Genomic DNA, 41,337 nt, shown 5'->3' on the forward strand with positions numbered 1-41,337 from the left:
GTCTTCGGAATGGAATTAACACACCCAAAGCGCATATAGATGAAGTACGGGTTGGTACCACCTGGGCAGCTGTTACGCCTGCCGCGCTTGTTACCAGTGCGGGGCAGGCTGCTGCACCAGGCGCTTTTATGGTGTATCCTAACCCGGCAGTTAACGGGCAGCCATTGCAGTTTGCGTTTCCGGAGCATGTGGCAAGTCAGCCAAACCTAAACCTTTCAGTTTGGGCGGTTGATGGCCGCCTGGTATTTGAAGCATCCGGTGATCGCGAGGATGTGCAAAAATTGCTGAACACTAACATGGCAAACATATCAAACGGCCTGTTTATCATTAAAGTCCAAGCCGGGAAAGAGCTGTTTCAGGCAAAGGTTATAAAAAAATAAATTTTTGATTCGGGAATTAAGACGCGGTATATATGCAACTGTATAGACTGCGTTTTCACTTATCGGAATCAGAAATTTCATCACCTTGAGAAAAACGACCTATATCACGACACACTATTTTTTGATTTGTAAAAATGGTGATACAAGTTTTAATAAGTTATGGCGCTGTCTATAACATCAGTAAGCAACTAATTAATTTATTTGACCAACAATTTAGCAATTCAGCCATTTAACAATCAGAGATTAAATTATTCAAATGAAAACAGCCTTCAGAAGGTAGCAGACCTTCTTTCGATCCAAGGGTTAATGACCTTATCAGGAGTGGCAGCATTGGGAGTGTATGTGGCCGGATTTGTAGCAAAACGTAAGGCAAAGGCCGCAACAGCTGGTCAGTAACCGGCTGCTGTGTCGTCTCCGCGAGGGTCAGCGCCTCCTTCTAATTTGCCGTTCGGCAACACAAGAATGGCATCTACTCTTCCAATCTGGCCTCGCTGTTTCAGGTGGTAGCCTTTGCTGGCGAGAGTAGTTCTGGTGGCTGGTGCCAAGGCCTCTGATTCGTGCTGCACCTCATCTGGCAACCATTGGTGGTGAAAGCGCGGAGCAGCCACGGCTTGTTGCATCGTCATGTTATGTTCGGTTACGTTCAGGATCGTCTGGAAAACCGAGGTGATGATAGTAGAGCCTCCGGGTGTGCCTACAACCATAAATAGCTTCCCGTCTTTTTCGAGAATGGTAGGTGTCATGGAGCTAAGCATGCGCTTGTGAGGGGCAATAGCATTTGCCTGCCCTCCTACCAGACCGTACATGTTTGGTGTGCCGGGCTTTATGCTGAAATCGTCCATTTCGTTGTTGAGCAGGAAACCAGCTCCCTGCACCATCACCTTAGAACCATAGCTGCCGTTTAGAGTAGTCGTAACAGAAATAGCGTTGCCCTTACTGTCTACTATGCTGTAATGGGTTGTCTGCTCTGACTCGTGGTATGCCAGTTCGCCAGCTTTTACGGCTGCCGATGGCGTTGCCTGCTCCAGCGACACATCGGCCATGCGGTGCAGGAGGTATTCTTTGTCCAGAAGCTTCTGTGTCGGCACTTCGATAAAGTCGGGGTCGCCGAGGTAGGTGGCTCTGTCTGCGTAAACGCGGCGTTCTGCCTCTGTTATAACCTGTACGGTAGCGGGCTGCTGCCAGCCATAGGTCTTTAAAGGGAATTTCTCGACCATGGTGAGGAGCTGCAGCAAAGCTATGCCGCCACTGGATGGCGGAGGCATAGAAATAATCTTAAAGTTGCGGTAGGTGCCTGTTACAGGTGCGCGCCAGACTGATTTGTAGTTTTTCAGGTCTTCATAAGATATCAGGCCACCACCTTTCTTCATTTCCTGCACCAGCAGATCAGCCGTTTCGCCAGCGTAAAACCCTTCGCGTCCTTTGTCGCGGATGCGTTCCAGGGTATGGGCCAGGTCGGGTAAATAGAACGTTTCGCCAGACAGCCAGGGTTGCTCTTTTACCAGGCAGGGGAGGTGCTTGTTGTGGGCTATAAAGTGCTGGCGGTTTGCATTCAGGCCATTAGCCTCTTTGGCGGTAAGTACTACGCCGTTTTTTGCCAGATCTATGGCAGGTTGCACCAGTTCAGCAAAGGGCATGGAGCCAAGCTTCTGGTGAAGTTTCAGCATGCCATCTACAGTGCCGGGTACGCCTGCAGCCAGGTGCCCCAGCAGGCTTAAGTTCGGGATCGTGTTACCCTGCGCATCGAGGTACATGGCAGGCGTGGCCAGAGCGGGTGCTGTTTCGCGGTAGTCGAGAGAGCCGGTTTCGCCGGTATGGTGCCTGAACACAGCAAAGCCTCCGCCACCGATATTGCCTGCTGCCGGGTGACAAACGGCCAGTGCAAACTGTGTGGCAATGGCGGCATCGTAAGCATTACCTCCTTTCCGCAGTATGTCGAGCCCGATACGGGTGGCATCAGGATGCGCCGATACGACCATGGCGTTATCTGCTAGTACTCCTCTGGCTGCCGCTGCATCAGGTTTAGGAGTGCTGGTGCAACTGTAGCCGATAAAAGCAATCGAGTATAGGGCAGCTTTCAAAAATGACAGGAAGCGGGTGCTATGGCTGTAGCAGGGGCGTGTAAAGGTTTCGGGCATAGTAGTTGGTTAGGTTGGTTGCTTTTGCAGTAGGCGTGTTGGTTAGACTAGTTTGCAAGTAGTTGGCAGAAGAAAACCCTTGGCGCTCACACGCGAAAAAACCTTCTGGAGGCCGTTTTTATTAGAATAATTTACTTTCTGTCTGCTTTTGATTGTTGCTTATCGGGAAGCTAACTTGTTAAATGGTTTCATTGCTGAATGGCTGATTAAAGATTGTCTGTGCCAAAGCATTGCTTTCTGTCAGAAGCAGGATTATGTCTGGATCAGAATTTGCAGAATGTAAAAATAAACTGAATTGATAGCCTCAGAAACACACTGCCTAATCAGTCAATCTCTCCTTGTTATCCTGAAAGGATCTTGTGGGAAAGAAGCAGAAGCACCAGCTACAGGCTAGATCCTGATCCTATAGATCCTCTCACTCACTTAAAATTTCTCCAAACTACCCTTTTAGCAATTGCCTACGAGTAATTATTTGAATAAAAATGGCCTTCCGAAGGAATTTAATCAGAATCTTGTCAAGGGTCTGTCTGGTATAGAACTATTTGTGCAGCACTGGATACGTAAATAGTTGATAGGGTTAAGCCACGTGTTATCAGAGTGTTTTGCGAATGTTACTTTCCGGACCAGAACCTAATATACAAAAAAAGCCGGCTAATTATTAGCCGGCTTTCCTGTTTTATTAAAAGGTGCTGTTACAGTAAATCGTTGTTGATAATGGCAACAGCTTCTTCTACATATATATCTGTTTTAAGCGATTTAAGGAAGGCATTGTTACGGGCCACCTTACCTGTGTCGCCTTTAAGAGCGTTTAGATCTTGAGGCAATCGCGATACTTGTAGCACCGGAACTTCTTTCTGAGCTTCCTCAAACCGCTTCGCTTCGGCTTCCGCTTTTTTCTCTTCCGCTAAATAAGTGGTGTACTTCAGCGAGCGGGTCGTGTTGTCGGAGAGTTGCTTCAGGCGTTTGGCACTTTCTTCGATCAGGTTAAAGCTCTGGTTGCTGGCAATACGCTTGCGGCTGTTAGCCTGAATTTTAGCGACATTAATTTTGCTGTTTGTCCAGGGCTTGTATTTAGCCGGTGCAATTTCGTCGAACGGCAATGGGTACTCCTGGTCTTTCTCGCCCATTTCGAGGTAGCTGTAAGTGTCCGGCAATTCAATGTCAGGTCTTACGCCTCTCAGTTGGGTTGTTCCGCCATTTATTCTGTAGAACTTCTGAGTTGTAAGCTTTAAGGCTCCAAATGGTTTAAAGGCATCGTACTGAGAAGACAAGGCATCGTCGAGTTCGAAGAACTGCTGCACAGTACCTTTACCATACGTTGGGCTACCTACAATTACAGCACGCTTATAATCTTGCATGGCGGCTGCCAGAATTTCGGAGGCGGAGGCGCTGTTACCATTTACCAATACAACCAACGGACCAGAGAACTGCACTTGCGGCCCCGGATCGTCTAGTACGGCTACTTTACCTGATTTAGTTTTTACCTGCACGATAGGTCCCTGGTCTATAAACAGGCCAGCCATCTCAATCGCATCTGCCAAAGAACCGCCACCGTTGTTGCGCAGATCCAGTACAAGGCCTTCAGCACCAGCCGATTTCAGCTTTTCTACTTCTTTCTTCACATCAGCACCACTGTTGCGGCCACCTTCTTTGCGGTCGAAGTTGGCGTAAAAACCAGGTAGGTTAATGTAGCCAATTTTCTTGGAGTCTTCTATAAGGGCAGACTGTGCAAATGTTTCTTCAATAATAATAAGGTCGCGCACAATCGGGATAACTCTGGAACTACCATCTGGCTTTCTTACTGTTAAGCGAACTTCGGTTCCTTTTTTACCTCTTATCAGCTGAATGGCATCATCGAGGCGCATGCCTTCTACCAGCACGGGCTCCTGCTCGGCCTGGGCTACTTTAACAATAGCGTCGCCTGGTTTCAGTTCGCCCTGGCGGTAAGATGGGCTGCCGGGCACAATTTCCATTACCTTTATCTGTCCGTCTTTCTCCTGCAGCGAGGCGCCAATTCCTTCGAGCGTGCCGGTAAATTCTACATCGAACTGCGACTTGGCTTTCGGGAGCAGGTAGTTCGTGTGCGGGTCGTACACATTGGTAATGGCGTTGATGTAAGTAGAGCGGCGCTCGTCTCTGGTAATTTTGCCTAAACGCTTGTAAAGCTCGTCGTACGACTGCATTACTTTTTTACGCGCCTCATCCTCTAATTGAGCAAAAGTCTTTTTCTCCGTTTTCGGGTCGCTTTTCAGGCCTGCTTCCTGCCTTTCCTGCAGGCCGGTGAGCTGTACCAGCGTTTGGTACTTGAGCTGCTTGCGCCAGGCTTCTTTTAGGGCTGCAGCATCTTTGGCATAAGCCAGCTTTTTGCCATCCAGCTCAATCGATTCTTCTTTCTCAAAGTCGAAAGGTTTTTCCAGCATCTCTTTGTAGTAAGCAGCTGCTTCCTGCGTGCGTTTCTCGATCAGGTCGGCCGATACATCAAAAAGCTCATAAGAGCCCATCTTTAACTGGTCGTCGATCTGGGTCTCGTATTTGCGAAGCTGCGCTACGTCAGATTCTAATAAGAATTTCTTGTTGTAGTCGAGGCGTTGCAGGTAGAGGTTAAACACTTTCTTCGAAAAGGCATCGTCTACTTTTTCTGGTTGGTAATGCACACTATTCAGGCCCTGCATCAGCGCCTGAATAAGTATTTCATTTTTTCCTTCGGGTGTATAGTTCTTGCTGTAAAGTATAAACGAGCCTGTTACAAGTATAACAGCCAATACCGACAGCAATATTTTTATTCTGGTTGTCAAGGATAGCATCTGTTTTGTATGTTGAACTAATTAACTAATACGCAAAAGTGATGCCGTAGATTTTGTCGGCATTCAAAAAAAAGCGTATTAAGATGTAATGTAAGCAAATGTTGCCACTTTGCAAAAGCTCTGGCAGCGCCAAAGGAGTTTGGGCCGGCCAGCCATTATAGGTAATTACAGCTCTTTACAGATAAGCCGCCCAGGCTGCCTGCTGCTGCAAGAGGTTTGTGGAAGTAGTGATTTGTAATAACCGATATTTCTGATTTTTCGTTTCCAATGGGAGGAACAAAAGCAACAAAGCTATGAAAAAGACAGATGAAGAAGTAGTGCAGGTGCTACAGGAACTAACCGAGTTTGTAAACGACAGAGTAAAGGGCTACGAACACGCCGCGAACGAAACCAAGAACCCCGGGCATATATCGTTTTACAGAGAGTTGGCTAGCCAGAGCCGCAAATTCGCCGACGAACTGAACAAGGAAATAAGCACCTTTGGCGGGAACCCGGAAACAGATACTACCATAAAAGGTAAATTTTACCGCCAGTGGATGGACTTAAAAGCTACCCTTACCGGGAAAGATGAAAATGCCATTATTAATTCGAACCTGTATGGCGAAGAATGGGCTCAAAAAGCTTACGATGATGCCCTGGCCAGTGCTGCTTTACCACAAGGTTTACAGCAGATAGTGGAACGGCAAAAACAGGCCTCGTTGCAAGCCTGTGACCAGTTAAAGAAAATGAAAGATTCCTGAATTTAAAAAAACGGATAAAGGAAGGGGCTACACCAGGCCCTTTCTTTTTGGGCAATAGCAGCAGGAAATGATTATGAAGAGGATTTTATTTTTTGGAGATAGCCTGACTGCCGGTTATGGCCTTATGGCATCGCAGGCATATCCGGGGCTTATTCAGCAAAAGTTGCTGGAGCATGGGCATGCATACACAGCCATAAATGCAGGCTTAAGCGGCGATACAACCGCTGGAGGAGTTCACCGGATAGAAAGGTGGTTAGACCAGCCAATTGCTATTTTTGTTTTGGCTCTTGGTGCCAATGATGGCTTGAGAGGAATACCTGCCAGAGAAACTTCGCAGAACCTACAGGAAATAATTAATAAGGTAAAGAAGAAATGCCCCGATGCCAAAATACTGTTGTCGGGCATGGAAATACCTGCTATTGTGCCCGGTCGCTATGCTGCAGAGTTCAGGGTGTTGTTCCGGGAGCTGGCTCTCCGCAACAACATTCATTTTCTGCCTTTCCTGCTGGAAGGAGTTGTTGGTATGCGGCACCTGAACCTGCCTGATGGCATACACCCAAATGCAGAAGGGCACAAGCAGCTGGCAGCTCATACCTGGTCAGTACTGAAGGAGTTGCTTTAGAAGTTACTGGGGCACACCTTATTGAAAGCGTGCCCCAGTTATGCTAAAGTCCTGATCGTTTTCTGAGAATATCTTTCTGGTCCAGCCTAAACCGCATGGCTTGTTCCATTTGTGCTCTCTTCTCTTTTTCAGTGTTTCGCGCCCAAACACTAAAAGGATTAGCCAGCGCTTCATCCTCCGACTTCAGAGTCGATCCGAACTCATCAATGGCATCTTTATGCGCATCAATGGCTTCATCCCAATATGCCATGTCAAAATCTTCTGGCTTGGTTTCGCGCAGTTTTTTTACTTCTTCCTGTTGGTCTTCATGCAGCGTTTCGGGTACTGATACGCCGTAGCTGCTGGCAAAATCGCGTAGTTCATCTTTTTTAGAAGAATATAGCTCTGCCATTTGCTGGCCATATTGCCGAACCTGGTCCGATTGGCCTTTTTCGGCTGCTAGCCGGCCCATTTCGATCTGCATTAAGCTGGCTCGGGCCATAAACGGAATAAGTTCTTTTTTCTCTTCAGTAAGGGCTTCTGTGTCACCGGCAACAGCTTCGTTTACTTCTCCGGTAGAGGTTGTCTGTTGCTCAGTGGTAGTGCCGGAGTCGCAGGCGGCAAAGGCGAAGGTGCCAAATACTGCACTGGCTATAAGAATGTATTTTCGCATAGTTTATAAACTTTAGGTATAGTGTTTACCTAATGCATACGAAACTATTTAAAATTGTTTACCAAGGTTGTAAGAGAAGCTGCGTGCAAGCATGTTATAGAGGTTTGTAAGCGAAAGCGGTTTGGCTATAAATCCGGCAACTGCCCCATATCGTTGCGCCTCCTCTGCATGGGTATAGTTACTGCCAGGTGTCAGGAGCGAAATGTTGGTGGGTTGCGTTATGTGGTAGTTAAGCTGATGGTACACCTCCAGAAACAACAGGCTCTCGTTGTCTGGTAGGTTCATGTCCAGCAGAATCAGGTCCGGAAAGGAGAGGCCTGTACCAGAACAGGAGTTATGCAGCAGTTCCAGCGCCTCAGGCACACTGTAGCAAACTGATAAAAGGTCGCATACATTCGCATCTTCCAGTACAATCTGGGAGAACAAATTATGAATAGGATCATTGTTTACAAGCAGAATGTGGTGCAGATGTTCCATTGCTTTGTTTGTTCTAAATGCTCTAAATAATAATAGAATATTGCAATATATAACAAATTTCAGCTAGAACAAATGATTTTCAGTATATTTATTTAAAGATTTAATTAATGTTATTTAAGGTGTTGATAACCAACTACTTATTTTAATTTTAAGCTAAATATTTATTGTGGAGAGGATGGAATAATATTTTCATAGATAAGGTGGTGAAACTAACAGCTCTTGAAGAACAAAGTACTGAGTATTCAGTAAAAGTGTAGAATAAGAATGCCGAGAATAATCGTTAAAATTAAACTAACTGATATTATACAGATATTTACTACAGATGAAAAGTCCCCCCTTTGTAGCCGATCTGTTAGGAAAAAGCAGCTTGCAAGCTCGCACTAGCAAACAATATTAGAAAAGGAAGCTATGATTTTCCCATACAAGATAGGCTTCATAGGAATACAAAATACGCACTGCGTAACTTTAGTTAAGCTAACTAAAGAGAAAAAATCTTATGCCTCATTGCTCGTAAAGTGGCTGTAGAAAGTGTGTCGTATTAATTCCGGAAAGGGTAGAGGCGGTTTATAGATGAGTTGCAATGTAAATATATTGTTTAAAAAAGAAGGCTGCCTCAGTTAAGAGGCAGCCTTCTTTTAAATTTAGTTAGCTTTTGCAAACATGCAGAAAAGCTTAATAATAAATATGTTCACCTCTGTTGCTCTGGAAGTGAGTTTCGAAGTAACGGGCATCTTCATCTGTTTCTGGTTTGAAGCCCAATACTATGTTGCCTTCTTTTATGCCTGACTCGTATACTTTGGCACGTTCTTCAGGAATACCAGCACCTACTAGGGCACCAATTAAACCACCTGTTAAACCGCCTGCGCCTGCGCCCGCCAAACCTGCCGCCAGCGGACCAGCCACTATAAGGCCAAGACCAGGTATCGCAATAGATGTGCCTATGGCAGCTACAGCACCAACAATGGCTCCGAGTGTACCACCAATCGCAGATCCTGCACCAGCACCTTCTAACGACTTGTTACCTAATTCAGTGTTCTCAGGGTTGTCTCCGAAATGACGCTTACGAGCATCATCAGACATTACTACATTAATATTGTCTTTATCGTAGCCACGTGAACGAAGCTCGTTGTAAGCTCTTTCAGCACTGTCTCTATCTCTGAACATTGCTGTCATCATGCCAGCGTTATCTCTGTCGTTTGTCATAGTTTTATAGTTTATGTTAATAGGAATGTAAAAAATAAATTTAGTACAGTCGTTTAGTTTTAACGGCTATAACTTTTATTAGTTTCGGGTAAGGGCAGCCTTCTTAATTTGTTAATAGCCTTGCCGTTGCAACATGTAGAGTTTAAAAAAATCCCCACCGGTCGGGTGGGGATCTTTTTAAACTCAGTCAACTAAAGAGATTATCTGGTTATGCCCGTGTCAGCAACTGGCATAATAATGCCATCAACTACGTGGATCACACCGTTAGATGCTTTTACATCTGGCTTTACTATGGTGGCACCACCAATAGTCGTTGTATTGGCTGTTACATCAATCGGGATGTACATGTTGTCTCCTGCACCTATACGTTGGGTGCTTGAGAATTGAGCAGACGAAACATCAGCACCAAGGAAGTGTGACTGCAGCGTCTGGATAAGTTCTGCTTTGTTTTCTGGCTTCATCAGGTATTCTAGTTTACCTGATGGAAGTGCTGCAAAGGCTTTGTTAGTAGGGGCAAATACAGTAAATGGTCCTTCAGCATCTAAGGCAGTTGCCATTTCGGCATGTTCTACCAGTGCTACAAAAGTAGAGAGGTTACCGTTAGATTTGGCTAACTCCAACACGCCCATTTGTCTTGTGTCGTCTATTTCGTCGAACATGTCGCCATAAGAAATATCATCGGTCATGGCAAGGCTTTCGCTACTAATTCCCGCCAAAGATTCCGTGGCACCGGCTGCTGTTGCTTCGGTACCAGTCATTTCCGTAGAGGTATCTGTGCCGCTCATCTGGTCATCAGTACCTGCCATTGTCTGGGTTTCGCTCATCGTAGTGTCATCCATGGCGGTACTGTCCATCTGGTCAGTAGAACTGGCACAGCTAAACATAGTCATTGATATTACAGCAATAGCTGCTAGTGGTCTTAACATTCTCTTTTTCATAGTATCAGTCTTAATAAATTAACAATTTGCTTTTAGCAAGGCTTTACTTAAAAAGCAGTTGCTAATTACATATTCCTATTAAACTGAAAAATCGAAAAAATGTTAACTTTTTTATAAAGTAATTTTGAGATGAAGCTTAATAGTTGTATTTATAGTCTTATTTCTATATAGCTTAAACCAAGCTGTAGACTCTTTTTACCACTAAAATTTAACTGTTTACTTAATTTTTATGTATTTAAGAAAATTATGGTTTACTTGGTTAATAACAAAAATGCAAATTAATTAACTAGCCGCTTTTTCAATAGGTATAAATATTATAAGATTCAGGAAAAGAGATTGAGGTGGGAGTAAAGTGCAGTAACTGCCATGTGTGCCTATACTGCTCACTATGTTAGAAACACATGAACGGGAGAATAGGTTAAAACGGATACTAGAGACCAAATTTAAGGCTGTTTGCGACACAACTGGGCAAAAAAATAAGGCGGTTGGAGCCGCCTTATTTCAAGTTCTACTGAAGGTATCAATTATATACTTTTACAACAAACACATAGTCTTTTAGCTTCTTCAACTGATTTGTCCGGCTATTACCTGTCAGGTGGTTATAGCGGGGTAAGGCTATTTCTGTTGAGTCGGAGCCTGGCATATCGCCGAGCACTTTCAGCAGGTACGCCGATTTTACTGCAAAAGCTGCTCCTTCCTGACCTGCCTGTTTGCCGCTTATAATTCCGATCAGGTGGCCTTTGTCGTCGAGTAGCGGGCCACCGCTGTTGCCGGGGTTAAGCGGAATAGATATCTGGTAAGCAGTTGTGTCGCCCTCGAAGCCGGAGGACGAGCTGAGCGAACCTTCGCCAAACACAATGTCTTCGCGCGGATAGCCAAGTGTGAATACCTTTTCTCCAAGGTCAGATTCAGTTGTTTTAAACGTATAAGGCAGCTTCCCGAAACCCTCGAAAGTGGGATCTTCTATTTTTAAAATAGCCAGGTCATGGGTCTTGTCGCGGTACACAGCCGTTACTTTGTAACGAAGGCCAGCTTTATTTTCAATCATAACCGAATCTGCGCCTTGTATAACGTGCGAGTTCGTTACAATGTACCCATCCGAAGAAACGGCAAAGCCGGTACCACTGAAGCGGGCAGCCCGCGGAGCTGGTTTTTCGGCTTCTGTGCCAATAATGCCATCAATAATGGCACGTTGTTCTTTTTTAATACGCTCCACCTCACGGCGTAGCTCTACGTAGCGGGCTGTTTGCTGCTGCACAGGTTCCTTCAGTTGCTGTACGCTCCAAAGCGTGCCGAACACTGAAAGTAACGAAACGCTGGCCGCTACAGCCATGGTCTGGCGATGCTTGTTCCAGAAAACCTTAAACAGCGATGGTGTAGCTGCAGGCGCCTCTATTTCGGCATGTAGCATGTCGAGCTTGTGCCTGAGCGACTGCCGCTGCCCGTGCTGGCGCATAGCCTTCAGTAGTGTCTGGTGTTCGCGCACTTTTTCTGCCAGCCTGGAGTCTGTTTGCAAAAGCGCCTCAAAGGTCACTTTTTCATCTGCTAGCATGCTGCCGCTGATGTAGCGTTCTATCTGCTCATATATGCTGTAGTCAAACATCTTTTGTTTTTCTAAATGCCTTCGGAAAAGGCGTTAACCCTTATCAGGTTGTTTAAACTTGCGGCTTGTAGGCCGTGAAAAAAAGCTTCTTTAAGCGTTGCAGGCACTTGTACTTCTGGTTTTTAGCCGTATCGGAATTCGTATAGCCAAACTTATCGGTAATATCCTGCATGTTCTGCATGTGTATGTAATAGGCTTCGATCAGGCTGCGGCAGGGCTCACCAAGCTGCGCCAGGGCATCGCCCATCATGTTAAACTGCCGTTCATTCTCTTCGTGCTGCGCTACCTCCTCTTCTACAAAAAGGAAATCTTCTGCATCGTCTACCTTTACGGCATAACGGCCTTTCTCTGCCAGCCGCTTCAGCCAAAGCCGCCTGCATACCGAGTACAGGTAGGTTTTTATCTGGCAGGTTAGCTCCAGGCTGTTGTCCTTTATTTTCTCGTAAAACACGATAACGCCTTCCTGGTAAATATCCTTCGCTTCGTCCTCGGTTCCGCTGTTGTTCAGGATAAAGTGCGATATCATCGGGAAATGAAGTTTGTAGAGGTAAGCAAGGGCCTTGTCATCGTCCTTACGAATACCCGCTATTATCGCCTCGTCCGTGTCATACAAAGTATTCTTCATTCCATTCAAGATTTAATACGGCAGGGGCTTTTTTGTAACCCACAGAAAAAAAATAAATTATTTTTAAAAAAGGTGGGTTACCTCTATCCGGTTTCTGTATCAAGTTCAAAATCGAAACTAAACACTTAATTACAAACACAAAATGAAAAATTTATTCAAATTTGCCGTTGTTGCTTTCGCTGTTGTTACTTTCACTGCTTGCAACGATGCAGCTACTACTGAAACAGAAGCTACAGAAACTGAAGTAACTACTGAAGAAGAAGTTGCTCCTGTAGAAGAAGTTGAAGTTGACACTACTGTTGCTCCTGCTGATACTACTGTTGCTCCAGTTGAGTAATTTTAAAACAGAACTGCAGTAGATTACTTATAGTTCTAAATACACACAAAAAAGGCTCTGCACTTCGGTACGGAGCCTTTTTTGTATTTTATGTTTTCGGAGTTTCAGATACTAGATGCCAGACTAATCTCCTGTAATAAAAGCCAGATTTACTCATCTGCCCAATCGAGTTTTTTCCCTTTCATCTCCAAATTTCCAGATCTTCAAATCAAAAATTAACTCATTAGCACATTCACCAATTAGCACATTAACCAATTATTCTAATGAAAATGGTCTTCCAAAGGTAATTTGTGCTTCGGAAGGCCAAGGGTTGTTTAGGTGGATCAGGCTTTGGCTTTGCGGCGATTCATTTCGTGGCGGATAAGTGAGAACTCGCGGCTGCTCTGACCGGCAATGGCGGTGTTCTCGTTGGCTCTGCGCAGCAGGTAAGGCATAACAGCCTCTACTGGTCCGTAAGGCACATATTTGGCAACATTATAACCTGCTTTGGCCAGATTAAACGAAAGGTTGTCGCTCATGCCGAAAAGCTGGGCAAAGTAAATTCGCTCGTCTGTAGGTTGTATGTTCTGAGCTGCCATCAGGTCGAGGAGCAGGTAGCAGCTTTTTTCGTTGTGCGTGCCATTGCAGATGGCTATGCGGTCGAGGTGCTGCATGCAAAACCGAAGCGCATAATCGAAGAGCGCATCAGATGCCTCTTTTGTTGGATTAATCGGGCTCGGGTAATTTTGCTCTTTAGCACGCTCGCGTTCTTTCTCCATGTAAGCGCCCCGCACCAGTTTAGCACCAAGGTAATAACCCTGGCGAAGCGCCTGCTCGTAATCACGCTTTAGTACATCGAGGCGATCGTGGCGGTATAGCTGATAGGTGTTATATACAATGGCGCTGTCTTTATTATAAAGGGCCATCATGTCATACGTAAGGTTATCAATGGTGTCTTGTATCCAGCTTTCTTCGGCATCTATAAACACCCTGACACCGGTTTCGTGACAGCGCTTGCAAATGGCATTTACGCGATCACGGCCTCGTTCAAAAGCGCCTTGCTCATCGGCACTCAGTTCCTGCTGCTGCTGCACCTTTTCGAGCAGGTTTATGTCTACAAGGCCGGTAACTTTGAACACCGAAAACGGAATGTGCTTATTGCCTCTTGCTTTTTCTACTGTTCTCAGAATTTCGTCGCGAGTAGTGTCAAAGCTTTTTTCGTCGCCTTCACCTTCTACCGAATAATCCAGAATAGTACCAATGTTGTACCTGGCCAGCTCCTGTATGGCCTTTTCTGATTCCTGAATTGTTTCGCCGCCACAGAAGTGGTTGAATATGGTAGGCTTAATCAAAAATTTAACCGGCAAATGCAGCTTAATGGCTGTATTTAGCAAGCCTCCTCCCAGTTTTACAAATGCGTTGCTGTTCATGGATTTAAACATCCAATACATTTTAAGCAATTCAGCATCCGATTTAGAAGAAAAAGCAACAGCAGTGTTGTCGAAAGATACGGTTGATGTAGGGTTCATTAGGTTTTAGCTAGGGTACGCAAAGATACTGTTTGGCGGTGATTTTATAACGAAACTGATATGCTGAAAATGCTTCTTCTAAAAATAATTAGGTGTTTCAGCCGCTGTAAAAGCTAAATATCTTGTAGCCTGCCCTCTGAACAGAAGTACAGGTTACTGTTTTGATCATACAAACAGAAGGGGGTAAAAGTTCTGAGAGCTGCCTATTCGCTTAATTTAAGACGCCAGAGATTAACTTGTCAGAATAATCTGTGAAAAAGTACCATCTACAGAAGGTAGAAATAACCAGAGAAAGAATCAGAAGAATAACCTGCTCAAACCAATTGAATAAATATTAATTTTTCAATAAAGCAAAGTGTGTGTTGAAAAATCAGAACTGAATACGAATTTTAACTGCAAAACTAAAGAAAAGAACCTGCAGGATATATTACTGCCTGCAACTAGCAAGCTCCTGGCGTCAGGCACTTGCATTTTATTAGGAGTAGGTGCAAAAGTAACAACACCTACCTGCGTCTGGTTAAATGATAGGCGTTGTTGCGCTGGCGAGAGTAAGCAAAACAACGTCACTTTCTGCCGGAGTTTTGCTTGTCAGTTCGAAAACAGCGTGAGGCTATAGGCAGTGACACAACGTATCGTAGTTTATGTTTTCTAACCTATAAATCGTAGAAACTGCGTGTTGTTTTTCTAAAGATGGTGCCATTTCTGATTTCGATAAGGTAAGACGCAGTTAATATAGCGGCTTTAAGCTTTGTTTGGTGCCGGTTTTTTGGTACGGCTGCTGGAGGTGCGCCGGCTAGGTTTACGTTGGATGTACACGGCCGATGAACCTTTGTCGTCTTCTTTCCGAATTGTAAAAAGATCTTTGTGCGCTTTAATGAGCTGTATGAGCTGGCTAAAGCCAAAGGTACGCGGGTCGAAGGCAGGGTCGAGTTGGCGTAATGCCATGCCCATAGTGCCGAGGTGTGCCCAGCTATCTTCTCCTACGGCCATGCTGTAAGCCTCTTTTAGCATCGGAACCGGGTTCGGTCGCTGGTTTTCCTGACCAGAAGGAGTGTTTTTGTCAGCTACAGCAATCTTCTGTTCATCAATAGTTTCTGTTAAGTTTTCGGTGTAGATAAAAATGTTGCAGGCGTTTACAAAAGGTTTTGGTGTTTTTCGCTGCCCAATGCCCATCACAAAATTCCCTGATTCGCGTATGCGCGTAGCAAGGCGGGTATAGTCGCTGTCAGACGACACGATACAGAAGCCATCTACAAGGGCGCTATGCAGCAGATCCATGGCATCAATGATGAGGGCACTATCGGTAGCATTTTTACCAATCGTGTAACGAAACTGCTGAATAGGCTGTATGGCGTGGTTGTTCAGGCAGTCTTTCCAGCCGTTCATTTGAGGCGTTGTCCAGTCGCCGTAGATGCGCCTGATGGTGATAGGGCCATATTTGCCGACTTCAGCCAGTAGTTTTACAATCAGATTAGGCTGCGCATTGTCGCCATCTATCAGCATGGCCATGCGTTGCGGTTTTTTTTCGGTGTAGGGGTCAGTCATATCAGCATGCTTTTAAATGGCAACAAGGTAAAAGAGCCATTTTGAGCTATATAGTTTTTATGTTATACTTATAAAACCAGAATTGGTATACGATGCAAGTTACGGAGAAGCTTTTACACAGGCGTATCTTGCCGCTTAATCTCTGCCGTACCCGCTATTTTACCTGTTTTCTGGCTTCTGCAAAAAATAAAAAAATGTTATACACAATCAAGATCGGCTAAATAACCAGGCCCATGTTAAAAGCGCAGGTATACAACTCTAAAGAACCGCTGGCACATACTTATTCCATTATTGCCCGCGATCCTGTAGCAGGCGAGATGGCTGTGGGGGTGCAAAGCCATTGGTTCTCGGCAGGCACAACTGTACCCTGGGTAGAGGCCGGCGTAGGTGTGGTGGCTACACAATCTTTTGCAAACAAATCGTTTGGGCTGAAGGGGCTCGCGTTGTTAAAAGCAGGCAAATCGCCACAAGAAGTGCTGGAGACGCTCCTTGCTGATGATGAGGGGCGGGAGGTGCGACAGGTGGCTGTTTTAGATGCGCAGGGGAGAGCGGCAGCCCATACAGGTAGCCAGTGCATCCGGTACGCAGGGCATGTTACAGGCAAGCAGTTTTCGGTGCAGGCCAACATGATGCTAACGCCCAAAGTATGGCAAGCCATGGCCAAGGCATTTGAAACAAGCGCCGGAAAGCCATTGGCAGAGCGGGTGTTGCAGGCCCTGGAAGCAGCCGAAAAAGAAGGCGGCGACATCAGGGGCAGGCAATCGGCGGCGCTGGTGGTGGTGCAGGACAAAGCCAGCCAGGAACCCTGGAACGACAAAACCTTAGACCTGCGCGTAGACGACCATGCGCACCCGCTCGAAGAACTGGCAAGGCTGCTTAAAATTTACAGAGCTTACGAGCACATGAACAAAGGCGACCTGGCTATGGAGCAGGGGCAGATGGCGCAAGCTACGGACGAATATGCAAAGGCTCAAGCCATGTACCCCGAGAACCTCGAAATGAAGTACTGGCACGCCATTACCATGGCCAACAGCGGGAACATCAGCTTTGCGCTTAAGCTGCTTCGCGAAGTGTACTGCAAGGACCGCAAATGGCGTGACCTCACCTCCAGGCTCCCTGAAGTAGGCATGCTCCTCCTGCCCGAAAAGGATTTAGCTAAAGTGCTGGAATTAAGTTAGGGAGCTGCGAGAGGTTGAGAGTTTTGGCACAGTCAATTATCCAAAATTCCTTCATCGTAACCATTCAACAATTTTACCATTCCACCACCTGAAAGAATCAATTACCATCGATTACGAGTTAACCATCAAATTATTTGAATGAAAATGGCCTTCGGAAGGATTTTGGATGAAAAAGGGTCAAGGGTAATCGGTACAAATTAGAGGGTAGGTTCTTTAAGCCTGCTGATTTTGATGGTAGATACTTACACAAAAGATGTTTCTGCACAAGTACCCTTTAAAAAACCAACAGTAATTTCAAAAATCATTCCTATATTCCGTTTTTGAAGTTATACCATTAAAATTTCCGACCTCTTTCCTCATGCTATTCAAAACTACACTTCGTACAGCGCTACTGGCAGTGGCTACTGTTGTGGCTCTACCTGCCATGGCCCAGCAAAACTATGCCGCAGATTCTATTACCATCCGAAAAATTTACGACAATGCCCTCACCAGCTACGAGAGCTACGATAACCTGCGCTACCTCACTAAAAAAATCGGTAACCGCCTTAGCGGCTCTCCGCAGGCAGCTGCTGCCGTAGAGTGGAGCCGCCAGGTAATGGATAAAATGGGGCTGGACCGTGTGTACCTGCAGGAGGTGATGGTGCCGCATTGGGTGCGCGGCGAAAAAGAAATTGGCCGTGTAACCAATTCGAGAGCAGGTGCTGCCGACATGAACATTGCGGCTCTGGGAGGCTCTGTGGGTACAGGTGCCAAAGGAATTAGCGCGCAGGTAGTGGAGGTGAAGAGTTTTGAAGAGCTCGAAAAGCTGGGGAAGAAAAAGGTGCAGGGCAAAATTGTGTTCTTTAACCGGCCTTTCGATAACACCCACCTCAATACCATGCAAGCCTATGGCGGTGCTGTAGATCAGCGCGGAGGCGGTCCGGTGGCAGCCGCTAAACTGGGGGCTGTAGGAGTGCTTGTTCGCTCAATGGCCAACGAGGTGCAGGAGGTGCCGCATACCGGCAGTACCCGCTACCAGGAGGGAGTTGCAAAAATTCCGGCTGCCGCTATTAGCACAAAACATGCAAACCAGCTCAGCGATCTGCTGCAAGATGACCCGCAGCTGAATTTCTACCTGCGCATGACCTGCGAAACCCTGCCCGATGTGCTTTCTTATAACGTGATTGGCGAACTAAAAGGAACCGAGAAACCAGAAGAAATTATTGTAGTAGGTGGCCACCTCGATTCGTGGGATCTGGGCGAAGGTGCGCACGACGATGGCACTGGCTGTATGCAGTCGATAGATGTGTTGCGCATGTTCAAAGAACTTAACATAAAGCCTAAAAGAACTGTACGGGCTGTTTTGTTTATGAACGAAGAAAACGGCTTACGTGGTGGCTTGAAATACGCGGAGCTGGCCAAGAAAAACAACGAAAAGCATATTGCTGCCATCGAGTCTGATGCCGGTGGTTTTACGCCACGCGGCTTTGGTATAGATGGTACCGCTGCTCAGTTTGCCAAAGCAAAATCGTGGCACAACCTGCTGACACCATACGGCCTGCACGACCTGAACCGCGACGGTGGTGGTGCTGACATCGGGCCGCTAAAAGGACAGGGAACCGTTGCCCTGATCGGTTTCCGGCCAGATTCGCAGCGCTACTTCGACTACCACCACACCGAAATAGATGTGTTCGAAAACGTAAACCGACGGGAAATGCAATTAGGCTCCGCTTCTATGGCTGCTTTGGTGTATTTGCTGGCAGAGTACGGGTTTTAGGTTTATAGTAAATTTTTCATCTTTATTCATTCAAAATCTTCTTCTTCCAAATTCTAAAATTAAAATTCAGCAACCAACAATTATTCTAATGAAAACAGCCTTCCGAAGCTTTTCAGGCAAAAAATGGTCAAGGGTTCAGCCTGGCTTGCATTCTTTTACGGGAGCAGGAGGGAGCTGTCGCCGTAGCTCAGAAAACGGTAGTTGTTGTTGAGGGCGTGCTGGTAAATAGTGCGCCAGTTCTCACCTACAAGTGCCGATACGAGCAGGAGCAGCGTGCTTTCCGGCTGATGAAAGTTGGTGACAAGGCCAGAGCAAACCCTGAACTCGTAACCAGGCGCGATAATAACCTGGGTGCTGGCATGCAGAAACTCCGACTGCTGCTCTTCGAGGTACGTTAGGATGGCTTGCAATGCTTCCGGGGCGGTGGGTGGAGTAACCGTTTCGTAGGGCAGCCACTGGTTTATGAGCAGTGCATCTGGTGCCAGGTTCGGGTTCTGCCGCAGGAGCACGCCCAGCCAGTACAGGCTTTCGAGGCTACGCATGCTAGTGGTGCCGACCGGTATAATCGGGCTGCCCAAATGCTGCAGCACCTGCTTCACTACCTGCTTCGATACCATGAGTTGCTCGGCGTGCATGTCGTGCGCTTCCATGGTGTCGGCTTTTACAGGCTTAAATGTGCCGGCACCTACGTGCAGCGTCAGGTAGGCCAGGCTGATATGCTGCTCTTGGAGTTGTTGCAGCACGTTATCGGTAAAATGCAGGCCTGCCGTAGGAGCTGCAACGGCTCCCTGCTGTTGCGCATACACCGTCTGGTAGCGGGTTGTGTCGTCGGGGGTGAGATCGCGGTTCAGGTAAGGGGGCAGGGGCAGGCGGCCGCATCGCTCGAGTACTTCTGCAAAGGCAAGTGCCTCCGGCGCCCATGTAAACCCAATCAGGAAATGGCCTTCCTGCTGCGAGAGCCGTTCTGCGGAGAGTGTGCCTCCCTCGAAGTGCAGGTGTAGCTTTTCGCCTTTCCAGCGTTTGTTATTTCCTACCAGGCACTTCCAGGTACTGTGGCTGGTTTGTTGCATGGCTCTCTGCACTTCGCGGTGCGGGGCAACCGGCTCAAGGCAGAAAATTTCGATTAACCCTCCTGTTTCTTTTTGGAACAGCAGCCTTGCCTGCACTACTTTGGTGTTATTAAAAACAAGTAAGGTTTGCTGCGGCAGTAGTTGCGCAATATCTTTAAACTTACAATCTGTTAGCTGGCCGCCCTGGTAGTGCAGCAGCTTAGAGTGGTCGCGCTGCGGCAGCGGATATTTGGCTATTTTATCTTCTGGCAGCTCATACACAAAATCTTTTATGGCCAGCTTTTTTGGGTCAATCATGCAACAGGTGGTGTTTTGGCCACAAAGTTACTGACAACTTCGCATACTTTTATAAAAGTTAGGCAACGGACCTGCAGGCATACCAGTTGCAGCTGCACCGGCTTCTCTTAATAATCGGCATCCTAACTTGCCGGAATTAGAAATGGCTTAGCTTTGAGAAGCAGGGTGCAGGTATCAGGGCACAGGACTTTTTTAAATCTTTCAGTTAAAATTGAAAAACAGGCTTTGAATTCTGAAAAGCTATGCCTCAGTTTAGATAGACTGCGACACCACTTATCGGAAATGAACAGTTGATTTTACTCATTAACAGGATTAAGATAGAATCTTAAGTTTTATGTTCTGCATCTTGTGTCCTATAACAGGTGGTCGTAAAGTTCGAATTCCGAACAGTTGTGCCACAGTCTATAACATGCTGATAAATTTAATTGATAAAATACTATATATAAAGCTTGTGAAATAATAAATATGTATTATTATTGTACTGTTTTTGTAAAAAATTGATTTTAAAAACGTTTCATATTAATTATTTTTTAGTATAATGATGTAGCGCAGGTAATTATATGTGCTATCAGCTTTAAGCTTTTTTAGTTTGATTCTGGCAGCCAGCCTGAATAAAGATAAAGTAAGGTTGCTGAACTAGGGAGCGATAAAAGCCTGATTTTGTGCTTATGTGCCTGGTACTGTTAACTGCCTCCACTACACCTGTAGTCAAAAGAACGTCTGTCATTTCTTCTTCTCCGGGCTAAGCCCTTCTAACTCATGCTTTTCAGGCTTTAGCGGAGCCTCTGTAGAAGCTGTTTTAAATTATTTAAATAAAAAAGCCCTTCCAAAGGTATTTACACTCCCCAAGTGTCGAGGGTAAGTACGAGGTTGCTGGCTTTTTATGGACTTATTTTTACTTCCGCGTTTAATTATTTCCTTAAAGAAGTTTTCATTTAGACACCCACAAAATGAAATCGGTACATGTTACAGTAGCCACGGTGCAACGATGCCTGGTCTTTCTGATGGTTGCCTGCCTTTTTGCTTGTGCGCAGAAAGAGCAACAGCAAAAAATGCTGGTGTTGCACACTGCTGATAAGAGCAGGCTGGAGCAAACCCAGCTTTACCTGCACGCTATTCTGGAGCAGGCAGAGCAGCAATCGGTGCTGGTGGAGATATCCGATGACCCTGCTGTGCTACACACGGCAAACCTGCAGCAGTATGGCGCTGTAGTTTTTCTGAACCTGCCGCAGCTTGCGCTAAGCCAGGAGCAGCAGAAGAGTTTTAAAAGTTACCTGGAGCAGGGTGGTGGCTTTATCGGGATTGCGTCTGAACCAACTGCTGCCACGAACTGGCACTGGTATGCCAGCCTCTACAGCACAGCGGGAGAACACGCCAAGCCAGATGTGCTGCTAACTGCCGCCAACAGTCCCGGTGCACCTGCAGCTGGTCTGTTCAGGAGTTTTGTCTACAGTGGTGGCAGAGTGTCGGTGCTGGCTGCCGGGTTACGTGAGGCTGCCGTACAGGCACCAGGCTTTACAGATCAACTGGCAGAGGCTATACGGTTTACGCTAGGCGCTACAAGTGCTGAGTCCAGGCATCTGCAGGAGCTGAGCCGCTACCACTATGCCGTGCTAAACGACGACCTGAAAGAACCCATGGAACTAAGCATTGCCAGCAACGGGCTTGTGCTGGTGATAGAGCGCGAAGGAAGCATCTTTCAGTTCGACCCCATTTCTAACAAAACGAAAAAGATTGCCACGCTGCCTGTAGATGCCACAGAATCAGGGCACGGTTTGCAGGGCATTGCCATTGACCCCGAGTTTGAAAAAAATAAGCAGGTGTATTTCTTTTATACACCACCTAAATCGCGAGGAGCCGTTATGTATGTGTCGCGGTTCACGATGGTTGCTGATGGCCTCGATCTTGCCTCAGAAAAAGTACTGCTGAAAGTGCCTCTTGAAATAAACCAGAGTGGCCACTTAGGCGGATCGCTTTCGTTTGATGCCAAAGGTAACCTTTACATTTCTACCGGCGATAATTCTGTGGCACTGCACTCTGGTGGCTATGCTCCCATAGATGAGCGACCAGGCCATACTTATAATGATGCCCAACGCTCCGCTGCCAATACCCACGATTTAAGAGGCAAAATTTTGCGTATTACGCCGTTACCAAATGGTTCTTATGCCATACCAGACGACAACCTGTTTCCAAAAGATGGTTCTCAGGGTAAGCCGGAGATTTACGTAATGGGGTGCCGAAACCCGTTTCGGATTGCAGTAGATAAGCCCTCGGGTATTTTGTATTGGGGAGAGGTAGGCCCCGATGCAGGAAAAGACAGCACGCGTGGTTCGCAGGGCTACGACGAAATAAACCAGGTGCGGGAGGCGTGTAACAACGGCTGGCCTTACTTTATCGGCGATAATTACCCTTATGCTGCCCACGACTTTGCAACCGGAAAAACAGGAGCCATGTTTAACCCGGCGGCTCCTGAAAATCATTCTATCAATAACACAGGTGCTACTAAACTTCCGGCTGCTGCCCCTGCTTTTATCTATTACCCCTACGCGCCATCAAAAGATTTTCCGGAGCTTGGCGAAGGAGCACGCTGTGCTTTAGGTGGCCCTGTTTACCATTACGATGCTGCCTCTACCTCCGGTATTAAGTTCCCTGAATACTACGACAAGGTGTTATTTATAGGCGACTGGTCCCGCAACTGGATAAAAGCAGTTTACATGGACGAAAACCACGACTATGTGCGAACAGAAGCGTTTATGCCTAAAGTTGCCTTTGATAACCCCATCGATATGGAGTTTGGGCCTGATGGGGCTTTGTATGTGCTGGAGTTCGGCGACCCCTGGGGCATGCTTAAAAAAGGAGGCAAACTGGCCCGTATCGAGTACAACAAAGGAAACAGGCCGCCGGTTGCCGTAGCCTCAGCCAGCCAAACCATAGGTGGCGTACCGCTAACGGTACAATTCTCAAGCAAAGGCTCTTTCGACCACGACAAAGGCGACGCCCTGCGCATACAATGGACACTGAACGGCAAGCCTTTCGGCCAGTCCGCTCCAGATCCTGCCTTTACGTTTACAAAGCCTGGGCAGTATATGGCTGTGCTCACCGTTACCGATAAAAAGGGCATGAGTTCGCAGCGTGCCATTAAACTTAAAATAGGCAATGCAGCACCTGTGGTTAATATAGCCTCTGCTGCCAACCAATCGTTTTACTGGCAAAAAGGTCAGCCTTTTGATTACCAGGTGACTGTTACCGACCCGGAAGACAAAGCGATAGATCGGGCCGCATTAATCGTAAGCATGGATTACCTGCCACAGGGCAACGATGTTCCCGGATTACTCATGGAAGGTCAGCAACTAGGCGATGCAGGCGCAGTAGCTGCCAATGAGCTAATAAGTAAAAACGACTGCATGTCTTGCCACACGCTAGACCATAAAGCCATTGGCCCTGCCTTTTTAGAGGTTGCTAAAAAGTATAAACTAACCGATGCCAATGTTACAAAACTAGCCAGCAAGGTAATACAAGGGGGTGGGGGAGCCTGGGGAGATGTTTCTATGAACGCCCATCCGAAGCTAACACAACAGGAGGCTACTGCCATGGTGCGGTATATTATATCGTTAAACAAACCTGCGCCCAAAATTCGGTCGTTGCCTACTTCGGGCAGCTTGGTTCTGAACAGGCACGAAGATGGCGGTACCGATGGCAAATACCTGTTTAGAGCTGCTTATACCGACAAAGGTGGTCCGAAAGTAGATCCTTTAACAGGGACAGCTGAAATTGTGCTGCGCCACCCGCACATAGAAGTTTTAGGTTTTGATGCTTACCAGGGCATAGCCAAAGTTATGGCAGGAGAGGGTGCTCCTTACCTGGGCCAGATAGACCACGGCGACTACCTGTTGCTGCAGCAGGTTGATTTAAAAACAGTAGAACAGCTAACTCTAAGTTTTGCTGCACACAATACAGCAGGTTATATAGAAGTTCGGGCAGGTTCGGTAAAAGGCAGTGTTATTGGGCAAGCCGAGTTTAAGCCTACCGGTAGCTGGAGCACCTGGAAAACAGTGCCTGTTGCCATAGAAGCTGTACCCGGCAAGCAGGATTTGTACTTAGTCTTCAGAGGGCACTCGAACTTAAAAGATAATTTGCTGCGCCTGCGGTGGGTAGAATTTCAGCAGAAGAAGACTAGTAAAGGCTACATGGCTGCGGTTGCAACGCATTAGTTTCGCCTGCTTTAGTCTTCTGTAGCAGCCCTGTATGCAGCTACCCTGTAGCAGGAGTAGAACAACCTGGAAAACAGGAAGAAACAGGGAGCTGCTGATATGCCGAATTTTAAAGAGCAGAAAGAGCATGAGCAGCAGAAGCCTTCGTAGGTGCTAAAGCTGGTGCATGCTCACAGCAGAAACGGAGGTTATGAAGCTAAAATCAGCTAAGTAAGCGGCCTCCCTTTTTTAGGCTTAAACGTGGCTGTGTTTAGTTTATCTTATAGGCCATTAAAGCATGGGGTGTAGACCCTTGGCAAAATTTTTACGGAAAGCCTTTTGGAGGCCGTTTCTGTTAGAATAATTTGAGTACCCCAATAAAATAACACTCTATTACACCACTAACTTCGATAGGGGCAAGGTTAATTTGTAGTAGAAGTCGAATTGGCTGAAAGGTTTTTTATCTACAATAAGGTAAGGCATCGTTGCCCGAATGGCGCATTCTCCATCCAGTTCCTGCCGATCTCCAATAAACAGGCATTCTTCGGGCTTCAATCCAAATTTTTCTGCAAGGTAGAGCAGGCCCTGAGGGTTTGGTTTAAGCTGGTCTATGTCGGTGTCGGTAGAGCAAACCACCAGGTCAGCCTCTAGTTGCATGGCTTTTAACTTTTCTTCGGCTTTATAGTCGGAGTAGATGCCTATTTTAACCTGGTGTTGTTTAAGGGTATCTATAAAAGCTTTTACTCCCGGGTACATACAAGCGTGCAGGTATTGGTTCGGGAACTCAAACATCCAGAAATCTACCACCTGCCTTATTCTCGATATTGTAAAATCACCTTTATCGGCGCACCATTCGTACTGGGCCTGCTCCAGGTTACCGGTAGCATAGCCTGCTCTCTTTTCTCTTTCGGCCCTGAAATGGTGCAGAATAGCCAGGTCTTTCAGGCGCCATGGCTTGCGTGCGTAGTGGCTCAACAAGGCAAACAGCATTTTCTTTCGCATCCTCGACTGTGTATACAACGTGCCGTCTACATCAAAAATAACTGCTTTCGTTTTTTGTAAATCGATTGTAAATTCCATGTGGTAATACTAACAGGCCCTGAAGAGATAGTGATTTCTGACGTATGTTATGCAAGTACTGTACAAATGTTTGTGCCGGGGCAAAACAAATGTAATTTAAAAACTTACTTCCGACTAATAGCTGGGCCTGCTTCCTTTTTGGCTACTCCTTAACATCCTTCCCAGGTCGTGCTTAAAACTATTTCCGTTTCGAATAATGGATTTTTAGCGCATTTAAGCCTGGTGCTCAGGTTGAGCCTACCAAAATCTTCTTTGTTTATCCAGGTAGTGCTCTCAGCTACTTATGTCTTTTATGCGGGAGCAAGTGCGGCGGTATAAAAAGGTTCACAATGGGATATTGTGGTTCAATTTGGGATGTTTTGAAGCCGGCAGTAGCTGCCTTTCCGTTAGTTGGAGAATAAGTACAATCTAAAATAACCGAATTACAAGCGTTTGTGTATTGTTTTTAGAATATATAGTGTGCTGGCATGATTTTGATTTAAATAGAAACAGAATCTATGGTTACAGGCAAGCCGGTGTGGCAGGCAGCATAGCTTAACAAATCAAAATTAACTAACACAAAAATTACTACAAAAGGCATGGAAACAGTTTTTAGTTTGCCTAAAACCGCTGCGCAAGACTTAGCTCTTAAACCTGCAGGCTTAAAGGAGTATGTGGCAATTGCCCGACCCGATCATTGGTTTAAAAACATTTTTATGTTCCCCGGAATGCTGTTCGCGTTTCTGGTATACGATACAACGCTGGATGCCAGTTTGCTGTTACGGATAGTAATTGGTATTGTAAGTACCTGCCTGATTGCTTCGGCCAATTATACTATTAACGAGTACCTCGATGCCGAATTCGACCGTTTCCATCCGGAGAAAAAGAAACGTTCGGCGGTTAGAACGATGCTGAACCCGAGGTTGGTTTATGCTGAGTATGCTTTGCTGGCTGTGCTGGGTCTTGGCTTGTCGTACTTTATCTCGATGCAGTTTCTGGTGCTGGAGGCGTTTCTGCTTTTTATGGGTATTATGTATAACGTAAGACCCTTCCGCACCAAAGAGCGCGTGTACCTCGATGTACTTTCTGAATCGGTGAATAACCCGATCAGGCTGGCCTTGGGCTGGTTTATATTTGTGCCTGCTGCCTTGCTGCCCGCTAGTTTATTAGATCCAGCCTGGGCCTTTATTCCGCCAAGTAGCATAATTCTGGCTTACTGGATGGGTGGCGCCTTTCTGATGGCAACCAAACGTTTTGCGGAGTACCGTTACATTAACAACCCCGAACTGGCCGGACTATACCGCAAATCGTTTAAGCGCTACACGGAGAACAGCCTGCTTATTTCGATGTTCTTCTACGCCCTTACCTCTGCATTTTTCCTGGGTATTTTCCTTATCAAAAACAAAATTGAGCTGCTCATCAGCTTTCCGTTCTTCGCCTTGCTTTTTGCCTGGTACCTAAAAATCGGTTTGCGCACCGACTCTGTTGTGCAAGGTCCGGAAAAGCTGCACAAAGAGAAGTCGTTTATGCTGTACGTGGTGCTGTTTACGGTGCTGCTCATGGCGCTGGTGTATGTTAACATCCCGCAGCTAAACTGGTTCCTGAAACAGTCGTTTTAACAACAGCTAAACGGAAGGCTTCAATAGCGCCTGGCACCGGCTTTGGCTCGGCCTCAGGCACCTGTGCTGGCAGTTACAAGGTGGCCGGGCCCTTGGCACTTACAGTTGAAAAAAGCTTCGGAAGGGCCATTTCATTTAAATAATTTAGTTATACACACAGGTGTGCTTTACCTAACCAGGTAGTGCCTTTACTTTGATTAGCAGCATGTAAAAGGTGAAAACTAAGTTTAACAATTTGATACATAACAACTGAAAAAATTACTCTGTTCTATGAAGCAAACGTCCTACGATTTGGTAGTGGTTGGCACTGGTTTCGCATCAACTTTTTTTCTTCAGAAGTACTTAAGCAAAGCCTCTGCTCAGGTAAAGGTGCTGGTGTTGGAAAAAGGATATTTATATCCGCATGGCGAACGACTGAAGGAAAAGCGGGGAGAAGCAACACCTTATGCTACTATAAATCCTGACCACGAAGATGTGTTCGAGAACTATAACAAGGAGAAGGAGTGGTTCTTTTCGCAGGGGTTTGGCGGTAGCTCTAACTGTTGGTATGGCTGTACACCCAGGTTTATGCCTTCCGACTTTAAAATGAAAACCTTGTACGGCGTAGCCAACGACTGGCCTATTACTTACGACGATCTGGAGCCGTATTACACGCAGGTAGAAGAAATTATGTCGATTTCGGGGCCAGCGGGTACACCGTTTCCAAAGAGCTCGGCCTACCCTTTGCCGCCGCACCTGTTTACAACTGTGGATAAGCTGTTGCACAAGCACTACGGCAACCTGTATATAAGCCAGCCAACAGCGCGAGCCCGGCAAGCTGTAAACGGCAGAAATGCCTGCTGCGCCAGCACTGTGTGCTCTGTGTGCCCCGTTAACGCCAAGTTTACGATAGAGAACTCCAATATGGGTGTGTATGAAGATGCCCGTGTGGAACTGCTGTATGGCGCGGAGGTATATAGCCTGGATCTGGAGCAGGGGCTTGCCCGCAAAGTAAACTTCGAGAAAGACGGTAAAGAGTATCATGTGGCAGCAGAGGTGGTAGCCCTCGGTACCAATGCCCTGTTTAATGCCAACATACTTCTGAACTCCGGCGACAGTAACCCATTTACGGGTAAAGGAATAGGAGAGCAGCTCGGTTTAAAAGTATCGGTGTACCTCGATAACCTGGAGAATGTGGGTGGGAGCACCTGGGTAAATGCCAACGGCTATATGCTCTACGATGGCGACCACAGAAAAGAAGTGGCCGCTTGTTTAATGGAATCAAGCAACGAGCCTTACTTTAGGCTGGAGCGCGGCAAATGGCGCCACATTGCCAACTTCAGAATGGTGTTCGGCGACCTGCCTGCCATGGAGAATTACGTAGCCACCATGCCAGACCGCATGAAGCCAGCCGTGCATTACAAAGGCCCATCGGACTACACGCTCCGGGGAGTGCAGCACATGAAAGACAAATTGCCCGATATATTTTCGTGCCTGCCTGTGGAGCGCATCGAGTACCACGATCCGTACCCGTCGGAGGCGCACATTTTAGGTACCTCCAGAATGAGCAGAACTGCAGCCGAGGGTGTGGTCGATCAGCACCTGATTCACCACCAGTACCGGAACCTGTTTGTGCTGGGCAGTGGCAGCTTTACCACCTACACGCCCTCCAACCCAACGCTTACGCTTTCTGCCTTGTCGCTTTTTGCAGCCGATAAAAGTTTTTAAGGTTCCGCAAACTTGAGGCAAGTTACGCTAGCCGATACTACTGCCCGGCCGCACCAGCAGCCAGATTAGTTTATTATTACATGATGTTCCATGAAGAGAAGACGCTTTATAAAATTATCGGGCTTAGGCGCTACAGGTCTGGCTGCCATACCTAGTGTAGGCTTTGTATATACTACTATTCACGATGCTGCAGTAGGTGTTATTTGCAACGAACTCCATTACCTGAACCTCGATATAGCAGGAGTAGAGCAGTTTGTGCAGGACTATTACAAAGCACACTTTATAAACGACGACCTGCAGGTGCAGCTCAAAATGAAAACCTACTACCACCTGGGAGTAAAGTCTACTGACTCCTACCTGGTAAAGGAACTGGTGTACGACTACCTGGCGGCAACAGACTTTTTTATAAACAAGATGGACGAAAGCAAGCAGGTGAAATATCTCGGCATCGTGAACAGGTTCAGCCAGCCATGCTCACATCCGTTTTCGCATTTTCATTATCCGCCTGATGTGGTGTAAGCTTTTAGCTCAGACCAAAGGCGACCCAGCCAATTTAGGAAATCGGTAGCCTGGTTAAAGTTTCCAGGTGGAGGCACTTTAACATACCCTTGGGTAAATTTTGCTGAAAAAGCTTCGGAAGGCTGTTTTCATTTGAATAATTGAGTTTTGCATGCCAATGGCTGATGATCAACTGACTGGATAGTTAGGAAATAAAGTGGTTAGTATTTCCGGTTTCTGAAAGAGAATCCGCTGCTACTTCTGCTACCATTAAATACCCTTAAATAAACATTTTTGCAGATAGTCTTTACCTGCTCTGCTAGTAATAAAAAATATCTTAAACGGTTATGGGAAACCCTTTACTCTCTTACAGGCAAGTGTTAACGGCGCAAAGTGTTAACTACTATAACTTTCTGAATGAATACACGACACCTGAAAAATATGCGTCTTCTATTCTGAAGTATAAGATATTTTGTTGCGTGTGGGCCATTGCTGCTATTTTCCATATGGCCAACGCAAATGCTTTTACAGGCAACCTGACTTACTTTTTGTTTACCTGCGCCGCCATTGCCCTTATTGCAAAACCATCTTCTATGGTGAGGCTGCTGATTTTTATCATCATGCAGATGTACCAGGCCTATGCGGAGTTACCTGTTATCAGTAACCATTGGCTAATTACAACTTTCGTGAACCTGACCATTTTGCAGGCCTTTGTTTACCTGATCGTAAAGCGAAGAAGTTTTTACATAGACAAAGCCGAGTTGCTAGACACCTTTGCGCCGCTGGTGAAAATGGAGCTGATTGTGTTGTACTTCTATGCTGTTTTTCATAAGCTGAACGCCGGCTTTTTCGACACGGAATCGAGCTGTGCCGTTGAGTTTTTGATGTTGCAGAACAACTACTACAATATTTTGCCCTCCAGCAAAACCTTGTTAACGCTCAACATATACGCCACTTTACTTATAGAAACGTTAATTCCGGTGCTCATCATTATTCGGAGAACGCGGGCCTGGGGCATTCTGTTGGGGCTCTTGTTTCATTGCGTACTTGCCTACAACCCTATAAATGGCTTCTACGACTTCTCATCTATGATTTTTGCTTTGTACTTTTTGTTTACAGGTACCAAGTTCAGCAACAATGTGTACGCCCACTACGAAAAGTTCTTACGCCGCAAAATTAACATCAAGAACCAGCTGCTGCAGTTTAACCTCTTAAACTTTGTGTTGTTTGTGTTTTCGGTGGTGTGTTTGCTGCTGCTGGTGCATTACTACAACAAGCTGTTTCAAGACTATTTCCGCCATATCGTCTGGACGCTGTACAGCCTGACGTATATTGTTATTTTTGCGCTCTCTATTCGTTCTGCTGAGAAGCCGGACCGTAGCAACTCGTTTACTTTTGCGCATTATTCGCTGCTCCTGTTCCCGGTGCTGGTTTTTCTGAACGGCCTTTGCCCGTACCTGGGGCTCAAAACAGAAGCCTCGTATGCCATGTTCTCGAATTTACGAACCGAAGCAGGAGAGACGAACCATTACCTTGTGCCGGCTAGTACACAGCTTTTCGATTACCAGAAAGATGTGGTGGAGATTAAGGGCTCCACAGATCCTGAGTTGCAGCAACTGGCAGAAAGTGGCAAACTGCTAACCTTTTTCCAGTTCCGGACAATGGTGCGGAACACCATGCCAGTAGAAATAACTTACGTCCGCAACGGAGAGCCACAGGTATTCGAGCTGCACCAAGCCTCGCTAAGCCCGGAACTGTTGCAGAAAGACTGGTTTGTGCTGGAAAAACTGATGCGGTTTCGCACGTTCTATAGAAACGGCTATAGCCCCTGTTCCCATTAGCGGGTTGCCGGTGTTACCATAAAAATTTTGAGAGGCTTCGGGAGTAGTAGCAACTAAACAAGTAAGGGTTGTTGCGAACAAGCTGCCTCTTGCAGCCTATTAGTAGAGAGCCATTTTTAAGATGAGATATTTGTTTCTAGAATTGCACAAGCAGAAAAAGCTTTTTCAGGTAGTAAAGTTTGGAGTAGTAGGTGCCTTATGTGCGGCCCTCGATATGTTTTTGTTTATCCTGCTTTTTGAGTACCTCCACCTCAACTACCTGGTAGCTAACTTCAGTTCTACGTGCCTGGCTATTCTGCTCAACTATTTTATTTCAAAAAAATGGGTGTTCAGAAGCGGTAAATACTCAAATAAAGTAGAACTGGCGGTGTTTGTGAGTTTTTCGCTGGTTGGGTTGCTTCTTAACCAGGGCCTGATCTGGTTATTTGTAGAACACAGCCTGCTCGACCCGAAACTGGGTAAACTCCTGGCCATTGTGCTGGTAGCGATCTTCAATTTTATTACGAAAAAAGCATTTGTGTTTAAAGGCTAAAGCACTTGAAGAGTTAAAACTTAAGGTCTCGGTGCTCATTCAATAGTCAGAATTCCGTTTTCTCTTTCTTTTAAGTCTCTAAAAAACCATTTAACCATTAAACAATTTTACAAGCAGCAAATAACAACCTGCAAACAAATTATTCTAATTAAAATGGCCTTCTGGAGGTAAAACAGTGCGTTTCCATCCAAGGGTCTATCGCAAGTTTTTAACTACTTAACTGCTGTTACGCAGTAGGGGCAGTAATTAGCTTTGTAGCGGCGTTACATTGTAACGCCGAGGTTGCAGAATGAACAAGACCTTTCAATTTGCTGTCCCGCCTGTTAACCCGCCATTTTTTTATTACTGGGGCTAAAGCAATCTGCTGGCAAGGGCGTTACAATGTAACGCCGCTACAGAAGCAGACAGGTGAGTGCATTATGTAGAAATGCGCATTTTTGAACCGCAACTGCGTAACATCAGTACTTAAGTAGAATTACCTCAACTAGTACCATTATTACAGCCTGCACCATGATTACGAAAAAAAGCTTCCGGGCCCTATTCATACTGTTCCTGTTATTGCACACGGTGTTAATTCTGAACATCGATTTTTTTCCTTTTTCAGATGTGCCTAATCACCTGGCAGAAGGAGCCATTTTCAGGTATTATAACGAAGGGTCTAATTGGTTTAAGCAGTATTACACGCTGCACTATCTGTTCTACCCCAACACGTTTCATTTATACTTTTTCTCTTTCCCTGTTTTTCCTGATGTAGAGGTCGCCAACAAGGTGCTGCACCTGCTTATTGTGGTAAGCTTGCCGGTGCTGGTGCTGCTGGTTATAAGAGAGTTGAAAGGGAACATCTGGTTTGCGCTGGGGTCCTTTTTGCTGGTGTATGGGTATAACCTGACCTTTGGCTTTACAGGCAATGCTGTGGCCAACAATGTTATTTTGCTGCTCATCTGGTTCTGGCTTCGCACTATAAACCAAAAAAGCAGTGCTGTTGGTAACATGGGAGCCATTTCGGTTTTACTCTTGTTTGTTTACTTCCTGCATGCCATGGTAGCCCTTTTCTGCCTGCTTATGATGTTCTCGTTTATCGCGTTCAGGTTCAGAGGCAATTTTGTAAAGCTGGTGCAGTACTCGCTGGCGCTGGTACCACTTGGTTTGCTGGTGCTGTACTGGTGGTTCTTTATTCAGAATGCCGTAGAAAGCAGCACTGCCTATAGCACCCAGGAGACTTCCACCCTGGCCTACATGAAAGAGTATTACAAAGCGGAGTTCTGGCAGACGTACCTCGACCGCACCATGTTTTTGTATGCCGATAATGCACAGCTTTTTATAGGTAAAATAGGAAAAGCGACCGGGCTTTTACTGACAACCTTTATTTTAGCTCCTATTAGCCTGTTGCTCTACAACTTTTTGTTTACCCGGAAGCGCAGCATAAACTGGAGCAGCTTTCTGAAAACCGATGACACCAGCAATTACATGCTGCTCTTCTTAGCCGTGGCTGCCGGCTGCTATTTTCTGTTGCCAATTCGCATTCCGGGTCAGGAGCCATTGTATGAGCGGTTCTCCACAATCCTTTTGCTGGCACTCATTTTTATAGGCTGCAAAGTGCCTCAAATAAATGGCAGGTTCTTTTCTTATGCTGCAAGTGTGGTGGCGCTGGCACACCTGCTGCTCTGGGGCGATTATTTCCGTCAGTTCGACCAGGACAACAGCACCTTTGCCGAAGTTTTACCTACCGACAACGACAAAGTGCTGACTTACATGAACTACGATCCAGCCTACAGAGGCCGCAACGTGTACGATCACTTTCAGAATTACTTCATTGTCTGGAACAGGGGCATTGCCACCAGCAAAGTAATCGACTACAGGTTTGGCATGATCAGGAGGCATGAGCAGGGCGACCTGCCTTACCAGGAGCACATGTATTATAATTACGACCCTGAAGACATGATAAAGAAATCGGATTATATTCTGGTGCGTGGCGACATGTCAGAGCCTCACCAACAGTTGCTCGATTCGCTGGGATATTTTGAAGAAGTAAAAAATGTGGATAAGTGGCATTTGCTGAAGAAAACAGGGAATAAAATAGCGCTGGAATAAAACGCTGTTATTGCCGCACTTTTCTGTTCCAAAACTCTATAGCTGACAGCTTTACCCATATCTGCCGCAGGTTTTTAATCTGCGGCAGTTTTGTTTTCTGCCTGGTTAAAATATGCTAACATTGTATGAGCAAAGGAGTGTGGTAAGTTGATAGAGCTTAAACTCTCCCTTGCTGATACTGTAGAGATAAGAAACGGAAATTATTCTAATGAAAATGGCCTTCCGGAGCCTTTTCAGGTGCCGGAAGGCCAAGGGTAAGGTTGCTAATTGTAATGTAGTAGCTATTACCTGCCAGGTAACTTGCGGTGCTACAGGTGCCTTATAAAAAATTGCGGGCTAACTTATTGTAGGTAGTATCTTTTGTCAGTATCTCTGATGGTGTTAGGTTGCTCAGGTAACGTTCCCAGGCAAAACTTTCCCAGATGTGGTGCAGGTAGGCTTCTTCAAAATCTTCCTGCTCCTCAAACAGCAACGAAATTCCTTTTGGGTCCCAGAGCGGAAAATGAAAGTGTTTCGGGCTTAATATCTTTACCAGATCCGGGTTTTGTTTTGCCAGCGCCAGCGGTACCTCCACCGAGTGCTCCGACCAGTACTGATCGCGGCCTACCGATCTGAAGTTTTTATAACTTTCCAGCCAGAGTTCAATAAACTTGCTTTTGGGTTCAGCCATCATTACGGCATTGCACAAGCCTTGTATCTTACTTAAGTACCCTTTGCCTGTCGATATTTTTTTGATCACCTTTAGCGCATACTGCCACTGGTTCAGATAGGCATTTTCGACTCTGAATTCCTGCCCGATAACAAATGAGTTGTTGTAAAATTCCTTGAGCGGTTTTTTGCAGATTACATCCGCATCCAGGTAAACGCCACCATGCTCATAAAGTGCTTTTAGGCGTACAATATCGGCTTGGTGGGCTACATTGTGCAGCTTATTTCCGAAGATCTCTTTCGGGGCGTCAATTTTGATCAGTGTTATTTCAGGCTTTATTTTGTCCCACCAGGTTCCTTCCGGCTCAAACTGGTAATGAAAGTAAACCTTATCGGGTTTGTTAACTTCTATTGCTGATTTTATGGCCAGGTAATGAGAAAGTGAGAAAGGCCGCCCTCCAAAATTAGACGACATTCCAAAAACAAAATGAAATATATTCGGGATCATAGTTACATTGTTTGGTTCTAAATAATTATCCGGTGAAGGATGTTTTAAAGTGATGCAGCGCTGACAAAACGGGCAGGAGTGGCTTTGGCAGGCGCATTACTTTCCTGTTGCTCCTCCACTAACTCCCAAAATTTTTCTGCCCGGGCTTTCCAGGTGTTCAATTGTGCCGTTTGCATACGATCCTGCTTTTTATCGGCATCGTCGGTGGCAATAGCTTCTGATATTTTGTTTACAAATTCCTGCTCCGTTTGGGCAATGTACACCACATCTTTAAAATCGATGATATCGTCGGAAAAGGCGGTGGATACAACTGGTTTTCCTGCTGCCAGGTATTCGTTAACTTTTAGCGGGTAAATGCTTTTGGTTAAGGTGCTGTACTCAAAAGGAATAATAGTGCAATCGCTGTATTGCAGGTAAGCTGGTAAATCGGCAATGTTTTTTGGTCCTACAAACAGCACGTTCTGCAGTTTATCTAAACCAGTTGTTACATAGTCGTGGTTACTGACAGGGCCTACCATGAGCAACACTTTGTCGGGGTGCTGCAGTGCGATGGCTTTAAGTAACTGGTAGTTTATTCTGGTGCCAATGTTGCCGGTGTAGCAGATTATTTTCTGTGTAATGCCTTTCAGTTCCTCCGGCCTGGCAAGTTTTGTTTCTGCGGCTTTTCTAAATAAACCCGTATCGGCGGCATTAGGTAAAAAACGCACATTGTCGGAGTAACTGCCAAGGAGCCGGGTCAGTTCTTTAGACGTAGCGAGTGCCATATCGGCCTTCTTTACCGCTTCTTTCTCCAGTCGCACACCATGTTTGGCAATGTAAGGCTCCTGGCTAATATCGTCTACGGTATAGTAAATGGTTAAGTCAGGCTGAATATCGGCAGGAATGTTTCGTAAATAATACGGTACAAAAATATTGATAAACAGGTACTTCTTTATCTGGTGATCTTTGATAACAGTTCTTAAAGTAGCACCTAAAATTCTGTCGTTCAGGCCAGACAGTGCATCGTATAGCTTTCCTGCCGATAGCCAGTTTATGGGTAAGGTAAGTTTAGGCGTTACCACCGTAAAGTTAGTTGTAGTGCCGTTGGTGTGGCGGTACATGTTTTCGCCAAACAGTAATGCCTGCTTTCGGTCTTTTATCTTTTGCCCTGCCGAGTATTGCGTAACAAAATCTTTAGCCGAAAAAGGATGCTCTATAAAAAACACTCTGTTATTTTTAGCGAGTTCTTTAGCCAACGAAAGCGCCGAAGATGAATAAGCATCATCTACGCGCGCTGTCGAGAGTATAACTATATCGTAATCTGCTTTATCCATAAATCTTGTATTCAAGCATTTTAAAAAGCCACTGGCTACTTTACAGTGCCGGGCGCTTATGTTATTAATAATATTGCTGCATGTAGTTTAGAATGTCTTGCTGGTTTTTAGCATGCAGAATTCTCGCTCCGGATAAAGCCGGGAAAATGGTAGTGTACTCGTTAAAAACTTCCTCCATGCCGTTGTTGGAGAGTATAATGTTCGTGCCCCCAAAGTAACTTGCCAGAGCCGCGGTGCCACCGTGCATCGACAGGAAGTGGTTTGAATTGGCATATACCATGAGCTGCAGGTGGTTAAAGCTGTTTACCTCTGCCTTATGTTGCTCATACAAGTCTTTTAATAAAATTACCTCCGGGTGGTTCTCTTTCAGCCACTCGTGCTCGCCCAAGTCCAGAATCTCACTATTGTCTATCGTAATCTGGTTCGAGAGTGGCCTGTTGTAGATAATCTGGTATTTATGTTTATAGGTATCTATAATCTTGCTCAGCGTCGGAATATCCAGGAAGTTAATGGGCGCCTGGTCCCACTCTATGTTGTATTTGTTGGCAATAATTAAAATAGGTTTTTCAAACACAAACAGGTTGTTGGTATACTGTTTTTTTAGCGGCACAGCAGCCCACTTCTTAAAGCTTTTCGAGATGCTATGCGTCATGTTCGGAATGTCGTAGTTGTTGAACATGAAGGTGGCATCTCGTTCGGCGTATTTTTCGGTGTGGTTCTCACTGAAAAAATAGAACTCTTTGGTATTGGTGCTGGAGGTGGTGCTTTTTAAGGTGCCGTTTAAAAAATGCCAGTAGGCAAAGGGCAGCACATAGGTAATTTCTACCTGAAACTCGCCTTCCCAGTTAATTTCCTTATACTTTTTTTTGCTGTGGTAATCTTTTAGGTAAAACTGGGCCTGGTTCAGTCTGCTGTAGTAGTTATCTCTTATAAAATAAAGATAAGCAGGTTTCATGTTTGGGTAGCGCAAGCGAACCATGGCTGTGCATAACTTTAAAACCATTTTTTTCATAAACCAAATCGAATAAGCTAATCTACTAACTATTTATCTTGCCGGGGGTTTTTAGTCAAAACTAGTATCAAACCCTTTAAAGTGACTGTTTCAGGTTTTTAAGATCAGACAAAGAGTATTTATAAATAAGCGTGAGCGCCAGATAAGTAACACCGCCAATACCGATCTGCACCAGTGTGTTGTACAAACCAGAGAACCCAACCAGCGATTTATACATGTAAATGAGTACCACCATAGAAACACAGAACATGGCGATTTTGGATATATTAAGAAAGAATGGCTTAAAGAAATTCCCGATAAGTGAATTTACAATAAAGAAGTTGATGATGGTGTGAATAATAGTGGCGATCAGGTAAGAGCAGGCAATACCTGTTACTCCCCAATAGTTCCCGAGCAAAAACACCAATGGTATTTTTACAAATAAGATAAAGATGTTCAGCTTAAATAAAAGCTGCGGTTTGTCTTTTGTGAACACCAAGGTATACAGGGGGTGCCCCAGGCAGGACAGCATACTTACAAATACAAAAATTCTGATCAGCGGGAAAGTCGATTCCCAGCCCTCGCCATAAATAAGCGGTACTACACCATCTACTGTTAAAAACAAGCCTACCAATAACGGGAAGTTTACAAAGCTGATCAGGTCGAGGATTTTTAAATAGGTGTTTCGGAGCTCTGTTGGCTGTTCTTTAAATTTGGCGATTACAGGGTAAGCTATCTGTAAAATAATCGGGTTCAGTTTCTGTATAGGGAAAACTGCTAATTGCAGGGCAATGGTATAATAACCCAGTGCCTGCACTCCCAACATAGAGCTTACTAAAAAATTATCGGCGTTACCTTGCACATAACCCACTACGCCATCGCCTACGTTTATAATGCCAAACCGGATATGGTCTTTAATCTCGTTCAGTTTAAAATGCAGCACCGGAAAGAACAGGCGAATTCCAAACAAGATCTGCAGCAGGGTTTTTACACTTACCATTACAAGGTTACCAATAATAAGAGATAACTCCTCAAAACCCATGTAGGCGAGTGTTATGGCCACAGTAGTACCTACCACACCCCCTATAATATCGATCAGGGCTACCGACTTAAAGCGCAATTCCTTTTGCAGCAGGAACAAGTAAATCTGCCCGAAGTAAATAATAACAAAGCTTAAAGAAGATAGCCTGATGACATTTACAAGCTTGGGCTCGTTGTAGTAAGCGGCTACTAACGTGGAGCTAAAGAAAACTAATACACCTATTATGCCGCCTAAACACAGGTTTAAGTAGTAAATGGTAGAAAGTAATTTTTTGTCGTTTTCCTGTTTTGAAATAATAGAGTTCGAGAAGCCCAGATTCGAGAATATAGAAAAGAAACCAATAAGCATGGTGCAGATGCCAACTAAGCCGAATGCTGCCGGCTCGAGGAGCCTAGCTAAAATGGCAACCTGCCCAAACTGCAGTACGGTTGTAATAGCTGTAGAAGTCGTAATCCATTTGCCTCCTTTTATTGCCTTATCCTTAATACTCATGACTATGTTGTAAAATGTAAGCTGTGAACACCATTCACGTTTTTTGGTAAGAAAAAAGTTTGTTAGTAGGTGGGAGCGGTGAGCACTTCTGCGGCAGCGTTTAAAAAACGTGCCTTGTTGCGGGTACTGTCAATGACTGAAATGGAAAAAAGTACCCATTACTTGGAGAACAGGATGTCGTAGTTATACTTCACCTGCCGGTACAAGTCCCTGATCAGCGCTATGGCCATGTTGGAGTTCTGGGTCCAGGAACTGCGGGTCATGGTACTGGGTTCTTCCGATGAGTTTTTCTGTAAAAATAAGTTTTGGAAGTCGTTATAAAATAAGCCTTTGCCTTTCTTTTGTATAAAAGAAACACACATTTTATATTCTGTTTTGTCTCCTTTTATACCCTCTGCGTAATTACCGAATTTTTGCAGAAAGGAGCTTCTTCTTAAATGAGGATGATCGGTATACGCATAAATCTTTTTGTAATTTGTATACCAGGGCTTGCATAATTTTTCGGAGAACCCGTGTTTGTATGGCTTTAAATACGGGTACCGGATGTAGGCATAAAACGTGATAAGGTCCCAGCGACTCTCCGTTTCCATCATATCCAGCGCATCCTGAAAGCGGCCTGTGAACTCAGGTGTAGGCACAAAGTCTTCCTGTACATACAAAGTGTAAGGTGTTTTAACGGCTGCCTGCCCTTTGTTAATGTTATGCCCAAGGCCCCGGTTTTCCGGAGAAGTTAAAAGCCTGAACGAGAATTCCTTTTTAAGTGCCCGCAGGTTCCGCACATGCTCCGGCTTGCTGCCATCATCAGAAACTACAATATCTCCGAATATGCAGTTATAGTCCCGGAACGTTTGCAGTAGCCGTTCCAGCGAACTGCTTCTGTTGTAATGGGTAATAAGTAGCGTGGTATTCTCGAAATAATGGTGTAAGCCGGGAGCAGCCATATTAACTGGTAAATTTAAATAGTGGGTGATAAAACGGTTTTTGCTTAGTGTTATGGAAAGCGGCTTCCTGAATTATTTAAATGAAAAAGGCCTTCCAAAGCATACTAACAGCTTTTGGGGTCAAGGGTAGCCTGCCAAGCAGATAAGACCTGTTATTTAGCTTTTATTGAATTTAGGGTCGTTAGGATCGTAAAAAGGTACTTCGCTGCTGAAGTTTCCTGTCAGTCTGTTCAGTTCCTTTTTAATTCTCTCAACGGTGGCCTCGGCAAAGCTACCACTGCGCTGCAAGGTGCGGGTGCCGGTCCAGGCGCGGGCTTTAGTGGCTTTAACCTGCTTTATTTTGCCGTAAGCCATCAGGTCCAGGCACAGTTTACCATCGTCGCCCCAGAACTTCGTTTTAATAAAGCCTACTTTTAAGCCATACTCCTTTACATAACCCATGCTAATGCCATAGGCATTAAAGTAAGGCCGGTGTATATGCCTGAACTCCGCAATAACATCTTTCATTTTTTCGAAGATAGCAAGTTGCCACCTCGGAAAACCTGGTTCGCTGATAAACGAATACCTGCCGTACACACAAACTACGCCGGGCTGTTGCAATACCTTCAGCATTTCGTTTATCCAGTGCTCTGAGTAAAAGCAGTCGGCATCGCCTAGCAATACGTATTTTCCTTTGGCGTTTTCCTGGCCTAATTGCCGGGCCGGGCCACAACCCTGTCTTGTTTCGAAGAGCGAACGCACATGTAGCTTATTCAGCGTTTCCTGTGTCCGGTCTTTCGAGTTATTATTAACTACTATAATTTCAAAAGGGATTGTAGTCTTCATGCGGGAGAGCGAAGCGATACACCTCAGAACATTAACTTCCTCATTAAAGGCAGCTATAATAATAGATACTACCGGATCTTTGCTCAGTACAGTGTCTAAATTTCTGTTAACCTCTTCAAATATCTCTTCAGGTACTTGATCTAGCCTTTCGTAAGGGAAGTTAAAGTTGTTAAGCCAGGTAGGGTTTTGCAAAAGGTACTTCATAAAGAGATAATTTGTATCCTGTGTATTTAAATTAGTACGATTAGCCTAATTTTAACTAAAAGTAATAAAATTAATTATGAAACTAATGAGTTATACCACATAATATTTGTGGATAACTTTTTTATTTAATTGCTTCTAAAAATACCTGAAAACAGGGATATGAAAAGTTGGTTAACTTGCTGACAGTCTGGGACTTAATAGGCTGTTGAAATATTGTGCTTAAATTTTGGAAAAAGCGGGAGATTTAATTTAGATCCCATAAATATTTTTTTTGCTTTGTTCTGGATCTTCCTGTATAGTCTTTTATAATTGCTGATAGGTTTAAAACCGCTCCAGGCGGTCATGTTTAAATATTTAAAAAACTCTTCCTGGTAGCTTTTCTTAGAGTTATACGATTTAAAAATCGGCTTTATATCCAAAAAGTGGATAATATAGGGTGTCTCATAATCAAAGGCGGCAAAGCAGTTCCAGTTGCTATCTAGTTCAAACCACTGGTTATACATAGCCACATTCAGTCCATACTGGTCAGCATAGTTTACGTGGGCCATATTATCATTCATGCACCTAATCACTTTGTTAGATATGCCAGCCTCTATCCACTTTTTTGTGTTTATCAAGAGCAGTCCTGAGTTAAAGTATTTTGTATCTGCAGGTATTCCGAGTGCTTTGTAATTGGGTATTCCACCCCATTCACAGCTTACTACTTTCTGGTGGTCTTGTACAGCTGCAAATATATTATTACCAATGTCGGTGTGCCATAGCTTCGAAATATCTTCAAGTACAATCATGTCCACATCCATATAAATCACTTTAGACTCGCTAGCAGGAATTAGAAAGGGCGCGAAAAGGCGCATATATGCTGTTAGCGGAAAAGCCGTATGATCTACAGGAAGTTTGGTAGTTGCCGGTATCACATTCTGAGATAATACCCAGTTCAGGCTGGTAACCTGTGGATTAATAGAG

At 45.3% G+C, this 41,337-nt stretch carries 33 protein-coding genes (1 of these 33 cut by a window edge); 14 read left to right on the forward strand and 19 right to left on the reverse strand.

Translation table 11 applies throughout. The annotated features are described in order from the left end of the window. Positions 1–380: the 3' end of a T9SS type A sorting domain-containing protein gene (locus FVR03_RS02185; RefSeq protein ID WP_147920122.1), read on the forward strand. 700 nt of this gene lie to the left of the window's left edge; only the last 380 of its 1,080 coding nucleotides appear in the window; its start codon lies off the left edge, out of view; the stop codon is at positions 378–380. 201 nt (positions 381–581) lie between these two features. Further along, on the forward strand, positions 582–776 hold the full coding sequence (locus tag FVR03_RS02190; RefSeq protein WP_147920123.1) for a hypothetical protein: 195 nt from the start codon (positions 582–584) through the stop codon (positions 774–776). Here FVR03_RS02190 and ggt read toward each other — a convergent pair. Together ggt and FVR03_RS02200 are read right to left on the reverse strand one after the other, a co-directional pair. Further along, positions 770–2,518, reverse strand: coding sequence for a gamma-glutamyltransferase (ggt, locus tag FVR03_RS02195; protein ID WP_439651033.1), 1,749 nt, complete (start codon positions 2,516–2,518; stop codon positions 770–772). The two genes, FVR03_RS02190 and ggt, sit on opposite strands and share 7 nt — an antisense overlap. Positions 2,519–3,210: 692 nt before the next feature. Continuing rightward, the gene (locus tag FVR03_RS02200; protein ID WP_147920124.1) at positions 3,211–5,322 is read right to left on the reverse strand and encodes a carboxy terminal-processing peptidase; all 2,112 of its coding nucleotides are present in this window, start codon (positions 5,320–5,322) and stop codon (positions 3,211–3,213) included. 293 nt (positions 5,323–5,615) lie between these two features. Here FVR03_RS02200 and FVR03_RS02205 point away from each other — a divergent pair, with 293 nt between their 5' ends. Both FVR03_RS02205 and FVR03_RS02210 read left to right on the forward strand, forming a co-directional pair. Continuing rightward, positions 5,616–6,062 (forward strand): ferritin-like domain-containing protein, encoded by a 447-nt coding sequence (locus tag FVR03_RS02205; RefSeq protein WP_147920125.1) that lies wholly within the window; start codon positions 5,616–5,618, stop codon positions 6,060–6,062. Positions 6,063–6,135: 73 nt separating this feature from the next. After that, entirely contained in the window at positions 6,136–6,684 is a 549-nt protein-coding gene (locus FVR03_RS02210; protein ID WP_147920126.1) for an arylesterase, read from the forward strand. Positions 6,685–6,727: 43 nt separating this feature from the next. Here FVR03_RS02210 and FVR03_RS02215 read toward each other — a convergent pair whose 3' ends face one another. The 6 genes from FVR03_RS02215 to FVR03_RS02240 all read right to left on the reverse strand — a co-directional run bounded on the left by FVR03_RS02215 (position 6,728) and on the right by FVR03_RS02240 (position 12,182). Further along, positions 6,728–7,336, reverse strand: a complete 609-nt coding sequence (locus tag FVR03_RS02215; protein WP_147920127.1) for a DUF4142 domain-containing protein — start codon at positions 7,334–7,336, stop codon at positions 6,728–6,730. Between the two features lie 48 nt (positions 7,337–7,384). Beyond that, complete coding sequence (locus FVR03_RS02220) at positions 7,385–7,813, reverse strand: response regulator (RefSeq protein ID WP_147920128.1); 429 nt, start codon at positions 7,811–7,813, stop codon at positions 7,385–7,387. A 672-nt stretch (positions 7,814–8,485) separates the two neighbouring features. Further along, positions 8,486–9,016, reverse strand: a complete 531-nt coding sequence (locus FVR03_RS02225) for a hypothetical protein (protein WP_147920129.1) — start codon at positions 9,014–9,016, stop codon at positions 8,486–8,488. Positions 9,017–9,216: 200 nt separating this feature from the next. After that, positions 9,217–9,900, reverse strand: coding sequence for a fasciclin domain-containing protein (locus FVR03_RS02230; RefSeq protein WP_187270008.1), 684 nt, complete (start codon positions 9,898–9,900; stop codon positions 9,217–9,219). 574 nt (positions 9,901–10,474) lie between these two features. Further along, positions 10,475–11,557, reverse strand: coding sequence for a S1 family peptidase (locus tag FVR03_RS02235; protein WP_147920131.1), 1,083 nt, complete (start codon positions 11,555–11,557; stop codon positions 10,475–10,477). Positions 11,558–11,609: 52 nt separating this feature from the next. Then, on the reverse strand, positions 11,610–12,182 hold the full coding sequence (locus FVR03_RS02240; RefSeq protein WP_147920132.1) for an RNA polymerase sigma factor: 573 nt from the start codon (positions 12,180–12,182) through the stop codon (positions 11,610–11,612). 142 nt (positions 12,183–12,324) lie between these two features. Between FVR03_RS02240 and FVR03_RS02245 the strand changes: the two genes are divergently transcribed. Next, a complete protein-coding gene (locus FVR03_RS02245; protein ID WP_147920133.1) occupies positions 12,325–12,519 on the forward strand; it encodes a hypothetical protein in 195 nt (64 codons plus the stop codon). A 323-nt stretch (positions 12,520–12,842) separates the two neighbouring features. On the opposite strand, the gene FVR03_RS02250 is transcribed toward FVR03_RS02245, so the two are convergent. Together FVR03_RS02250 and FVR03_RS02255 are read right to left on the reverse strand one after the other, a co-directional pair. Then, positions 12,843–14,027: a proline dehydrogenase family protein gene (locus tag FVR03_RS02250; RefSeq protein ID WP_147920134.1), complete on the reverse strand. Its 1,185-nt coding sequence runs from the start codon at positions 14,025–14,027 to the stop codon at positions 12,843–12,845. 741 nt (positions 14,028–14,768) lie between these two features. Next, a complete protein-coding gene (locus FVR03_RS02255; RefSeq protein WP_147920135.1) occupies positions 14,769–15,572 on the reverse strand; it encodes an NYN domain-containing protein in 804 nt (267 codons plus the stop codon). 233 nt (positions 15,573–15,805) lie between these two features. Here FVR03_RS02255 and FVR03_RS02260 point away from each other — a divergent pair, with 233 nt between their 5' ends. Both FVR03_RS02260 and FVR03_RS02265 read left to right on the forward strand, forming a co-directional pair. Continuing rightward, positions 15,806–16,750: a DUF1028 domain-containing protein gene (locus tag FVR03_RS02260; protein ID WP_147920136.1), complete on the forward strand. Its 945-nt coding sequence runs from the start codon at positions 15,806–15,808 to the stop codon at positions 16,748–16,750. A gap of 358 nt (positions 16,751–17,108) precedes the next feature. After that, on the forward strand, positions 17,109–18,506 hold the full coding sequence (locus FVR03_RS02265; protein WP_187270009.1) for a M20/M25/M40 family metallo-hydrolase: 1,398 nt from the start codon (positions 17,109–17,111) through the stop codon (positions 18,504–18,506). A 155-nt stretch (positions 18,507–18,661) separates the two neighbouring features. On the opposite strand, the gene FVR03_RS02270 is transcribed toward FVR03_RS02265, so the two are convergent. Continuing rightward, on the reverse strand, positions 18,662–19,873 hold the full coding sequence (locus tag FVR03_RS02270; protein WP_147920137.1) for an S-adenosylmethionine:tRNA ribosyltransferase-isomerase: 1,212 nt from the start codon (positions 19,871–19,873) through the stop codon (positions 18,662–18,664). A 950-nt stretch (positions 19,874–20,823) separates the two neighbouring features. Here FVR03_RS02270 and FVR03_RS02275 point away from each other — a divergent pair. Then, the gene (locus tag FVR03_RS02275) at positions 20,824–24,084 is read left to right on the forward strand and encodes a PQQ-dependent sugar dehydrogenase (RefSeq protein ID WP_147920138.1); all 3,261 of its coding nucleotides are present in this window, start codon (positions 20,824–20,826) and stop codon (positions 24,082–24,084) included. A 372-nt stretch (positions 24,085–24,456) separates the two neighbouring features. Here the strand turns inward: FVR03_RS02275 and FVR03_RS02280 are convergent, their stop codons facing one another. Next, positions 24,457–25,143: an HAD family hydrolase gene (locus tag FVR03_RS02280; protein WP_147920139.1), complete on the reverse strand. Its 687-nt coding sequence runs from the start codon at positions 25,141–25,143 to the stop codon at positions 24,457–24,459. Between the two features lie 578 nt (positions 25,144–25,721). Here FVR03_RS02280 and FVR03_RS02285 point away from each other — a divergent pair. From FVR03_RS02285 to FVR03_RS02310, 6 genes are all read left to right on the forward strand, one after another. After that, a complete protein-coding gene (locus tag FVR03_RS02285; RefSeq protein ID WP_147920140.1) occupies positions 25,722–26,741 on the forward strand; it encodes a UbiA family prenyltransferase in 1,020 nt (339 codons plus the stop codon). A gap of 270 nt (positions 26,742–27,011) precedes the next feature. Next, positions 27,012–28,448, forward strand: a complete 1,437-nt coding sequence (locus FVR03_RS02290; protein ID WP_147920141.1) for a GMC oxidoreductase — start codon at positions 27,012–27,014, stop codon at positions 28,446–28,448. A gap of 90 nt (positions 28,449–28,538) precedes the next feature. Continuing rightward, on the forward strand, positions 28,539–28,967 hold the full coding sequence (locus FVR03_RS02295; protein WP_147920142.1) for a hypothetical protein: 429 nt from the start codon (positions 28,539–28,541) through the stop codon (positions 28,965–28,967). Between the two features lie 326 nt (positions 28,968–29,293). Beyond that, on the forward strand, positions 29,294–30,787 hold the full coding sequence (locus tag FVR03_RS02300) for a hypothetical protein (RefSeq protein WP_147920143.1): 1,494 nt from the start codon (positions 29,294–29,296) through the stop codon (positions 30,785–30,787). Positions 30,788–30,917: 130 nt separating this feature from the next. After that, positions 30,918–31,319, forward strand: coding sequence for a GtrA family protein (locus FVR03_RS02305; protein WP_187270010.1), 402 nt, complete (start codon positions 30,918–30,920; stop codon positions 31,317–31,319). A gap of 510 nt (positions 31,320–31,829) precedes the next feature. After that, the gene (locus FVR03_RS02310; protein ID WP_147920145.1) at positions 31,830–33,410 is read left to right on the forward strand and encodes a hypothetical protein; all 1,581 of its coding nucleotides are present in this window, start codon (positions 31,830–31,832) and stop codon (positions 33,408–33,410) included. Positions 33,411–33,729: 319 nt separating this feature from the next. Here the strand turns inward: FVR03_RS02310 and FVR03_RS02315 are convergent, their stop codons facing one another. The 7 genes from FVR03_RS02315 to FVR03_RS02345 form a co-directional block, all read right to left on the reverse strand. Continuing rightward, positions 33,730–34,566: a glycosyltransferase gene (locus FVR03_RS02315; RefSeq protein WP_147920146.1), complete on the reverse strand. Its 837-nt coding sequence runs from the start codon at positions 34,564–34,566 to the stop codon at positions 33,730–33,732. Between the two features lie 44 nt (positions 34,567–34,610). Next, positions 34,611–35,879 (reverse strand): glycosyltransferase, encoded by a 1,269-nt coding sequence (locus FVR03_RS02320; protein WP_147920147.1) that lies wholly within the window; start codon positions 35,877–35,879, stop codon positions 34,611–34,613. A gap of 64 nt (positions 35,880–35,943) precedes the next feature. Beyond that, positions 35,944–36,834 (reverse strand): hypothetical protein, encoded by an 891-nt coding sequence (locus FVR03_RS02325; RefSeq protein WP_255474027.1) that lies wholly within the window; start codon positions 36,832–36,834, stop codon positions 35,944–35,946. Between the two features lie 133 nt (positions 36,835–36,967). Further along, positions 36,968–38,404: an MOP flippase family protein gene (locus tag FVR03_RS02330; protein WP_147920149.1), complete on the reverse strand. Its 1,437-nt coding sequence runs from the start codon at positions 38,402–38,404 to the stop codon at positions 36,968–36,970. Between the two features lie 158 nt (positions 38,405–38,562). Next, entirely contained in the window at positions 38,563–39,345 is a 783-nt protein-coding gene (locus FVR03_RS02335; RefSeq protein ID WP_147920150.1) for a glycosyltransferase family 2 protein, read from the reverse strand. A 156-nt stretch (positions 39,346–39,501) separates the two neighbouring features. Beyond that, the gene (locus FVR03_RS02340) at positions 39,502–40,374 is read right to left on the reverse strand and encodes a glycosyltransferase family 2 protein (RefSeq protein ID WP_147920151.1); all 873 of its coding nucleotides are present in this window, start codon (positions 40,372–40,374) and stop codon (positions 39,502–39,504) included. Positions 40,375–40,568: 194 nt separating this feature from the next. Continuing rightward, positions 40,569–41,337 (reverse strand): glycosyltransferase family 8 protein (locus FVR03_RS02345; RefSeq protein WP_147920152.1); only part of this gene is annotated, 769 nt, incomplete at its 5' end.

This window comes from Pontibacter qinzhouensis (genome assembly GCF_008017455.1).
GTDB lineage: Bacteria > Bacteroidota > Bacteroidia > Cytophagales > Hymenobacteraceae > Pontibacter > Pontibacter qinzhouensis.

Excerpts from the sequence above, each read along its gene's own strand:
- ggt (WP_439651033.1), bottom strand. The coding sequence starts at position 2,518 with ATGCCCGAAACCTTTACACGCCCCTGCTACAGCCATAGCACCCGCTTC.
- FVR03_RS02200 (WP_147920124.1), bottom strand. The coding sequence starts at position 5,322 with ATGCTATCCTTGACAACCAGAATAAAAATATTGCTGTCGGTATTGGCT.
- FVR03_RS02205 (WP_147920125.1), top strand. The coding sequence starts at position 5,616 with ATGAAAAAGACAGATGAAGAAGTAGTGCAGGTGCTACAGGAACTAACC.
- FVR03_RS02210 (WP_147920126.1), top strand. The coding sequence starts at position 6,136 with ATGAAGAGGATTTTATTTTTTGGAGATAGCCTGACTGCCGGTTATGGC.
- FVR03_RS02215 (WP_147920127.1), bottom strand. The coding sequence starts at position 7,336 with ATGCGAAAATACATTCTTATAGCCAGTGCAGTATTTGGCACCTTCGCC.
- FVR03_RS02220 (WP_147920128.1), bottom strand. The coding sequence starts at position 7,813 with ATGGAACATCTGCACCACATTCTGCTTGTAAACAATGATCCTATTCAT.
- FVR03_RS02225 (WP_147920129.1), bottom strand. The coding sequence starts at position 9,016 with ATGACAAACGACAGAGATAACGCTGGCATGATGACAGCAATGTTCAGA.
- FVR03_RS02230 (WP_187270008.1), bottom strand. The coding sequence starts at position 9,900 with ATGTTTAGCTGTGCCAGTTCTACTGACCAGATGGACAGTACCGCCATG.
- FVR03_RS02235 (WP_147920131.1), bottom strand. The coding sequence starts at position 11,557 with ATGTTTGACTACAGCATATATGAGCAGATAGAACGCTACATCAGCGGC.
- FVR03_RS02240 (WP_147920132.1), bottom strand. The coding sequence starts at position 12,182 with ATGAAGAATACTTTGTATGACACGGACGAGGCGATAATAGCGGGTATT.
- FVR03_RS02245 (WP_147920133.1), top strand. The coding sequence starts at position 12,325 with ATGAAAAATTTATTCAAATTTGCCGTTGTTGCTTTCGCTGTTGTTACT.
- FVR03_RS02250 (WP_147920134.1), bottom strand. The coding sequence starts at position 14,027 with ATGAACCCTACATCAACCGTATCTTTCGACAACACTGCTGTTGCTTTT.
- FVR03_RS02255 (WP_147920135.1), bottom strand. The coding sequence starts at position 15,572 with ATGACTGACCCCTACACCGAAAAAAAACCGCAACGCATGGCCATGCTG.
- FVR03_RS02260 (WP_147920136.1), top strand. The coding sequence starts at position 15,806 with ATGTTAAAAGCGCAGGTATACAACTCTAAAGAACCGCTGGCACATACT.
- FVR03_RS02265 (WP_187270009.1), top strand. The coding sequence starts at position 17,109 with ATGCTATTCAAAACTACACTTCGTACAGCGCTACTGGCAGTGGCTACT.
- FVR03_RS02270 (WP_147920137.1), bottom strand. The coding sequence starts at position 19,873 with ATGATTGACCCAAAAAAGCTGGCCATAAAAGATTTTGTGTATGAGCTG.
- FVR03_RS02275 (WP_147920138.1), top strand. The coding sequence starts at position 20,824 with ATGAAATCGGTACATGTTACAGTAGCCACGGTGCAACGATGCCTGGTC.
- FVR03_RS02280 (WP_147920139.1), bottom strand. The coding sequence starts at position 25,143 with ATGGAATTTACAATCGATTTACAAAAAACGAAAGCAGTTATTTTTGAT.
- FVR03_RS02285 (WP_147920140.1), top strand. The coding sequence starts at position 25,722 with ATGGAAACAGTTTTTAGTTTGCCTAAAACCGCTGCGCAAGACTTAGCT.
- FVR03_RS02290 (WP_147920141.1), top strand. The coding sequence starts at position 27,012 with ATGAAGCAAACGTCCTACGATTTGGTAGTGGTTGGCACTGGTTTCGCA.
- FVR03_RS02295 (WP_147920142.1), top strand. The coding sequence starts at position 28,539 with ATGAAGAGAAGACGCTTTATAAAATTATCGGGCTTAGGCGCTACAGGT.
- FVR03_RS02300 (WP_147920143.1), top strand. The coding sequence starts at position 29,294 with ATGGGAAACCCTTTACTCTCTTACAGGCAAGTGTTAACGGCGCAAAGT.
- FVR03_RS02310 (WP_147920145.1), top strand. The coding sequence starts at position 31,830 with ATGATTACGAAAAAAAGCTTCCGGGCCCTATTCATACTGTTCCTGTTA.
- FVR03_RS02315 (WP_147920146.1), bottom strand. The coding sequence starts at position 34,566 with ATGATCCCGAATATATTTCATTTTGTTTTTGGAATGTCGTCTAATTTT.
- FVR03_RS02320 (WP_147920147.1), bottom strand. The coding sequence starts at position 35,879 with ATGGATAAAGCAGATTACGATATAGTTATACTCTCGACAGCGCGCGTA.
- FVR03_RS02325 (WP_255474027.1), bottom strand. The coding sequence starts at position 36,834 with ATGAAACCTGCTTATCTTTATTTTATAAGAGATAACTACTACAGCAGA.
- FVR03_RS02330 (WP_147920149.1), bottom strand. The coding sequence starts at position 38,404 with ATGAGTATTAAGGATAAGGCAATAAAAGGAGGCAAATGGATTACGACT.
- FVR03_RS02335 (WP_147920150.1), bottom strand. The coding sequence starts at position 39,345 with ATGGCTGCTCCCGGCTTACACCATTATTTCGAGAATACCACGCTACTT.
- FVR03_RS02340 (WP_147920151.1), bottom strand. The coding sequence starts at position 40,374 with ATGAAGTACCTTTTGCAAAACCCTACCTGGCTTAACAACTTTAACTTC.